The organism is Anabaena sp. CCY 9910 (assembly GCF_963920875.1).
Classification (GTDB): Bacteria; Cyanobacteriota; Cyanobacteriia; order Cyanobacteriales; family Nostocaceae; genus Trichormus; species Trichormus variabilis.
This window is the reverse complement of sequence record NZ_CAWUDJ010000032.1, coordinates 1-57671: the sequence shown is the minus strand read 5'-3', so window position 1 is coordinate 57671 and position 57671 is coordinate 1. Positions and strand designations below refer to the sequence as shown.

The window sequence follows — 57671 nt, the reverse complement described above, 5'->3', positions numbered from 1 at the left end:
CACTCCATTAACTCGTTATCCACCACAACGTAACCCCACTGCGGACACTTCCGCACCAACCCTTTAATCACAATCTGCAAGGCTGGGTCATCGTTCCAGCACTTCATGAGAAAATCTAACCCAGGATTTTCTTTGAGTAAACCTGCCATTTTAAGTTTTTCCATCCGCCAAGGCCTCGCCTTATGCCTTTGGGTGATCGCTTCACTCGACCATTTGTCAGGCTGTGTTTCCGGCTCAAGGGCAGACGGCGCGGAACAAGTATCTTCATGTGTGGCTTTCGGCTCATCCCCCATGTCCTGTTTTTCTGCCGACAACGGAGCAGGTTGGCTATGTTCTGCTGGTTCCTCACTTTGAGTTCCCAAATTTTCAAAACCAGGGACAACGGGCGCGGCGGAAATATGGTCTTCATGACTAACTTTCGGCTCAACACCCAAATCTTGATTTTTCTCTAACAACAGAGCGGGTTGACTTGGTACAACATCCACAAGCGACAGCGATGTACAGTCCGTTACCGCAGGTAACTCTTCTCCTTCTTCCACGTCTTCCAAGGTCTGAGGGGACGCGCCCCCCAAAGGCGCGTCAGCCGTCGGCTCACTGTGCAAATTTTCCTTTGGCGTGGAAGAATCACACCTCACGATCTCTTTTGAAGAGTTCGTGAGGTGTTTCTGAGCAGTTCGTGAGGGTTTCTGTAACCCTTGCTCTGACTGGGTTTTCTCTGAGATAGACGCTTTGTATTTGCAACGCATTTCTTCAGAGCCAGCATCTATCTGTGAAATCTCAGCACTTGATTGTTGTTTTGTAGAATTTGGTTCCTGAGTTTCAGCATTTACTTTGTCCCAAAATTCCTTGATTCTGCTGCCATGCAAATTCTTGACCATCCAGCCCACAGTTTCGCGTCCATCCTGTATCGACTTGTCGGGCTTGAAGATGAACAACCCGCTTTCAGAGAGAATTTTCTTTGCACAGATAAAACTGCTGTAACCCAATGCGGTAGATAAGGGCATCCACCGAGAACCATAGGGGTCAGAAGTCCAGCATTCCTGCCACAATTGATTAACTGAGGGTCTTTGCTGTGAAGCCCAAAGCATATCCTCAATGGGGATAATCACATGAAGTCTCTTGTACGGGGATTCTTGTTTATCTTTAGTTGGCTTTTTGGTAGTGGGTCGTGTAATAGTTGCTGTCATTATACTTGCTCCTGTTGATGTAGACGCACGACAATTACCCCTGCGGCAATCGCAAGGTTTTTATCTGGTTGGTAGTCATGTTTTGGGGTCTAAAAATTACTTGCTATATTTACAACAGCCGTAACTCGTCTTTGAAATATCGGTCTGTCTTCTTGCCTCGATCTCGCCAATGCTCCCAAGCGACCCAAACTTCATCACCCATGTCTTCAATGACCTCACCCTTGGCTGGGTATAAGGCACAGTAAGGATCTGCATGGGCAACGATAGAACCAAGACCAATCACTTCACCATGAGAAGAAGCAGACTCGGTAAGGGCTTCTTCCAGAACCATTGGTTCCGTAATCTTGGAGGATTCGGTTTTCTCAAGGGCAGCGATTAACTCTGATTCTTGTGGGGTCAACTCCGCCCAGTAATCGGCTTTGATAACCTCGTACTCCTGCGCCACTTCTAAATAGTCCCACCAGCTACACCCAGGCTTGGATAACACTGCCCGAATATCGTTTACAGCCTGGGGTATTAGTTGCAGTTGTTCGGCTCGATATGCGATTGCACTTGGTGTTGGTTCACTACCCAGGATTAACGCCGCAGCTTGCAAGGCTTGAGTGTTGTTCATTGCCGTCGCCAGATTACTGAGGGCGATACCCATCAATCGTAAGCACTCCTGAGCATTTTCCTTGGGTGGTTCTTGTGCCAGCGATCGCAGGTCTATTGTTTGATCCAGAGATCGCTTCACTTCTTTATTAAGTGCCTTAGCCGCTTGCTTGGTGAGAATGTTTCCCCACTCTTGAGCAGGTCTTTGTTGTACAGCATTTTCTAGCTCCTGAATACGCTGTTTAAGTTGTTGGTTTTCAAATTCCAACTGTCTTAAGGCTTCCATCTCGTCCAGCCGTTGCTGTAGCTGGATGTTTTGCTGTTTCTCCTGCTGGAATAACTGCTGCAATGAATGGATTTGCTCTTGTACCTGTTCAGAGGCTTTGGCGGTGGCTTCAACCTGTAACCCTACTCTTAACTCTTGCTCCAGCCGTTCCAATTCCTGGTGGTGTTGTTGCTTCAGTTGGGCGATCGCTTCGGAGTATTCTGGGGGATATTGACGCTCGGTGGTAAATGACTCAATTTCGTCATTACTCAAATTAGTCAAATCAGCATTGTTAACCAACAGCTTCTCACCATCAGTAAAAGTGACAATCTGCTGGCTGGGGTTCGGTGCGTCTGCCTCAATGATTCCCTCATCTCCACATCTGGGGTGAGATGGTGACTTAACTTTGACTAAGTTAGATTTGGGAACCAATGGTTCCTGAACTGGGGCTTTTTGGCGTGGAAGCCGGGGAACCACTTTCTGAGCGGCGGCCGCAAAATCCGATTTGCTCGGTGAGGGATTCTCTTGTACTGCGATCGCTACAGCTTCCTTGAGTTTTTCTGGTTCCTTTACCAGACGTAGCAGTGGTCGGGCTTGGCGTTCATTCTTGATGTGTTCGCCTAGTTCGCCAACCGTGTCGATGACCTTCTTAGCGCCTAGCAGTTGGTTGATTCTCCGAAATCCACCCCATGCAGATAATTCACGCTGGCAGTATTCTCGAAAACTCGTGTACCCGGCTTTAAGGTACATCTGTTTATCTCGCATCTGCAATATTTCCTCAACAGCTTGCGACTCAAGGCGGTCAATGGTAGTAAAAGTTTCTTTAATGCTGGAGTTGAGAAGGTTGTAATCAGGGGTTGATGTTTCTTCACAGTCTAGTGTCAGCATGATGATTGCCCACTACTGGTAAATGCTTAAAAGCAGTCACAGACGCATAACCAAAGTGAACATTGATGCTGATCTAGAAGGTCACACCCTAAATATGTCAGCATTATAGTTAGCTCACTTTGTTGTCCAACGATTTGAGCAGGCGATCGCACTAGCTTGGCGGCGGGCGATCGCTTTTAGTACCTTGCAGGGTAATAGTTAATCAGACTGCTGGTTTTCATCTCCATCACGGTATTGCCTGACAAAGTAATCCAAGACTGCTTGGTTTAATGTCGCTTCTACTCGCTCTAGCTGTTTATGTTGAGTCATGAGTCTCTCCATTCTAGGGGAACTGCTCTAGCCTTGTATTGATTATGCGTTACAAGTATTGTAAAAGCTATAAGTCCCCTAAAAAACACTTAACCCGCCTGATGATTGGCGGGTTTCTCTTTGTTGAGTAGTTCTAATAGTTGAGCGTAAGTTTGCCTGAGAGATTCGTTTTCCTCTCTCAGGCGACTGATTCCCCCACGAGTCGAGTGTTTTCAATACCGACTTTTTTCTCAACTTCCTCTAATCGCTTGATTACATCTGCCAATTCTTGCGGTTTTTCTGCCGATTTTAAATAATCCTCAACAAACTGCTTAAGAACTGCTGATACCGTTTTGCCTTCAGACTTTAGTTGCTGGCTGAACGCTTCCCTAATCTCAGGGTCAATTTCAAACGAGATAAAAGTTCTTTGTTTCTTAGAATTAGCCATAAGCGTTTTGAGTTCCTACATCCTAAATTTACTCTTGCTCAAACTTGTATTGCAAGGTATTGAGTATTATGTATCGTAATGTATTGACAAGTATTGTACAAAAGGATATAGTAGATACAGAATAACAAAAGGCAATCGCCCTGTCTGGAAAACTAGCGATCGCCCTTTGTGAAAACCTAACCCCACTAAGAGGCAGGAAATCATATTATGTCGCACTTTACCCATACACAGCAAGCGTTAACAAGCTTCAACCGCGCCCCAATAGATGAGCAAGCCGCAGCACAGGCAGAGCTATACAGCCATCTAGAAGCTCAAACTCAGACAATCGCACCCGAAGAATACACCAGCGTTGAAATTGGCTTTTACTACCATGAAATCTATGTAAATGGTCAACTAATAGCCCACATCGCTTACGATCACAACGCATTTGTAACCCAGCCCTGGCTTGTATTGGTTAACGGCAAAGAAGAATTTCGTGCTAACACTTGGGCTAAATCATACCGCTACATCTGCACACATCACAAGGATGGTTCATTACCAGTTCAGGAGCCAGAAACCCCAGCAGCTACAACAGGCAATGAAATCATGGTACAGATTGCCGACGAATGCGAAAACCTGGGGCTGGAATTGCTAGACGATGGAATTTACCGAGGTGACGAGAAAATAGGCGAAGCAGGACAGACCAATGGTAACTGGTGGTTCACTCGCACAGATGATGTAACAAAACAGCAAATATTTTGTAATTCTGCGTCAGATGCGGTGTGGTTAGTTTCAAGAGCAGAATTGCCAGAGTGTGCCGATACGTTGGATGAAGACTTGCAATACAGACCGCTTGAACAAATGGCTTCTGTGGAGTTGAAGCACTTACTTGATAGCGCGGAGTTAGTGACAGCGTAGCGGAGGAAATGGTGCAGGGGTCAGACAAATAAGAGGGAATAGACTGCATCCCCTTTGTTCTACACTCCTGCTTTTCCTGTCTATTACTGCGATCCAATGACGTAATCAACTATACCAATCTCTTCATTAACACAACAATGGAACCCACAATATCAATTTCGCGGGGTTGGCAATACCCTCAATTTACCTTTGGTCAACGTACCCAGCAAGGGCCGATAATAGGCATGAAGTATTACCCCGCAGGTACATTTCTCGCCAGTGAATATGGTGAGGGATGGCGTTATATTCTCATGCCTGATAAGCGATATGAGGATGAAGAACACCGAGTAGAGGACGAGGTAAAACTACTCACACCACAAGAATTAAAAACCCAAATCCAGGCAGATATAGACCAACACTCACTGCAACTTGAACTGCTCAAGTTTGAATTAAAAACAATCCCTGTAACTGTAGCAACGGCTGAATCTGCTGTCAATAAAGAAGCAACCATCCAGCTACAACAGAAGTATTGGGATTCTCCACCCACTTTACAGTCATTTATTGATGCGGCTCAACTCATCCTTCGAGAAATTAGCAAACACCCTGATTTTGTCACACTTGAGTATCAACCTGATCTAACTGTCGCTGATGCCCAAACTGCGCTGTCTTATCTACAATCAGGGCTTGAGGAAAAAGAAAAGTTTGACATTACCGCAAATATCTTTCCTGAAGGTTAAACGCCTCAATCACGCTAATTCACCACCATACAACCACTTCACGTAAACCTCAGTAATTCACAGTCATGGAAACACTCAAAATCAACAACAGCGTTTTTCTTATTCCACCCAGTCAACCTAAATTACAAGCTAATTGCGCCAAAGAATATGGGCAATTTCTACTCGATTGCCCTCCCAAGCTAACAATCCTGGAAGCACAGCAAGGCGGATATCTCAAAGGTAACAAAGCTGATTTTGCGATCGCTATCTCCCGCCCTGACCGCTTACTCACTATCAACGAAAACTTCACCAACGAAGCATTCACCGAACTATGGGTGATTCCAGTAACAGGCGGACTCAAAGACCAATTCAAGGGTCAGGCTTCGATGCTGCTCAGTTTTCTGATGCACCGCCGTAGTAAAGACTCATTCGCCGGACTGTACAACCACTTCGCCAATCGTGCTTTTCAGCAATGGTGTGAGGATGGAATGCCTGGAGATCCGAAAGAGTTTTGCTATGAGGCAATCGCTTCGGTGCTGAAAAACTACATCTTCTGTGCCGAGTTCCAGAAAGTAGACGGTGCGCTTGGTACATATTGGTTCATTCAGTGGTCGTATCGTAACCCGCAGTCTGATTTTGAGAAAGATGCACTGGAAGCAGCCGAGATGATTCGCTCTGGGGCTGAGTCAGGGGCGACCTTAGACTGGGTGACAAACGAGACTTATGAAAGATGGGCGTTGAATGCAGAGGTTAGACCTGCGCTACCCGGAGTATCCGAGACTGAAGCACGGGCATCGCTACAACCGCAGAATCAGCCAGTTGTACCTGCTAGAAGACGGTAGTTAGGGGCTGGTAACGGCGATTCATCTTTGGGTCGCCACGATACTTTCTTGTTGCTAAGAGCTTTAAACTATGAAACCGAAAAAGAAGAAAAGCAAACAAAAACCACAGCATAAATGTTCATCATGTGGGCATGAATTAACCCTGCCTGGAGGTTATGAGGACACGGGTTTATGCGGTGTATGTGCTACTGGTTCTAGTGCAATGCTTGATGAGTTTGGTGAGTCTTGGTAAGAATTTGCCCGAAGTTCTCAAAAGCTAGAAGTCAGAATTAATCAATTTATAAATAGGTGCTTTCTGACTTCTGGGTTCTTCAAAAAGACACATTAACTTGTTGTTTGCCTGAGATTTTGGAGAATGAATCATGAGTATTAAATGGACTGAAGAAGAATTAGACACCCTTGAAGAAATGGCGGATATGTTTACAGTAAAGCAAATCGCTTTCCGCCTCAAAAGAAGGGGTTATTACCGTACAGAATTAGCGATTGCTTGCAAACTGTACAAACTCGGTTACTCTATCCGCCCTACCCTTGATAACTATAGTTGCAGTGAAATTGCCAAAAGCCTTTGTTTACATCCAACCACCATCACTAAATGGGTGAGACAGGGCTGGCTCAAAGCCAAAAAGCGATCTATTCATTGTTATCAGGTTAGAAGTCAGGACTTAAAGCGGTTTTTCCAGAATCCGCCTGCGTCAATCAGAAAGCGGATTATGGCGATAGACCCGCAAGTTATCAGCTATTTGGTGGGGTAGTTAATGTAATTGATGAGGTGAAATAAATGCCGACTCTCACGTATGTTAAAGGATTACCGACACCAGCAGAAGAATTGAATAGTTTAGGACTTACAAAGTTTGAGATGTTTTTGGCTGCTTATAGTTCGGTATTCCATAAAGCAGCGTGTGAGACAGCTAATCACCTTTTAGCAGTAAATAGCTTTCATGACTCTAGTTGGAATACTCATTTACAGAAAACTTATGGCATATCAAGGCGACACGCCACTGGTGTAATTAGATTTACTGAAGGTGCTGTTAATGCTTCTAAAGAAAGTCGTAAGCTCCATATTAAAACACTGGAAGGTAAATTAAAATCACTCAACTCTTGGATTACGAAGTCAGAGAAGAAGTTATCTGATTCGGCTAAGTTTTACGCTAGAAAGAACTGGCAGAAATCTAAAACAGGATGCCGCTTTCCACTGTCTTGTTCTTTAAAGTTTCGTGCCACTAATTGGCAACATCTAAAGTTTCAAATTCACAATAAAAAGCGTCGGGCTTACAAGTTATCTCAACAAATCGAACACTTAAAAACAGCCCCCATTCAAACAGTTATTTCTAAAAATCAAGTATTTGTAGTTGGTTCCAAGGATGAAAGCTTTGGTAATCACGTTTGTCAATGGGACGGTGCTAACTTTAAGCTTCGCGTACCAGCTTGTCTAGAATCAAGATTTGGAAAATACGTACAAACAAAGCTAGGCAACTTTGACTGCTTGCATTACCGATTGCCCGAAGACGGCGCAAAGACATGGCATTTCTTTCGCAAGCACAACAAATGGAATGCAGCCGTAAAATTTACACCAGTACCAGTCAATCGAGTTTCCCGGCATTCTGCTTACGGCTGTATTGGGATTGATATAAATCCTGGCTCCATCGGCTGGGCATATGTTGATAAAGATGGTAATCTCAAATCTCATGGTCAAATCCCGCTACAGATGGGACTACCATCAGGCAAACAAGACGCGCAGATTGTTGAAGCTTGCTTACAACTGGCGCGATTAGCCACAACATTTGCTTGCCCGATTGTTTGTGAAAAATTAGACTTTTCTACTAAGAAAGAGCAATTAAGGGAACGTGGAAGAAAATATGCTCGGATGCTTTCTGGCTGGGCATATAGCCGTTTTTACAAATTACTAGAAAGCATTTTAAGTAATCGTGGCATTTACTTGATGAAAGTAAATCCCGCCTACACCAGTTTAATTGGTTTAGTGAAATATGCACGTCAGTATGGTTTAGCCAGTGATGAAGCTGCTGCTTTAGCTATTGCTAGGCGTGGTATGCGATTGACTGAAAATGTTCCAGGCTCCATAACCGCCTATCTCTCCGTGAAGGATGGAAAGCACGTATGGAGCCTGTGGAACCAACTGAATAACATTCTTAAGTCTTGTGCTGAAATATCATCTCGCCATGATTATTTCAGTATCTCTAACTGGGAACTAGTGGTCAAGCGATGGTCAGAACAATCTGGTCAAAGCAAGCGAAAACGCACTTCTAGTTGAGCGAACTTATACCGCGTAGTTGGGTTTGACTAAATTATCCACTTGTGGGTAACTTTGTCCAAACTTTTAGAAGCGGCGCAGTTATCATGCGGATCTCAACGCGGTGAATCGTAGAAGGCGATCGCACTATTTGCTCGAAGCCGGTTGGAGGGCTGACAATGCCATTCAAGGGCTTGGGCGATCACACCGCACCAACCAAGCATCAGCACCTGTGTTCAAACCTGTAACCACCAATGTCAGAGGTGAACGCCGCTTTATTTCGACTATCGCTCGACGGCTGGACAGTCTTGGCGCACTCACTCGCGGACAACGACAGACTGGAGGTAACGGCATCTTTGATACTAAAGATAACTTAGAATCTCAGTATGCAGAGTATGCCTTGTACGAACTGTTCGAGCAAATCTTCCAAGGTCGATTTTACGAAGTTCCACTAGGGACTTTTGAAGCCATGACAGGACTATCGCTAACATCTCATGAAGGCGGTATGAAAATCGACCTTCCACCGTTGCGACAGTTTCTCAATCGCTTGCTGGCTTTGAGGATTGGGATGCAGAATATCATCTTCGAGAGATTTGAACTGCTGTTGAGTCAACAAATCGAGACGGCGATCGCAAATGGTGTATTTGAAATCGGAGTGGAAACGCTGAGGGCTGAAAAGTTCACTGTCGAAAGTTGCGAAAACGTATATACTCATCCAGCAACGGCTAGCATAACTAATTACCTGAAGATTGAGCAAGTTCAGAAAACCAACATCAAAACTGCTGAGGAAATATTGGAGTTTGCTACCAAGTACCAAGGACGACTCATGGTAAATGAGAAATCAGGTAACACGGCTGTATCCATTCCTACGCACAGCTTCTTTGATAGTGATGGTGGTGTCGTGCCACGGGTTTTACTTGTTCGTCCACAGAAAGAGACTCGCGTACCTGTTGATAAGTTGGAATCATTGGCTTGGAAGCAGGTTTCGGCTGATGCTTTTGTTGCTGCATGGTCGAAGGAAGTAGACGCGCTGCCCAAATTTATCACTGACTATCTGCATTTGGTCACAGGAATACTGTTACCTATCTGGAAAATTCTGCCACAGAAGAACAGTCGGGTTTTCCGCCTGCAAACTAGTGATGGGCAGAAGATTCTGGGGCGGGTGGTCAACGCAGTAGATATTCAGTCTGTGACGGAACAGCTTGGGTTGAAGAACACGCTGCTTTCTCCAGCAGAACTTGTTTCACTGGTACTCAACGAAGGCTATTCTCAGATGTTGCCGGGAGGCGTAACTTTGCGTCGTTCTAATATTGCTGGTGAACCTCGCTTGGAATTGGTTGATGCCATTTCTCTGGCTGATCGACTTGTGGCTGTTGGATGTTTCACTGAGATCATCCAGTGGCGCAAGCGGTTGTTTGTGCCAACGGGCGATAAAGCTGAGGCTGTTCTAGCTGATGTGATTAAAATTGTTGGGTAATTAAAAGCAAAGCGATGTGTATAACCACATTGCTTTATTTTTTTCTAATTCGGGTGTGCAGCTAACAAGTACATCAAAGTATTTCTCACTACGATAACGCAAAGTGCTAATGCGTGATGGCTATCCCTTTAGCATAGCTGAATCTGAGCATTTACAAAGTTTTTATGGACTGCTATATAATACGGATGTATCCCTCATTTCCTAATTTATTATGGTACAAACAATCCAAGCGCGGGATATCAGTCTTTATGAACTGGAGGAAACTTTTGGATTAGAGTTAGTTACCGATAGTAATTTTTTCCCAGAATGGAGAGAAAATTTACCTTTGCTAACAGATATTGAAAAATCATCTTTAGAAAGAGTAAAAAGCAATTATTCAAATTTAACTAAACGCCGCCCCATGTCTGAAGAAGTAGTGAAGATGGTTGTGTTGTCTCCACTACTTGATTTAGCTGGTTTTTATCAACCCAGTTTCGAGATTGAAACAGAAACTTCTACTGAAATTTCTGCTGTAGATGAAAGCGTTATCGTTAAAGGTAGTATTGATGTTTTAGTTGTAAATAAAAGACTTTGGATACTTGTTATTGAATCTAAAAGCACTAAATTTGATGTGATATCTGCACTTCCTCAAGCATTGGCTTACATACTCGACACTCCCAATACTGAACGACCAACGTTTGGTTTGCTTGTCAATGGTAGAGAGTTTGTTTTTGTCAAATTAGTTCAGGCACAAAATCCACAATATGCTCGTTCTGATGCTTTATCTATAGAAAAACTAAATGAGATCCAGCAAGTCTTAAGTGTACTAAAAAGATTTAATGAATTAATTCTGTTGTAGTAATTCTAAGTTCTTGGCTAGTGCAATTTGCTCCTAGATTTTGTATCCTTCATAAATATCCCTGCGACCTCACACCAAAGAAACTATGCCAAAAAATTGGGCTTTGAAAATAGACCAGTTTTTCAATGCAACTTCCAATTGCATCATCGCTACCGTTCACGTTGACAGCTTTCCCTCTGACCTACCACTAGAACCAAATATTCGGGAACCAAACAAGAAAAGTTCGACATACAGACAAATTTTTGACTCACTGACCACCGAACCCGAAAAGTTCTTCGAGCGGCATAGTGGAATTGTACTGTGTGCCAACAAGGTTAAGCCCAACAGTAAAAAGACTCAGCTAGAGCTAGAGATACTTGAGGCTTCTGAGGGTGGTAGCGACGGCATCATTAATGGTGGGCATACGGTTTTAGCGTTTGAGCAAGCAAGAAATTATAAATATGACCTAACAGAAGCTAGAGTCAAAGTCACAATACATATTGGCTTAACGGAAGATGAGGCTAAGGATATCGCTCTGGCATCAAACACATCTGCCCCGGTGGATGCGCGCTCTAAAGTCAACGCCAGGGGTGACTACAAATTCCTCAAGCAGTTCTTAGCACAATTGGAACGTGAGCAAAAGACAAAGTTCAGAATTGCTTATTACCAAAACCAAAGCGGTGCGCCTAAGAGTCCACAGTGCAATGTCAACCATCTCATCAAATTAATGAATTGTTTGGATAGGAATAAGTACAACCCAGACTCTAAAAGCAGAACCAAACACCCACCTGTGAGTAACACACCTAGCTTGAGTGAGGCGGAAAGACAACGTCTGTCGAAACTGTTGCCACTACTGTCCAAAGGGTTGTGGATTGAGCAAAGGTTGTTTCAAATCATTGAGGAACATATCACCAAGCCTAAGAAAAAAGGAGTAGTTGACCTCGCCTCAATCGACGCACGCAAGAATACGCTGCTACCCGATAGCAGATATTCGTTCGGCTTTTCTGCGCCGGCGGATATCGCCATGCCCATCGTTGCTGCTTATCGGGTGTTTTTGGATGAGAACTACAACTGGATAATACCTTTTGATGAGTTTGCTGAAGATTTTCTGCAACATCTGTGGAATAACTATTACCGCAAGTATTTGGTGTCAGAAAAGTTGGCGGGTAATACAGTTGGTAGCAAAATCTGCCGGAATCCTGTCATTTGGGATAACCTTTATGTTTCGGCGCAAAGTTATCTTAATCAGCAGTTGCTTAAGATGGTTGGATCTAACAGCAAGCGTGAAGAGTTGAAGCTGGTAAATTGATCCAATTGGATGACCTCTTGAGCATCAGCCTCCTCACTCTTAAGATAGCCGATCGCAACATCAGCACCTTCCTGAGCAAATGCAATCGCCTACGGTGGGCGAGTACGCCATCGCACCAGCGCACCCAATTCCAGAATCGGCTCCCGCGATCAATGCCTTGCGACTTGCAAGCGTTCCAGATCCAATGTAGCTTTGCTTACCGTGATCCGGTTGGGGCTGCATCTTTTGAGCAAGTCCTGGTAATGGCTGCGGTTGTTGGGGAAACGCCGGAGCGGGATATTGCATCTCTAATCGATCATCTTTCATTGCTTGTTTTTGTAATTTTTGCAATTCCAGACTTAAGTATCAAAGATTGAGGAGAACGATTCCTCACCATTTTAGCAGAATAATGATGTTTTTACAGGCTTTGAACGCTCGTAAATTGTCAACGGTATTATAATAAGAATTGCTGTATAGTTTGAGGTATGCCAGACAATACTCTCAAGAGTTGCTTTATGATTTCTCTACCTGGTATCGCCATCCAAAATAAGATATACGAAAGTTCTAATTCTCTGGTATATCGAGGCATGAGAGACGATGGGGTAGAGATCATCGTTAAAATGCTAAAGCTTGATTATCCGTCTCCCAAAGAACTGACTCGCTACAGACAGGAATATAAAATTACCCATTCCCTCAATCTGGAAGGAGTTATCAAGGCATACAACCAGCAGGATTATCAACGCACTCTGGTGATTCTCTTAGAAGATTTTGGAGGAGAGTCTTTAGAGCAATGGATGCACAAGCGTCCAAATATTTTCTGCCCGATGCCTTTATCGAATTTTCTAGGTCTTGCGATCGCCCTCACTGACATTCTTGGCAGAATCCATGCAGCCAATGTCATTCATAAAGATATCAACCCTGGAAATATAGTTATCAATCTGGATACTGGTGTTGTCAAAATTATTGACTTTGGAATTGCCACCCGATTTAACCGCACGAATCCGACTTTCAAAAGTCCTCATGTTTTAGAAGGAACCCTCGCATACCTATCTCCAGAGCAAACCGGGCGGATGAACCGTTTGCTTGATTACCGCACCGATTTTTACTCCCTTGGTGTGACATTTTACGAACTGCTCGCAGGACAACTACCGTTTCCCACCACAGACGTGCTGGAGCTAGTCCATTGTCATATTGCCAAACATCCAATTCCGCCTCATGAAATAAATACAACGATTCCCAAGCCAGTTTCAGATATTATTCTCAAATTGATGGCGAAAAATGCTGAAAATCGTTATCAAAGTGCTTGGGGCATCAAAGCAGATTTAGAAATCTGTGCTGAACAATTAGAACAAATCGGTCAAATCTCTAGTATTCAACTGGCACTTCAAGACGTTTCTGATCGGTTTCAAATTCCCCAAAAACTTTATGGACGGGATAAGGAAATTGCAATGTTATTGGCGGCATTTGTTCGCGTAGCGTGTCCAGAGTCAAATCCCGTTGCTGCTTTAGCAAACAATCCACAAACAACTTCACAAAACCAACAAACGGGCAACCCAAAATTCCAAGTTGAAATGATGTTGGTATCTGGCTATGCTGGCATTGGGAAATCTGCGTTAGTGCAAGAAATCTATAAACCAATTACCCAAAAGCGCGGTTATTTCACATCGGGTAAATTCGATCAATTTCAGCGCAATATTCCCTACAGCGCGATCGCAGTTGCTCTACAAAAATTGTTACAACAACTGCTGGGTGAACCAGAAGAACAATTGCAGCAATGGCGATCTCGTCTACTAAAAGCCTTGGGCAACAACGGACAGCTAATCGTTGATGTAATTCCTGAAGTAGAACTGATTATCGGCAAGCAGCCACCCGTTCCAGAGGTGGGAGCCACGGAAGCTCAAAATCGCTTCAATCGCATCTTCCAGCAGTTCATCCGAGTATTCTGCTCAACAGAGCATCCACTCGTGATCTTTTTTGATGACTTACAGTGGGCAGATTCAGCCACACTCAGATTAATTGAGCTAATCATGCTTGACGAGCAAACCCAATCCCTGTTTCTGATTGGAGCATATCGCGATCATGAAGTGACTTCATCCCATCCATTAACAGTCCTGTTGGAGCGATTGCGAAAACAAGGATCAGTGCTTCAAGAAATCCATCTGGCACCCTTAACACTAGAGCCATTAAGCCAGTTGATCGCCCAAACGCTGCATCAAAACACTGACACTGTACATTCCTTAGCTGAATTGGTGTTGCGTAAAACGAAGGGAAATCCTTTTTTTGTCAACGAATTTTTGCGAATGCTGCATCGCGAAAATCTATTGACCTTTGATGCAACACGCTTGAGCTGGCAATGGAATATGGGACAGATCCAAGCCCAGAATATAACTGATAATGTGGTGGAGTTGCTACTGCTCAAGTTGCAGAAATTACCAGAGGGGACTCAGCAAATACTCCGTTTAGCCGCTTGTGTTGGGGCAGAATTTGATTTAGAGACATTGGCGATCATTTGTAAGCAATCCCCTCAGGCGATTTCTCTAGATTTGCTGGCAGCGATTCAAGCGGAATTGATTCAGCCTCTTGCTGAATTAGATGAGAATTTGTTAGTTCAAGAGTACAAATTCTTGCACGATCGTGTGCAGCAAGCTGCCTATGCCTTGATGGATGAGTCGCAAAAGCAAATTGTTCATCTTCAAATTGGTCGTACTCTGCTTGAAAAGACATTGCCAGAGCGCCAATCAGATCGATTATTTGAAATTGTCGATCATCTCAATCATGGAATTGAGCTTGTTACATCTCGACCCGAACGGGATGAGATTGCTAAATTCAATTTGATGGCAGGGCAGAAAGCAAAAGGGGCGATCGCCTACGGTACGGCTCAAAACTATCTAGCTATAGGAAGGGCATGGCTAACCGCTTCTAGTTGGCAAACAAACTATGACTTGACCTTAGAATTATATCAAGAAACAACAGAAGTTGCGTACCTGTGTGGCGATTTTGAACAGGTGGAATACTGGGGAGCGATCGTTTTACAAGAAGCTAAAACGATCCTTGATAGCGTGAAAACCTACGAAGTCAAAATTCAAACCGATACTGCACAGAACCAACCCCTAAAAGCAATTAATACGGCATTGCAAGTTTTGCAACAACTGGAAATCAATTTCCCCAAAACGCTTAGTCAATCAGATATTCATCTTGAACTAGATACAATCATCGGTCTCTTCCATGAGAAAGAGGTTGAGAGCTTGATCCATTTACCAGAGATGACTGAACCGGACAAGCTAGCGGCGATGAAAATCCTATCAAGCATTACGATCGCCGCCTATGTTGCGGTTCCTAATCTAATGCCTCTGCTTGTGACTAAACAAGTAAGCTTATCAATTCAGTACGGTAATGCTGTTGTATCTCCCTTTGCCTATGGCACTTTTGGGTTAATTCTTTGTGGAATGATCGGAAACATCGAGGCTGGCTACCAATTTGGAAAGCTTGCTCTACGGCTTTTGTCACAGCTTCGTACCCATAAACTCAGAGCTAGAACATTGCTGTCCGTTAATAACTTTATCATCCATCGGAAAGAACATACTAGAGAATTATTGCAGCCATTACTGGAAGGCTATGAAATTGGGCTAGAAACTGGAGATTTAGAGTCTGCCGCCTACTGCGCTTATACCCACTGTTTTCAATCCTATGCTAATGGCAAAGAACTTGCAGAGGTTGAACGCAATATGGCGATCTATGGCGAAGCAATCCATCAAATCAAACAGGAAACGGCACTAACTTGGAATCAAATCTTTCGACAAGTCGTTGTAAACTTAATAGGACGCTCGACTAACCCAACTCAACTCATCGGCGAATTCTACAACGAGGAGAATGATCTGCCAAAATATGAAGCTGCAAATGATGGAAGTACTATCTTTACTGTACATTTGAACAAACTTTGCCTGTGCTACCTCTTTTGTGAATACGCTCAAGCTGTTAAAAATGCAGATCTAGCAGAAACTCATTTGATCCGACTAACAGGTGCCTTCCTTCAGCCTTTGTACTATCTCTATGATTCTCTGGCAAGACTCGCAACCTATCTTGATAGCAGTACTCAAGTGCAGGAGGAAATTCTCAAGAAAGTTGCAGTTAGTCAGGAAAAGATGAAGCAATGGGCGCATTATGCACCCATGAATTATTTGCACAAATATCATTTAGCTGAAGCAGAAAAAGCACGAGTCTTAGGTCAGTTACTTGAGGCAGAGGAGTTCTACGAACAGGCGATTCAAGGCGCTAGAGAAAACGCATATATCCAAGAAGAAGCGTTGGCCTATGAATTGGCTGCCAAATTCTATCTAGGGCGAGGTCGAGAAAAGATTGCTCAACTATACATGAAAGAAGCTCATTATTGCTATGATCGCTGGGGAGCAACCGCAAAAGTCAAGGATTTGGAAACGCGCTATCCCCAGTTCTTTGCCCAGTCATCAGGTGTGAACGCTCCTTTAATCCTCACCACAGTTGGAACTACCTCTGATACTTCGCAGGTTGCTTTCGATTTAGCAACAGTGATGAAAGCATCTCAAGCAATTTCCAGCGAGATTGAACTGGAGCAGTTGCTCAGTTCGCTAATGCAGATCCTGATCGAGAATGCTGGGGCCCAAACCGGATGTTTGCTTTTAGAAAACGCAGGCGAATGGAGAATCGACGCTGCTTGTGAGCTGGTTGAAGGTGAAAGTGGTCGCACAACCCAAGTACTGCAATCAACTCCAATCACGAATCGCTTACCTGAATCAATCATTCAATATGTGATCCGAACACATGAAACTGTCCTCTTAAATGACGCAACGCGTGAAGGTCATTTCATCCATGATCCCTATATTCAGAATAATCAAACTCAATCGCTTCTCTGTTTGCCACTGCTGAATCAGAGCAAGCTTGTTGGCTTGTTGTATCTAGAAAATCAATTAGCGGCTGGAGCCTTTACACCCGAACGAACCCAAGTTCTGAATCTACTCTCTACGCAGGCAGCGATCGCGATCGAAAATGCCAAACTTTACTCCAAGCTCTGCGCCAGCGAAAGTCAGATGACTCAATTTCTCGAAGCGATTCCTGTAGGCATTGGTATTGTTGACGCGATGGGTCGCCCTTACTATGTCAATCAGAGGGGCATTGAGCTAATGGGTAAAGGCGTTGATCCTGCCGCTACATCAGAGCAATTTTCAGAGGTTTATCAATTTTATGTAACGGGAACCGATCAAATTTATCCGAGTGAGAGACTGCCAATTATCCGAGCCTTGAGCGGCGAATGCACCAGGATTGACGATGTAGAGATTCACCAAAACAACGCAATTATTCCCGTTGAAGGGTGGGGAACTCCAGTTTTTGACGAACAGGGTAAGGTGGCTTATGCGATCGTCGCCTTTCAAGACATTACCGAGCGTAAGCAAGCAGAGAAACTGCTAGCCGACTACAACCACACCTTAGAACAACAAGTCACTGAGCGAACGTTGCTGCTTTCACAAGAGATTGAACAGCGTCAGCAAGTTGAAAACGCCCTGCGCCAAAGTGAAGAGCAACGTAGGCTAACAATGAATTTCGCCTACATCGGCAGTTGGAATTGGAACATCTTAGACAATACCGTGCATTGGGATGATAACAACACTCGATTGCTGGGGGTAGCGCCTGATGAAGTTGAGGTTAGCTATCAGGCGTGGTGGGAGCGGGTTCATCCAGAAGATGTCGATCGGGTTGAGCAAGCGCTTACAACCGCTCTGGCAACTCATACTGATTATGAAGGGGAATATCGAATAATTTACCCAGATGGTAGTATTCACTGGCTCGTTAGTCGAGGTCGAGGGATCTATAACGAAGCCGGACAGCCTGTGCGAATGTTGGGTGTATCTTTCGACATTAGCGAACAGCGAAACGCTGCACTGCAAGAGCGCAAACGTGCCGAAGCAGCCTCCATTCTGGAGGAACGCAACCGCATGGCACGAGAAATTCATGATACACTGGCGCAAGCATTCACAGGGATTCTGGTTCATATGGGAGCTGTCTCTCGATTAGTCGCAACCAACCCAAATGCCGTGCAGACCCATATTGATACGGTTCGATATCTGGCTCGCAGTGGGCTGACAGAGGCTCGGCGATCGGTTGCGGCACTGCGTCCCCAATTACTAGAAGATGGCAACCTGTGGACGGCCTTGGAGCGATTTATAGCCACCATGTCATCCTCAACCGAAACTCGCCTGATTTACGACATTATTGGCACGCCCTATGGGCTACCGCCTGAAACTGAGAATCATCTGCTGAGAATTGGACAGGAAGCCTTTACGAATGCAATCAAGTATGCTCATGCGAGCGAAATTCGAGTTGAGTTGGTTTATGAGCCAACCTTATGCTTTTTACGAATTAAAGACAATGGACAGGGGTTTGAAGTCACCACTACCACGCTCAGCCAGGGATTTGGCTTACTGGGGATGACTGAACGAGCGGAACACATTAGGGCACAGATATCAATTGAAAGTCAACTGAGCCAGGGAACAGAAGTGCTGGTCACGGTAAACCGGGAGGCAGCAGTATGAGCCAGTCCGCAACCATTCGCGTTTTACTTGTTGATGATCACGCGATCGTCCGTCAGGGACTCGCCGCCATGATTGAGAATGAGCCAGATATGATCGTTGTGGGACAAGCGGGCGATGGGCAAGAGGCGATCGCCTGTTATCGGCAGCTACAGCCCGATATCACCTTAATGGACTTACGTATGCCCCACATGAGCGGTGTAAATGCGACCATCGCCATCTGCGCTGAATTTACCCATGCCCGGATCATTGTGCTAACCACTTATGATGGTGATGAAGATATTTATCGTGCATTACGCGCTGGCGCTAAAGGCTATCTACTTAAGGATGCTGAACCCGAAGCGCTCCTCAATGCCATCCATATCGTTCATAGCGGGCAACAATATATCCCTTCCGAAGTTGCTGCCAAGCTGGTGCAACGCATGAACAACCCAGAGTTGAGCGCTCGTGAGCGAGAAGTCATTCACCTCATGGTCGATGGTTTAAGCAATCATGACATTGGTGTGGCTTTGAATATTACTGAAAGTACGGTCAAATTTCACGTCAATCGCATTTTGAGCAAATTGGGCGTGAGCGATCGCACTCAGGCGGTGGTTACAGCATTGAAACGAGGGCTTGCTAAGTTGTGACTGAACTTAAGTTCGGTTGCTGATTAGTCGCAGAGATAGATCACGCCCATCCTTTAGTTCTTTTCAAGACTCAACTCTGAGTTGGCGACAAAGTATTGCCAACTCTGTAAGCTAAAGCTATTGAAATAAAGGAGCGAAATTCCAATATTTTGGGAAAGGACAAAGGGTAAAGATAAAACAAATTGCTTTTCATTCTTTTTTCTCTTTTCTCCTTGATCAGGATGTATTGGAAGGTTCAACGATTGTAGGAGGAATCATAAATAGTCATGGCAGTCACTCATGTCATGAGAAACTCTTTTGTCAAAATGTCCGATGAACCAAGATAGCTATTCTAACCAACTCCTTGTTCCACCTTCCCAGCGCGATCACTACCAGGGAACGCTCAATGCCCCAGTTGTACTTGTGGAATATGGAAACTACGAATGTTCTCAATGCGGAGAACTGCATCAATTAATTCAGGTCATTCAACAGCATTTCACTTCTAATTTTCCTGAGGAGAATCGGATTTGTGTAGTATTTCGTCATTTCATTGAGAATACACTCCATCCCCGCGCGCAAAAGGTAGCGGAAGCTGTAGAGTCCGCCGCCGCACAGGGTCAGTTTTGGCAAATGCACGACCTACTGTTTACGCATCAACACGCCCTGGAAAACGGCTTTCTTGTGGAGTATGCCGATAGTTTAGGACTTGATATTTATAAGTTCCTGCAAGATATATCGACACAAGCTCACATTGATCGCATCCATCAAGATATCGAGAGTGGATATCAAAGTGGAGTAACATCTGCCCCAGCACTGTTTATTAATGGGATTCGCTATAGCGATCGCTGGACTGTGGAACAAATAACGGCAGCTATTGTTGCTGTCATTCATTAAATTGCTAGCGACTCAGTAAATTAACTCCCAATTATTTTCAGCCTGTTACCACTGCTTGATGATTTCAACATGAACACAAATACAAACACATTCAACATGAACACAAATACAATTACCAACATCCGAATTGATTCCACCGAACTACTCGGCAAAAAAGTCTTGGTAACAGGCGGGACAAAAGGCATAGGTGAAGCGATCGCTACACGACTGAGGCAAGCTGGTGCAACAGTCATAACTACCGCGCGTTCAATTCCCGAAAACCTTCAATCGCCTGACCTGTTCATAGGGACTGACCTCAGCACGCCCGATGGGGTAAACAAACTTGTGCAGGAAGTATTCGCTCGTTTCGGCAGTGTGGACATCCTAATTAACAATGTCGGCGGCTCTTCTGCGCCAAGCGGTGGTGCGCTTGCCCTGACAGATGGGGATTGGCAGCAGGCAATTAATGACAATTTATTCGCTGCCGTCCGTTTGGATCGGGCGTTTCTGCCCCGGATGCTTGAACAGAAGTCAGGTGTCATCATCCATATCTCGTCGATCCAGAGTCGGCTCCCGCTTTACGACGCGACATTAGCGTATGCGGCGGCAAAAGCGGCGCTGGCAACCTACAGCAAAGGGCTGTCAAACGAAGTTGCGCCCCAGGGGGTGCGTGTCAACGCCGTCGCGCCCGGTTTCATCGAAACGAAGGCGGCTGAGAGACTCATCGAGAGATTAGCTCAGCAGTCCGGCACAGACCTTGATACTCAACGCCAAGGGCTGATGGACTCACTCGGAGGAATCCCGATGGGACGACCAGGTCGCCCCCAAGAGGTCGCGGAGCTTGTTGCTTTTTTGGTGTCCGATCGCGCCTCTTACATCACAGGTGCTGAATATGTCATTGACGGAGGAACGATCCCGACCGTCTAACGCCCAAGCAAGAACAAATCAACATTACGAAATTTGGAGGTACTTCTCTTATGGTGAACGAACACTACGACTTCATCGTCTGCGGCGCAGGCCCTGCGGGTTCAGTAATAGCGGCAAGGCTCGCCGAAGACAAACAAGTTAATGTTTTGCTAATCGAAGCAGGTGGAACTGATGAAGTGCCAGAGGTGATGACTCCAGCACAATGGCCGTTGAATCTTGGTTCAGAACGTGACTGGGCTTTCGTTGCACAGCCCAACGCGCATCTGAACGGACGCTCAATTCCACTGAATATGGGCAAGGTACTTGGGGGCGGCTCAAGTATCAACGTCATGGTATGGGCAAGAGGACACAAGAATGATTGGAACTACTTCGCTGAGGCTTCCGGCGATCCGGCGTGGGGGTATGAATCCATCCTGGATATCTATCGCCGTATCGAAAACTGGCAGGGAGCAAGTGACCCTGTGCGTCGGGGAACAGGCGGCCCTGTTTATGTGGAATCCGCAGCAAATCCCCAGCCCATTGCACAGGCCATGATTGAGGCCGCAAACAGTATGGGTATTCCGCGTTTCGAGAGTCCCAACGGCGAAATGATGGAAGGGCGCGGAGGCGCTGCTATAAACGATCTAATTATCCAAAACGGATGTCGTTCTTCCATCTTTCGATCGTATGTCTATCCTCGCCTGAATCAGCCGAACTTATCGGTCTTGACTGACACTATTGTCAGCAAGCTTATCTTTGATGACAAGTCTGTTATCGGAGTTGAGGTGATCCAGGATGGCAGGCGCAATCAGTACTACGTTTCAGAGGAAGTCATACTCTCTCTCGGCGCAATCAATACGCCGAAGGTTCTCCTCCAATCCGGAATCGGGCCGGAAGAAGAACTTCGCAGGCACGGAATACCAGTTGTTCAGCACCTTCCTGGTGTTGGACAGAATCATCAAGACCACGTTTCATTTGGTTGCATCTTTGAATACCTTGAGCCTCAGAAGATTGGCAATGGCGGCTCGGAAGCTACTCTTTACTGGACTAGTGATCCCAACCTCAAGCAGCCCGATATGTTTCACTGTCAGGTTGAGTTTCCGGTACCCAGCGCGGATACGGCTTACCTTGGGGTTCCGGCGCACGGTTGGACAATGTTTGCGGGTCTGGCGCACCCTAAAAGCCGAGGCACGTTGAGGCTTTCCGGCCCTGACGTAAACGACCCGGTGCTAATCGATGCAAACACTCTGTCGCACCCTGATGACCTTAAAGCCGCATTCACTAACATCGAACTTTGCCGTGACCTCGGCAATAGTACCGTCTTCGAGAAACTGGTGAAACGTGAAGCTCTGCCAGGCAAACTAGGTCGAAGCGAAATGGAGAACTTCGCCCGCAACGCAGCAGTTACATACTGGCATCAGTCGTGTACTGCCAAGATGGGGCAAGATTCCATGTCCGTAGTCGATGGCAAGCTGAAGGTCTATGGCATCGATAAGCTGCGTGTGGCGGATGCTTCCATTATGCCTGAGATCACAAGTGGAAATACGATGGCTCCCTGCGTCGTCATCGGCGAACGAGCAGCAGACATCCTCAAGAAGGCGTACCGGATGATGCCCTGCCAAGAGGTGGAAGTGGCTGGCTGAGCCGCCCACTGTAAGAAGATGAAAAGTGATCGTGGAAAGCAGTCCTGTTCCGCTCGCGGTGGTGAATGGTGGCGCGGATCACTTAGTTAATCTTGATTACTTCGATACCGTCGCGTATGCCAATTTGTGAGAGAGCCTCTGTCATTGCCTGAGCGGGCTGGGGCACACCCTTTTCTGGGAAGCGCAGGAAGAATTCGCTCCGGTACTCGAACGTTTTTTACGGGATGTGGAAACCGGACGTGGAACCAATTTTTATAAAGACTGAGATTGTTCTTGCGCTTATCGAAATCAAACAATAAACCAATTCACAAAAAAGGAGACTCTCATGCCTTACGTTACTGTCGGTCAAGAAAATTCTGCCAGCATTGATATTTACTACGAAGATTTCGGAGTGGGTCAACCTGTGGTGTTGATTCATGGGTTTCCGCTCAGTGGTCATTCCTGGGAAAAACAGGTTGGAGTGTTGCTAAAAGAAGGCTACCGAGTCATTACTTACGATCGCCGTGGATTTGGTGATTCCAGTCAGCCTTCGTTTGGCTATGACTACGACACCTTTGCGGCGGATTTAGACACGCTGATGACAAAACTTGATTTGCGTAATGCCGTCCTGATCGGCTTTTCAATGGGAACAGGTGAAGTAACTCGCTATCTTGGTAAATACGGTTCAGAGCGTGTCAGTAAAGCAGTGCTAATGGGTCCAGTGCCACCCTTTCTGTTGAAGACCGATGATAACCCGGAGGGAGTTCCTCAGAGTATTTTTGACGGCATTATGAAAGCAATTGCTGAAGATCGTCCAGCCTATCTATCCACATTCCTCAAAGACTTCTTCAACGTGGATGTGTTTCTCGGCGATCGCATCAGCAATGAAGCAATTCAGGCAAGTTGGAATGTGGCAGCAGGAGCTTCTGCTAAAGCAACACAGGATTGTGTACCGTCTTGGCTGACTGACTTCCGCGACGATCTACCCCGCATTGACGTGCCAACTTTGATCATTCATGGAGATGCCGATCGCATATTGCCGCTTGAATCTACCGCAGCAAGACTCCCGAAGCTGATTAAAAACAGTCAACTTGTAGTCATTCCTGGCGGACCACATGCCATTAACTGGACTCATGCTGATCAGGTGAACCCTGTGCTGCTGCATTTTCTCAAAGAAAATTAAGCCACAAAAAAGCGTAAACCAAAATATTTTGATATGGACAACATGACGACGGAATTCTAAGTTTACCGGGTGTGTTTGTGTATATGCCTGCAAATACACCCCATGCAATTCAACGGCTAGTTCTCTATCAGGGTTAGTTAGATTAAGAATTAGTAGTGTGAGCTTTTGGATTTGAGTGAAAGTTGTTTCACCAAAACCAATCAAGTGAAGCAAATTAATTGACTTTCTGCTCTGCAAACAGTGACAATTGCCCAGGCGAAACATTGCCTCTGCCAAAGCGGTGGTATGACAGATGACAGCCACTACATAGACAAACCAAGTTCTCTACACGATTATCAGACGGATCTCTATTCCAATGATGTACTTGCAATGTGTAGGCTTTGCGCTCAGAAAAAGTTAAATTATCCTAGAGCGGTAAAACTTACTAGAGTAGATTTTTAATGATTGAAATAGGCGTAAATAGGTAAACCAAAATTTTAAATAATAACGAACTTACTAGGTTTAAGTTTTTGCTCTAGCTAGTTTTGCCACGATAGAAATTATCAAGTTTTTCCCCTGGACGTAAGCAGGCTCTACCGCACTTGGCACAACGCCAGTTGGAAGCTGCTTTTAAGGCTGTGGCTATTTCTTGCCAGTTATCTGGATATACTCCCTGACCCATAATACTGATGAAGCTGGTAAATGGCTTGTTAATTACAAGAGCTTACCGCATTCATCAAGCTAATTCAAATACTATTGCGATGACGATAGCGATCGCTGATAATACTGCGCCAAAGGAAGCACTTGCTACAATCTAATCAATTGAAACAGCCAACTATTTTTTTCGCAGGTATGACAAGATTTTGGTTTTGGGAACCAGATTCAGTTGAATATGAAATCTACAAGAAATACGAACGGGCATTAGTTACCATTGGTGTAAATTTTTCTCTTGAGCAAGTATCTGAAGCACTAGAAGGTTGCACTTGTGGGCTAGAGGATGCGTTTAGAAGCACAATCGACTATACGCTGTGGTTGCAAAACAATGAAAAGCAAGTTTATCCCAATGCGATTTTGATTCGTGCTTTACAGGAGCAATGGAAGCCGATGGCATGGCGTGATGAGTATCTGGAACTGCCAAATCTAGAGTCACCTGGACAAAGGTGGTGGAATGCAGCCGCGTCAACGCGGGGGTATGATGTCCGTAATCAACTTGTTGCAGATGTGTTTTATGACGACGGCACAGAGTTTATCAAATTCACCAACGGCAAAGAAATCACGGTAGACACTGCGTGGCGTTGGGAATGGGATCGACTGCTCAGCTATGCGACTGATGAATCGCTGACGTTGCTGTAATCGCTTCACAGGATTTTGAGCAGATTTATGAGCTTACTGTCCACACCTCAAACCGCCGTATCATCTACTGCAACGCTACCGCCTCATTATCCGGCATATAAACTATTTTTCAATAAAATAAAAATCTGTATCTAAAGATACTTTTTTTGGCTTTTTGCAGAAATGTCATGTTATCGTAACTTTAATCAAGTATTGCTCAGTCCATTCAGAGAGTCATAATTATCAATTGGTTCATGATCGACTATAAAAAAGTTCGGTTGACATGGGAGAATTATTGGTTTAAAACCGTCGGCAGATGGCGCTCATGTCCGCTAACCTGTCCAATAGACAGACCTCATCATCGGCACGTTTTTTGGAGTTGGATTGGTAGTTTCTTGGCTATTACTGCAACTTCTTACCTGGCTATAAAAACTAATTCTCCTTTGCTGATGGCTCCTTTTGGTGCTACAAGCGTCTTGATATTTGGTGTCCCTGAAAGTCCTTTGGCTCAACCTCGTAATGTCATTGGGGGTAATCTTTTAGCTGCTATCGTGAGTCTGATAATTCTGCATTTTCTTGGTTCTTCTCCCTTGGCAATGGGAATGTCTGTTTCTTGTGCAATTGGAATCATGCAGCTGACCGGAACTCTACACCCACCTTCGGGTGCTGTTGCATTAGTCGTTATGATGACGAAACCGGGCTGGCAATTTCTGCTAACCCCTGCCTTTGAGGGATCGATGATTCTAGTGCTATGCGCTGTGATCTTCAATAATTTAGCCCAAGACAGGACATATCCAAAACACTGGTTTTGACTTTCTTTTAGCAAAGCAGAGCATTCTTAAACATCGAACAAAAAATAATTTTCAACACCGGAAAGTTTTATAACAATGGACAAGAATTTATCAAACAGAATACATCCGTCACTGAGCCAGAATTCTCCAATTGAATTCTGTGCGACTGGTGGATGTAGCTTGCTTCTCCGTAGGAGTATAAACGGTGAAACACCACACTAAATCGGAGATTTAGTGGTGCAAGAATTGAGTGGTGGGTCTGAATCTCCCACTCATTCATTCTGATGGTTCTGCTATTCCTACGGAAGACAGCATGGAATTTGTATTTGAAACCAGGTCGGCAGACTTGTCTTTTGTCGAAACGATTTGGCACACCAAGAGCGCGAGTGCTGGTAGTTTTACTTCCTCAGCTGTCAGTCACTGGGAGATCGTCATCGCCACCTTCAACGGCAAGACAAAGATTGTCGCACGAGGCCCGGAAACTAAAGCATCCCTTGCCGATTTCCCTGCCCAAGCTGAGTTCTTTGGCATCACCTTCACACTTGGCACCTTCATGCCCCATCTTCCTGTAAAAACCCTTGTGGATCGGCAGGATGCAACTCTTCCTGAAGCGTCAAATACTTGCTTCTGGCTGCATGGTGTGTCCTGGGAATTGCCGACCTTTGAAAACGCCGATGTGTTTGTCAACAGGCTGATTCATCAGGGGATACTTGTGCGAGATCCAGTGGTCGAGGCGGCAATACAGGGACACAAGCCCGACATATCGATACGTTCCTTACAGTACCGTTTTTTGCAGGCAACGGGATTAACTCAAAAGACGATTCAGCAAATCGAACGCGCCCACCGTGCCGTCTGGTGGCTTGAGCAAGGTACATCCATTTTAGACACTGCCTTCGAGCTAGGGTACTTCGATCAGGCACATCTGACTAATTCGCTCAAGCACTTTATTGGCAAAACTCCCGCGCAAATCATTCCCAAAATCGCGGTTCCATAGTTTGCGTTTTTTTCCAAGACTACGATCTCTTGCTTGCACCATAATCGCGCTAAACAGCGAATGGTAAAAGGATGACACCATGCGAAAACTAGTCGTCACTGAATTCATGTCACTTGATGGCGTTATAGAAGAACCTGCTTGGACTGCACCTTATTGGAATGACGACATCGCTCAGTTTAAAGATCAAGAGCAACTCACCAGTGATACTTTGCTCCTGGGGCGCGTGACCTATCAAGGGTTTGCCGCCGCCTGGCCAAACAGCACTGATGATGGGGCTTCATACATGAATAACGTCCGCAAATACGTGGTGTCCAAGACATTGAACGGAGTAGAATGGAACAACTCAATACTCATCCAAGACAATATCGTCGAAGAGATTGCCCGGCTCAAGCAGCAAGACGGACAGGGCATTCTGGTCTACGGCAGTTCCGCGCTTGTACAAACTCTCATTCGGCACGATCTTGTGGATCTCTATCGGTTGCTTGTTTACCCAGTGGTTGTAGGTAAAGGCAAGCGTCTGTTTCAAGAAGGTATAACTACAACTTTAAAGCTTTTGGAATCACAATCGTTCAGATCAGGTGTTGAGGCACTAATCTATGAACCAGAGCGTGAATAATCACCGCAATCTGTGCAAAAAATCAGCGTTCTTGATTTGTAAGATTGAACTACCTCCTTAAATATATTTGCTCAGATATCTCTAAAGTTTATGCCAAGATATTTTGAGGCTTTTTAGTGCCATTCGATTCAGGATTCTGTACTCTGGATCAATATGCACTGCACTTTTGGGCTAAGAAGACTATGCCAAAAAATTGGGCTTTGAAAATAGACCAGTTTTTCAATGCAACTTCCAATTGCATCATCGCTACCGTTCACGTTGACAGCTTTCCCTCTGACCTACCACTAGAACCAAATATTCGGGAACCAAACAAGAAAAGTTCGACATACAGACAAATTTTTGACTCACTGACCACCGAACCCGAAAAGTTCTTCGAGCGGCATAGTGGAATTGTACTGTGTGCCAACAAGGTTAAGCCCAACAGTAAAAAGACTCAGCTAGAGCTAGAGATACTTGAGGCTTCTGAGGGTGGTAGCGACGGCATCATTAATGGTGGGCATACGGTTTTAGCGTTTGAGCAAGCAAGAAATTATAAATATGACCTAACAGAAGCTAGAGTCAAAGTCACAATACATATTGGCTTAACGGAAGATGAGGCTAAGGATATCGCTCTGGCATCAAACACATCTGCCCCGGTGGATGCGCGCTCTAAAGTCAACGCCAGGGGTGACTACAAATTCCTCAAGCAGTTCTTAGCACAATTGGAACGTGAGCAAAAGACAAAGTTCAGAATTGCTTATTACCAAAACCAAAGCGGTGCGCCTAAGAGTCCACAGTGCAATGTCAACCATCTCATCAAATTAATGAATTGTTTGGATAGGAATAAGTACAACCCAGACTCTAAAAGCAGAACCAAACACCCACCTGTGAGTAACACACCTAGCTTGAGTGAGGCGGAAAGACAACGTCTGTCGAAACTGTTGCCACTACTGTCCAAAGGGTTGTGGATTGAGCAAAGGTTGTTTCAAATCATTGAGGAACATATCACCAAGCCTAAGAAAAAAGGAGTAGTTGACCTCGCCTCAATCGACGCACGCAAGAATACGCTGCTACCCGATAGCAGATATTCGTTCGGCTTTTCTGCGCCGGCGGATATCGCCATGCCCATCGTTGCTGCTTATCGGGTGTTTTTGGATGAGAACTACAACTGGATAATACCTTTTGATGAGTTTGCTGAAGATTTTCTGCAACATCTGTGGAATAACTATTACCGCAAGTATTTGGTGTCAGAAAAGTTGGCGGGTAATACAGTTGGTAGCAAAATCTGCCGGAATCCTGTCATTTGGGATAACCTTTATGTTTCGGCACAGAGTTATCTTAATCAGCAGTTGCTTAAGATGGTTGGATCTAACAGCAAGCGTGAGGAGTTGAAGCTGGTGAATTAAGTCTAACTATCTCAAAGTCTTTTCAATCCGACGGTCAGGAATGAGCCACATAATTGCAACTAGAACATACAATGCACAACCAAACCACGGTTTTACAAATGCAAGGGGAATCGCTGCCGCATAAATCAACACTGATATTTTGCCCTTAAAGTCTCGACCAACAGCCTTGGCCAGCATTGAGTCTCGACCGTGATGAGAAATTAAGGTACGACTCAGAATAAAATAAGCGATCGCCGCCATCAACAGAACCACACCATAAAAGGCAACTGGCAAAGCCGTAAAGTGGTTTTCTCCCATCCAGGCAGTAGCAAAGGGAATGAGGGACAACCAAAACAACAAATGCAAATTCGCCCAAAGAGTTCGACCATTAACTTGCTTGGCTACCTGTAGCAAGTGATGGTGATTGTTCCAGTAAATCCCAACGTTGACAAAACTTAAGATATAGCTCAATAATATTGGCAGCAATGGACGAAGTGCGCCTATATCGCCCCCATGAGGCACTTTCAATTCCAGCACCATGATGGTGATGATGATGGCGATTACACCATCGCTGAATGCTTCTAATCTCCCTTTTCCCATTGTTTTGTAAATTACCTTGCTGGTAAGCTCATAGCAAGTAGTTGATTATAATACTTCAAAGCTTTGACCTTTTTTGAATTGGAGCGTACCCTTTGGGGGAAGCAAGCTACGCGTAGCGTCTCGTAGAGAAACGACGTGACAAGTCTGGTGCCAGGAGTTTTCCGATAAGTCTAATCTCCTTAATTTTCTTATGTAATCACAGTTGGCTTTTCTTTACCTGTGAAGGTGTGGATTTGAGCAATTTCATCGGCGATCGCAATTAAATCTGCTAGTGCTTGTTGCGGATCGAGGTTTTGTTTAGCAGTATCCGGTTCGTAAGATTCTAGATAAACTCGTAAAGTTGCACCGTGAGTACCCGTACCAGATAACCGGAAAACGATGCGAGATCCATCAGTAAAGCCGATGCGAATGCCTTGTTTGTGACTAATGCTGCCATCGACTAGGTCGGTGTAGCTAAAGTCATCACTATACTCAACTTCATACTTACCAAATCGTTTTCCTTTCAGGTTTGGTATTTGCGATCGCAGTTGTTCTACTAAGGTGTTGGCTCCCTCGGCATCTACTTCTTCATAATCATGACGAGAATAGTAGTTGCGTCCGTAAGTTTGCCAGTGTTCACGGACAATCTCTTCTACAGATTGTTGTCTGACTGCCAGAATATTCAGCCAGAAAAGGACTGCCCATAGCCCGTCCTTTTCTCGAATATGGTTGGAGCCAGTGCCAAAGCTTTCTTCTCCACACAGAGTAGCTTTATCTGCATCTAATAAATTGCCAAAGAACTTCCAACCAGTGGGTGTTTCGTAGCACTCAATTCCCAGCCGTGCTGCTACTCGATCTACTGCCTGACTTGTAGGCATAGACCGTGCTACTCCTGTTATACCCGCCTGATATCCTGGAATTAGGTTCGCATTGGCAGCTAAAATTGCTAGACTATCGCTGGGAGTAACGAAAAACCTCCGCCCTAAAATCATATTGCGATCTCCATCGCCATCGGAAGCTGCACCAAAGTCTGGGGCATTTTCTCCATAAAGGATATCGACTAATTCGTGGGCATACACTAAATTTGGGTCGGGATGTCCGCCGCCAAAGTCCTCCAAAGGTGTACTGTTACGCACACTTCCCGACGGTGCGCCTAAGCGATGCTCAAATAAGGCATGGGCATAGGGGCCAGTCACCGCATGAAGTGAATCTATGCACAGCCGGAAGTTACCAGAAGTTAAAAGTTGACGAATGCGCTCAAAATCAAACAAAGACTCCATTAACTTTTCATAATCCTGCACAGAGTCAATGACTTCGACAACCAATGCTCCCAGTTGAGATTCACCCAAAGTTTCTAAATCTACATCTGGTGCATCTAAAATTTGGTATTGGTCAATTATTTTGCTGCGGGCGTAGATATCTTCTGTTACTTTTTCCGGTGCAGGCCCCCCGTTACTGATATTGTATTTAACGCCAAAATCACCTTTTGGGCCGCCAGGATTATGGCTGGCAGAGAGAATAATACCCCCAAGAGTCTTGTACTTGCGAATGATGACGGATACGGCAGGAGTTGACAAAATTCCTTGTTGGCCGACCTTAACTCTACCTACACCGTTAGCCGCAGCCATTTTTAGGATAGTTTGAATAGCTTGGCGATTGTAATAACGACCATCACCACCTAAAACTAATGTCTGCCCTTCTAAGTCTCCTAGCGTATCAAAAATAGATTGGATGAAGTTTTCTAAGTAGTGGGGTTGCTCAAATATACTTACTGCTTTCCGCACCCCAGAGGTGCCGGGCTTTTGATCGGCAAAAGGGGTCGTAGAAATTGTCTGGATATTCGTTGAGATGTCTAAATAACTCATTTTCTCTTTCTCAAAAGGTAGAATACTCAAATATTTAGTATAGAAAATTACAACCTACGCCCAAATTCCTTTAATTCTGTGCCACTCTCAGATAAAATTGTGTAGCGGCAAACTGAGTATCTCTCTTGGTTGGATCTATGTTTTCAACTACCTTTGTTGTACCTACAGCAATCAAACCTTGACCAAAAATTTCACTGGCTGCTGCGTCAAGTTGTTTTTGCGTTGCACCCGTTTGACTCAAATCGATTGACGAAACTTGAGAGATATTCGGCTTGTTTAGAACCAGCTGATCTGTAGAGAAGCAAGGAGTTGTAATACAGCGAATGCCATTGTCTTTTAGTCCTGCAAAAGTACCTTTCGCCGGGACATTTGTAGCGGCTATGAAGGCTTCTTTTACTCGCAAATTCCCAAACTCACCGATGCCAGGAAATGTCACTGGAACGATGTTACCTCTGAGGAGCAGACGACTACCATCATCATTTTGAATTTTTGCCAATTGGGAAGGTGAGACTTTCAACGAATTCCAATCAATTGCCGACGCATAGCATTCGGAACGAAAAACACCATCCAGGCAAGGAGTAGCTTTCAAATTGACTTGCTTGATGAAATATCCACCGCAGATTGGAGAGGCACATCTGCGAAAATCTCTCCGTATTGTGTAATATCCCCATTGGGGAAAATCTTGGTTTTTGACAGTGACCTCAACAGAATCCGTAGTCTCTGGAGCAGAAATATCTTGAGCAGATACTTTAGTGAAAAATCCGTTGGTGACTATTATTGCACTTAATAGAGGAATTATTGCGTATTTTTGGTTAAAGGATTGTTTGTTCATATTGATTTTCGATTTCATTTGCAGGTTCAATACTTTTGTTAATAGCAGAGTTAACACGGTAGTTTGAAACATGAGGATTTTTATACTAATGAATATAGGTTAAAAAACTATACTGTAAATCTTAAAGGAGTTTTAAGAACTCATTATGTTTGCCAAACTTATCCCAGAATCGCCTCACTGCACACAAGTGCGATCACAATAGCTCAGAAATCGGCGTTGCATAATAAGGGATGAATATAGGGTGCTAAAACATTAATTATCCTGAATGTGGCTCTCATCATATCCGTAAGAATAAGATAAAAAGAGGTAAACAGAATCACATTTGCTGTCATTGTCGTCGCCGGTTTATTCAGGATTATGAGCCATCAAAAACTTATAGCAATGAGATAAAAGAAGAATGTATTCGGATGTATCTCAATGGGGTAGTGGTAAATATGTAGTGAAGTTAGATAATTTCTAACTCAAATTATTCTTTTTTAGCTGTTGTAATTTTAATTATATTTAATTGACTAATTGAATTATCTCTAAAAGATAAATTTGCCAAATATAACCTTGGGTCGTGGAATGTACTTTTGGCTGGTTCATGGGATGTCGGCGATTGGTTAGAGATTATGAATTATTACCCGAAACCTCAGAAAAATTTATCTACCTTGCAATGATCCGTATTATGGTGAAGCGATTGGCTTAATTTTGACTCCCTATAACTTTTCAAACATCCTCTAAGAGCATAAGTCCATTAAAATGGACTAAAAAATGCTAGTCAGTAAGCGATGAGAAACCGGGTTTCTTTAGGCTTGTAAAAATGGTGGTGGTTAGATTGATTTGATTTCAAGAATCTTTTACTATCCGAGCAACCCAAATATGTAGATAAGTTGCTGCTTGTCGCCAAGAACCTTGAGATTCTGCAACAATTTCTCTGGCATTATCGGTAGATAATTCTAAGCTAATGGGTATTGAAGGGGAAAGTCGCTCTGCTTCTATCAACTTTTTTGCCCACTGTAACAGATTCTCAACGCAGAGGGTAGATAATGTCATATTTTTAATTTCAAAGCCAAATAAACTGGCGAATTCAGTTAAATTATCGTGAGTTCCTGCGACAACGGTTGCATTAATACAACGCGATACCAATAAACTAGTCAGCAATAGAGGTAAGGGAATACGGTTTGCTTCATCCCAATAAACGATTTTAGCGACTGGTGGTAATGAACATCGTTTCCATCCCGGTTGACAAGAATAATATACGCCCCCCGTTTGTTGCTTCCAATGTAGAAGGTGCGAAGTTTTGCCTGCTCCTTTTTCACCAATTACTTGCCAAAATAATCGTTTTTGGATGGGAGGTGGTTGAGAAAAGCCAAAATCTAACCAACGTTCAGGAGAAATTTCTAAATCATCGGGTGCAATGAAAGGGTTACGTCGCAATCCGAGTCGATGATAAGGGTCGCAATAAGACATTTAAAGATTACTCCTATTGTCGAGGAATGACCCGAAATACTTGTTTTTTTACGATGTCATTCCATCCGAACCATTTTGAGGAAGTAACTGCAATTTCCCAGATAATTCTTATTAATTGACCGTCGTATGATATTGGCCCTGCCATCGGAATTTTACACCTAAAAGAAGTGCGTTCTGAGAATTTAAGTTCCGTTTCAAAAAGCGTTTGCTTATCTACGTCTCCCCGTCCTTCGGTTCTATAACCAATTGTCAGTTTTAGTGACTTCTCTTTGTTTTGTGTATCGGGTGTCCAAATACAGCTTCCAGTCAATTCACTTCCGACTTCGAGCGAATCAGAATTGAGATAAAAATTAATCATTTTACTAATACCGGGTCAACAATAAAGACAAAACTAGAATTAATACGCTCAAAAACCCCTAAAATATTTTGCTCAACCAAGAAAATCCAGCGAATTTGATTATTCTTACCTTCAAAAGAAGGAGGAAGGTCATTCGGTACCGTAAAAATTGTTTTGAATGAAAATATATCAACATCTGTCGGTACAGAATGAAATTGAGGTTGAGATTCCCAAATCGTATGAACCTCTATTTCTGTATCAGTTCCTTTCTTATACTCGACTCGCTCCACACAAGCTATCTTGAAGGTTAATTGTTCTGGTTGCTTTGTTTTCAGATTTCCTTTGAAACGACGACGAAAAATCAAATTACATTCTTCCCCCAAACGTAAGGGATAAGAAGATAATAGGACTTCTGCTGGGAAAAGACAAAATTGAGCGACAAGAGAATTTTTAACTTGATTTCTGAAGTTTTTATTAAATAAAATAGAAACTACAGCAATTAATAAAAAAAACCACCAAAAGAGAAATACAAAAATAAGTATAAAAGAAATTGAAATCAATCTACCAATCAGCCTACTGATGATATTTCCCTGTTGTCGCTTAATGCCTTCATTATTCTGCAATAAAAAACCTTCTGATGTTTTTTTTACATTAGCTGGCGCTTTAGCAGATAGCAACTTTCTTTCAAATTGATTAGTATTCATTAGGGTTTGTCTCGCCAAAAAAATATCATTATATGACTATAAATTTATTATCACTACTAAGAACGAGTTAAGAATCCCGTTTAAACTACAACTGCAAAATACATATGGTGTGAATTAGGAAAAAGAGAGGAAAAGATAGAAGATGAAAGGGGAGCATCCACTTTTGGAAGAAACATAATTCTGGGACTCCAAAAAACCTACTACATGGTTCATATAAAAAAGTCTATCCGCCGAAAGTGGATGCTCCCAGATGAAAGTTACAAGCTTATCATCAAAAATCTTTCCTCATAAAAAATATCGGTAGTGTGGAATTGATGTTTAAACTTTCCAATCTATAACTGTCTGCTAAAATTTAATTTACACCAGACGTATCTTATTTTGTCTCTTAGTGGTGCAAAAAAGTTCTGAAGGCTTGATATAGGTAGATTTTTACTGAGACAAAGATGACACAGAAGGGGAAGACGTGGGATGCTCAAGTTTCCACACAAAAACTACCTATGTCAGTCCCCCATCTTCATCGTCAACGGGAAAAGCTTACCGCATTCATCAGGCCAATTCAAATACTGTTGCGATGGCGTAGGTGATCGCTGCTAATACTGCACCAAGACCTGCACTTGCTACAATCGAATCAATTGAAACTGCAAAATATTTTTAGCAGGTATGTCAAGTTTTTGGTTTTGGGAACGTGATTCGGTTGAATACGAAATCTACAAGAAATACGAACGGGCATTAGTTACCATCGGTGTAAATTTTTCACTTGAGCAAGTCCAAGAAGCCCTAGAAGGTTGCACTTTTGGGCTAGAAGATGCGTTTAGAAGCACAATCGACTATGCGCTGTGGTTGCAAAAGAATGAAAAACAAGTTTACCCAAACGCAATTTTGATTCGTGCTTTGCAGGAACAATGGAAACCGATGGCATGGTCTGATGACTACCTGGAACTACCAAGCTTAGAATCACCTGGACAAAGGTGGTGGAATGCCGCAGCTAAATTATGGGGGTACGATTTACGTAATCAACTTGTTGCAGATGTGTTTTACGACAATGGCACAGAGTTTATCAAATTCACCAACGGCAAAGAAATCTTGGTAGAGACAGCGTGGCGTTGGGAATGGGAACGAATTCTCGAATATGCGACTGATTAATGACTGACGTTGTTGATGAAACAGCGTGTAGTTTAATCAGTCGAGTCAAATATCAAGCTGAAGGCATTCTCGACAATGACTCTTAACCGTATTTTGTGGACTTACCTGATAACCCCGACAGTCATAACTATTGCTGTTTGCGGTTGCGTTGCAGAACCTCCCAACATTCAGCATATAATTGCTCAGTCGCCAAAAGATAGCCACTTAGTCCGTACTTTATCAACACAGTCTGATTCAGGTTATTCAGTTGCGTATTCTCCAAGCCCTGTGGGAATAATTCTTGCTAGTGCTGATGCTAAAAGCGTCAAGCTTTGGAATCCTAACACTGGTAAACTGTTTCGTACTTTATCAGGACAAGCTTGGACTGTCAGCTTTAGCCCGGATGGTCAGATTCTCGCTAGTGGTTCTCAGGACGGCAGCCTGAATTTGTGGGATGTTCCAACAGGGAAACTCATCCGTACACTCAAGCACTCAGAACCAGTGATTGGTGTTGTCTTTAGCCCCGATGGACAAACTCTGGTTAGTAATCTCGATCTCGGCTCTATCATCAGGTTGTGGAATTGGCGTACTGGAGAAATCATCCGCATAAAGGATGACCCTGACACTTATCAAAGAGGCTTTGAGAACTTCAAGACTCAACCAGCCACTTTTAGCCCGGATGGTCAAACATTATTTACTACAAGTGGTTCTGGTTCTCTGCTCCAGTCTTGGAATGTGAAAACTGGTAAACGAACAGGCAGTTTCGATGCGAAATCATCAATTAATGCTGTCGCTATTAGCTCAGATGGAAACACCCTAGCTACTGGCATTCGGGACAATGCGATTAAGCTGTGGAATATTAATGATAGTAAACTCATTCACACTTTAACTGGTCATCAAGGTCAAGTCAGAACTGTTGCCTTTAGCCCAGATGGAACACTACTGGCTAGTGGTAGCCAAGATGGCACTGTCAAATTGTGGAATGCTACTACTGGTAAACAAATCAGCACTTTTACAGCACACAAAGAACAAGTTTGGTCTGTTGCCTTCCATCCTGATGGCAAAACGTTTGCTAGTACTGGGCAAGATGGCACTGTTAAGATTTGGGGTGTAGGTCAAAGTCAAAACAAGAACTCGAAGCACCAGAAAAACAGAATCGTCCGTAAAGGAAACAGTGCAGCTAGAATTGGATATAGAGTAGTCAATGTCAATTATGATTGATCACACTGGTGTGATTGTGAGTAATTTTGAGCGCAGCAAGTCCTTTTATGCTGCTGCACTAGAACCAGTTGGACTCTCACTGATTGCAGAGTATTCAGCCTCTATGACTGGAGCTACTGATATTGCTGGCTTTGGTCAACCACCAGAAGCTGAATTTTGGATTACTAGAGGACATCCGGGTTCTATACCTGTTCACGTAGCGTTTAGAGTTCATAACCATACTGCTGTTAAAGCATTCTACAATGCAGCTTTAGCGGCTGGTGGACGAGATAATGGTGCGCCCGGTTTTCGTCCTCACTATCATCCTAACTATTATGCTGCTTTCGTTCTTGATCCAGACGGACATAATATTGAAGCAGTCTGTTATCAGCCTGAATAAGTATGGCTCACAATCAATTTAACATCTGATACACAAGAATTTGTTTCAGCCTTTGGCAATTCTAGTTTTTGCAAACAGTGACAACTTGCCCCGGAGAAACAGGTTTAAAAATAAGCGAACGCGCAGTTATGAAACAAGCTGTTTAGCTATCTTGTCGCCGATTAAGCCATGTGCAATATTTGCTGGGGTAATCAAACTCGCAAATTTCCAAAATCAGTAGCTACCGAAGGTTGCATAAATACCGCTAGATTCTCAAACCCAATTCCGACTTAAATTAGTTAAAACATCTGAGTGAACGCAGGAGAGAAATACATGATACTCCAGCAACGAATACTCGATTTTTACTCACGTCAGGGCGTAATGACATTTGCTGGTGAATTCGCATTCATGCTCAACACGCTGCCAAACGATGTTGAAAGTCTTGTCCGTATCGTACAAGGGCTTGGGGTTTATGATGTTGTCGCACCCGAATTCTACAATTTCACTATCCCCAAGGAACGCCAGAATGAAATTCATATTCGCTCCCTAGAGAAGATGTTGGGGTGTCTGCTTGCAGTTGATGCTCGGCCTCTCACTGTTGCCCGACCAGTCGAAAAACGGTTAATTTGCCGATGCCGCAACTTCGCACTGCTTCTACTGTCGATGTTACAAGCTTTGGGCCTTTCTGCTCGATTGCGTTGTGGATTTGCTACCTACTTCAATCCTGGCTACTTCGAGGATCACTGGGTCTGTGAATATTGGAATACCACCCAAAAACGCTGGATTCTCATTGATGCTCAACTCGATGAGGTTTGGCGCGAGAAGCTAAAGCTCAACTTTGACATACTTGACGTACCACGAAATTGTTTCCTTGTCGCGGGGGATGCTTGGAATAAATGCCGGACAGGCGAAGCCGACGCATCAAAGTTTGGTATCTCTTTCGCTAACTTACACGGGCTATGGTTCGTTGCAGGAAACTTAGTGCGCGATATTGCGGCACTCAACAAGATGGAGATGCTACCTTGGGATATCTGGGGTATACAGCCTCAACTGGATGAGCAGATTGATAATGAGCATCTGGAGTTTTTTGACAAGCTTGCTGCGCTTTCACATGACCCAAATGAGTCATTCCATGAACTATACAAATTCTACGCCGAAAATAGCAACCTGCGCGTACCAAAAACAGTTTTCAATTCAATACTGAACCGTACAGAAACGATATAAACAAGTGCGGTTTTATTCACTCAAACTCAGGTGGCCAAAGTTCTGCTAGAGCTAATTCCTAACCAGGAAGTAACTCAGGTATTGTTAGTTTATTGTTATCTTTTAAAACGAGTGGTTCTTGATTAGGACGATAAACTGTAACTGAAAGTTTGTCTGGGTCAGTAAACTACCCACCACTGAACGGAGTACCTTTACAGTGGGGGCTTTTAAGCCCAGAGTTTACCCGACTAAGTGTTAAATCACTACGATTTTTAGGTCATCTCACCTACAAATACGCAGCCAGTTTGTAGCTACGCCACTTGCTAAAACTTTGGAAACCAAAGCAACGCAGTGGCTTCTGAGGTTAACAGTTAAACAGGCTTATTGGGTTAATCCAGTGCTGTTAGCGTAAAAAGCCTTTAAATCATTGTCCAGGCTAACATTACCCAAGAAATTGGAGGCACATAATGTGCAAAGTATTTGTTTTAGACACAGAAAAGCGACCATTAAATCCAATTCATTCAGCGCAAGCGAGGCAGTTATTACGAAACAAAAAAGCAGCAGTTTACCGTCAATTTCCATTCACAATTATTCTCAAGAAATCACAACCAGATTCAATAGTTCAACCACTGCGATTAAAGATTGACCCAGGCGCAAAAACAACAGGAATCGCACTAGTTAACGATACTAATGGAGAGGTTATTTTTGCTGCTGAGTTAAAGCATAGAGGTTTTGCAATTAGAGATGCTTTAACTTCTAGAAGACAGTTAAGACGTAGCAGAAGGAATCGGAAAACACGGTACAGAAAGCCACGTTTTTTAAATAGAACCCGTCCTCAAGGATGGTTAGCACCAAGCTTACAAAGTCGAGTTGAGAATATTAAAACTTGGGTTAGCAGACTACGAAAAATTGCGCCAATTGAGGCTATTAGCCAAGAATTAGTCCGCTTTGATATGCAGTTAATGCGTAATCCAGATGTCAAAGGTAAAGAGTACCAACAAGGAACTCTAGCGGGTTACGAAACCAGAGAATACCTATTAGAAAAGTGGAATAGACAATGTGTATATTGTGGAGTAAAAGACGTTCCACTTCAAATAGAACACATTCACCCAAAAGCTCAAGGAGGTTCAAATTCAATTACAAATCTTGCTTTGAGTTGTGAAAAATGCAATACAAGGAAGGGAACCAAAGACATCAAGGATTTTCTCAAAAAAGACCCATTGCGGTTAGAGAAAATCTTGAAGCACACTAAAAGACCTTTAGCTGATGCCGCAGCAGTCAACACAACTAGATTTGCTTTATTTGAAGTATTGAAATCTACAGGTTTACCAGTAGAAATAGGTTCAGGAGGTTTAACCAAATTCAATCGCAGTCAACAGAAATTAGAAAAGACTCATTGGCTTGATGCTGCTTGTGTTGGAAAATCAACGCCAGTTCTTAACATTAAAGGAGTTAAGCCATTGCTGATTACAGCTAACGGACATGGTTCCAGACAATCTTGCCGTACAGATAAATTCGGCTTCCCTAGTCGTCATGTGCCTAAAGAAAAAATACACTTTAATTTTCAAACTGGTGACATTGTAAAAGCAGTTGTTACTGCTGGCAAAAAGATTGGCACTTATGTTGGTAAGGTAGCTATCCGCTCATCAGGTAGTTTCAATATTTCTACTAAGAATGGATTAGTTCAAGGGATATCACACAAGTTTTGTAAACTCATTCACGCAAAAGATGGTTATTCGTATGTGCTTTAAATCCCAGAAATTGGGAATTACTCAACTATCTCCTGATTTGTTTGTGCTGACTTACAAAATCAATCACGAGATGTTTCCTAATTCCCCCTCCATTCCTCTCACCACTGACCTGAGTACAGGTACAGTGGGAGTCTCCTGGAGGTTTTAGATGATTGCATACGATAATATGCACCACTAGCAGAATAACTACGACACGGTTGCCTTAGCTGTGTACCACTTCAATCCCACCAATAACAAACAACGACTGCATCACGAGGGTGTTGAACATCATTACTTTCTAATCGAGTTCTCAATTGACGCTTCAGCCGAAAACTATACTCCTCATTCGTGCCATCAGTTACTTCTACTGAATCAGCGCGCCACTTTTTCCCTAAATCTAAAAGCTGAGATACTTTTGTATCTTGGTTTTCGCTCAGGATGTAGAGCGTATCGGCAGGATAAGCCACAAAATGGATAATGCTAGTTTCAGGCATGGGACGATAGTTGGCCATTGCCAAAAGTGTATCAATGACACCACCAAAGCTCAGACCGTTTTCATCTGGTGCAAAGATTGGTTTTGTAAACAGAAAGCTTGACCATAAATTTGGATGCTGTGAAAGGTCAGTAATTACTTTTTCGCCGTTAAACTGATTGAATCGACGCTGCCAAACCAAAGCAGCAAAAAGTTCTTGAGGAGAATAGGATTGAGCAATCGTCTGGATTAAGGTTAAGTCAAGCATTGCTGTTGTCCTGCTGTTAAATGTAGTTGAGAGCGCTTTCCAGGTTCAACATCTTAACTTCTCAAAATCATATTACATTTATATTACATTTTCTCAAAAATCGCATAATTACTTTTTTATATTTAGAAAATACTAAGTAACACTAAAATCTAGCCAAAACTATCTCATGTCAGTACTTGCACCTATCCTGGAACAAACTGTGGGTAAGATTCGCTTTTGTGTAGATGATGTCAAAAGCGCACAGGAGCCATTACCTGTAAAAAATGCGAAATTTCAGTTAGAGAAGCAATCAGAGAAACAACTGCTGGCATTTAGCCACAATGACACATTTGAGGTAATTCCAGACCAAGGTATTCATTCGCTGGCGCTTGCTGTTCACACTGCTTTTAGTGAACACCGCCCGTTATTGTTGACACCTGACATTATTTGGATAACATTATCACAAGGATTTGCTCAACATATCAACAATCATGCAGAAACATTGCGATCGCGTTTCGTTCGTCACCAAGGGAAACAACAACTGGTAATTCAAAGACTAGAAATTCCCAGCCAACCCCAACACTGGAGTGAGGCGATTCAAGAATGGACATTGCATATCCGCGACCATGTAGAATCTGACCTATATCGATTGCTAGAGTGTAACTTCAGTACTACAACACCCATTACCCACACAGCTAGTCATGTCGTAATGATGAATGCCTTCCAAAAATATTTTGACTATGTAATGTACTGCGTGTGTGGCATTCCTGAGATTACGCTGTTAGGTACTGTAGAAGATTGGCAAAGTATCAGCGATCGCATTCAAGTCATAGCTGAGTATGATTTAGACTGGTGGACTGCTCGTTTAACGCCAATTTGTCGAGAATTTGTGGAAACAGCTTCAGGCAGACCATCACTAGAGTTTTGGCGGTGTATCTACAAACCTGAACCCGTTTATGGTGTTGAACTAATTACTGGCTGGTTGACAGATTTGTTCCCTTATATTACGCATTCAGTAACTAAAGCTCCTTCGGTGAAGAATCCGGTTCTGGAAATTGATCGCTGCGAACTTCCGAACGCGTCATTATCTGAACCATTATCTTTCAAACAAATTGCTCATGGTATTTCTCCTAAATGCTTGCCTTTGGGACTCTCTCAAACTCCATTCCAACTCATCACACCAGATGGACAAGAACATTCTCTAGAACTACTTGCTGGTTTCATTGGCGTTCATCAAGATTCCTTGCAGCAAACTTTACAACCCGAAATTGGGTGGGTTGTGCGTGAACGTAATAATAACTTTGCACAGTTACTCGACAAAATTCAACAGCAGCACATCACACAAGCGCCTATTAATTGGTCGGAATTTTATCAAAACTTTTCTGATGCAGTTCCCAAGGAACACATTCAAATCCTGGAACGATTTGATGGAGCCATACTTTATGCTAATAGTGGTCATTCTTGGCAAATTCCAAAGTTTAATTCTGGTAAAACCTACGAAATCCCTGAGCCAAATTCTTTGTACTATGATGCAACCCACCTAATTGATCTCGAAGATGGACGCTGTATTGCTTATGTCTTTAACTTTCGCAAGAGCGAATGTTTGATTTTTTTGGGCAAGCAGACTTTAGATCATAATCAGCTTCAAAATCCCATACTTATTGCTAAGAGCATTGCGGAACTCTTTGAACGCATATTTCAAGCCCAGGGGCGATACTATTTTGATGATGCCAATTTCGTCTGGGAGTCTTGAAACACTACTTAAAAGTATGGGTTTTAGAAAAGCTATTCTGACTCATATTTTTTGAGCGATTTGTTCCTTACTCCCCCACCGGAAACCGCCGCATCATTTCCGCTAGTGCCACCGCCTCCCCATCCGGCGTGTACACGCTCTCACCCGACATCGCAATCACAATCCTCTGCCGCCTCGCCCACTCAAACCAAGCCGTTACCTCAGATTTAGCCTGTGCGGATTCTGGTTTCCGTCCCTTCTTACAAGCCACCACAAACACAGCCTCCGGCGACTTAATCCCTTTCCAAGTCCGCACTGCCTCCTTCAAATATGCGATCGCCCCTGGTACATTCTCCCAATACCGCTTGACTGTGCGCTGAATCTCTGCGTTGAGGCGAAACTGCGGAGTACAAGGAATCTCCCTCAACTGCTGCAATACCTCCTGAACCTCCTGCTGGCTTGGCTGTACTGATTTATCTTGTGGCTGGGTGTAATCATATTCTGCAAGGATGGTAGGCAATCATCATTTATTTTTCTCCTCCCATTCGCTTGTAATAAAGCTTCAACCATGCTTCTACGTAACATAACTGCTTATTAACCCGTTAAGTCTTAGCATATAAACTTACTAATTCTTTATAAAGTTTTTACATTTCTCTAAGCAAATATACACCCGTAAATCTACTGTTACTGCTAATATCTATTTAGTTGCTGTTTTGTGCTGTCGTAACTTAAATTAAACACTATTAAAAGTTTGCCAAAAAATCTTTTATTAATTTTTTAGCAGACATTTGTTTTAGTGTTAAAATTGCACATTTTGTATGTCTACAGAAAAGAAATTGTTATACAGGAATCTCTGTAGATACATAATTGAAATTCATTAGTCTTTATACTCAAACTGAACTAATACTTGCAAACTGAAAGTGAGTAGAGCTTATCTTAATGACACGAATTTGTCTCAACACCGTTTAATTTGTCATTGTACAGCTAGTAAGAAACTGGTAATAACGCTGTTATATCTGGTTTGTAGACCAGAAAGGAATTAAGTATGAAACGATGGCACTTATTTAAAACAACTTTTATGGTTATGGTTGGAATATTGTTGTTAACTAGTAGCAAGACAGTAGCACAACCACCATGTGAGACAGATAAAATCCTGTTTAGTAAGAAATTTTATGGTGATACCCAACCTATATATGGTGCATTATTTCAAAAAGACTCTAACTTAATATGTGCAAAGGATGGGATTAAAGAAATTATCAATGCCCAGGAAAAAACAACACTAGTAATTACGCGAGATCGGGCATATGAGGAGTCCGAACAACTGAAGGATTCCCATAATGAGTATGTTGAAGCTATGAAGCCAGATCCAATTGCTAGTAAAGTGCGAAAAGCTCCAAAGGAGTGTCTAAAGGCTTCAGAAAATCCAATCGTTGTAGATGAATTCAGCGCAGTTCGAGAACTTGCTTATGTCGGTTTATATAAAGAAGCAGGAGAGGAGTTAAAGAAAATCATCAAGCAAAAACCTAACCTAAAAGTCCCAGAAGATTTGAAATGTCTTTTGAAGCATTCCTTTGATTGGCAATGGGTACGGCTTTGGAACCAGTTGATTGTGCCAAGTATAACTGAAACGGCAGAGGCATTAATCCCCATATTGGTTATCTTATTAGCTCTATGGGTGTTGTACCGACAGATAAAGTCATTACCGAGGCTTCGCCTTGATATACAGTCTTTTGATGATGGAGTAACAGAACTTAAAATCGGTAAAGGACTCGCAGCGATGGTAGAAGAGTCTCTCAAAAACACTGATACATTTGGCAGTCGTGTACGAATGGATTTTGTAGGCGGGCCTGCTGAAGGAGTTAACCTTCCTATTGATTTTAAGCAAGGGGGAGAACTCTTTAAGTTAATTACTCAGGTAATTAAGTTGGCTTTTCCTCAAAGAGTACTTACCTTGTCAGGACATCTATTGGCAGCAGGAGAAAGTGGTGTTGGTCTGACGCTAGTGCTGAAAAGTCAAACTGGAAAAATAGTAGCTTACTCGACAATCTGGCAGAAGAGCTACGACCTTGTTCTGGCAAAAAAGGTAGAACCAACTAAAAATAATGCTACACCTTACTATATTCTTGCTGAACCAGCAGCAATTTGGACGCTTTTCCAGTTAGATAATTTTTATCCTTGTTTAAAAATTAGAGATTGGTTAGCGGTTAAAGACTGGGAAAGCTATGCTTACTTTCGATTTGGTGTGTACTGGCTTTCATCAGAAGATAATGAAAAAAATAAAAAGGCGCGCCAAATGTTTATAAATGCACTGCAACCAGAGCGAGACTCAAGTAATCAATTCGCCTTACTTAATTTAGCAATTCTCAATCTAAAAGAAGAAGTAAAAACAGAAAAGCCTAATTATGAAGGGGTAATAGAAATGTTAAATAGAGCTATAAAAAGCTCAAAAGTTCCAAAATGTAACTCTGACTCTTACATTAAAGATATTGTATGGTATAAAGCAAATTATCAATTGGCTGCTATTTACTTATACATAGATGATAAAAAGGATGATGAGAAATTAGAGTGGATTTCTAAAAATTTAGAAAAAGAGATTAATAAAGCTCTTAATCTACAAGTGGAGTCACAATGTTGTGTACAAAAATCTCAGCAAAGTGATTCAAAAGAATCAATGGATATGGATAGGTGGCAGAAATTACTTACAATAAATAAAAATGAAGATAAAGTTCAGCAAGTCTTAAAATTGATATACCCATTGATATTTATAATGAATGAAGAGATTCTATACCGAAAATCTCTACATATAAATCAAGATTTAGAAAACGGTTTAGCAGAAGCTTCTGTTAAAGCAGAAGCAAAAAAAAGAATCAATTTAATAGAGGATGAAAAGATTAAATTAAAACTTTCATATAGGGCTAGGTACAATCTAGCCTGTTTTTACACGTCCTTGGGGGATTATGAAAAAGCTTTAGGACACCTAAAGTATGCACTTGAATTTAGCATAGGTAATTCTCTTAAAGACTGGGCGAAAAAAGACCCTTCATTAGAGAAATTGCGGAAAGAAAAAAAGGACGAATTTGATAAGACAATCAGGATTTACACACAGGCTACGGAAAATCTAACCACTCTAGGCGCAGAGGTCATAAAACAATAGGAGTCTAAGAGGTTTTTTGTGTAAGTCCTCAATAACAAAAGATTAGTTCTCTTAATTAATCAGGACTTACGCAACTGACACAAGTAATGGTGCGCTTCACGGATCGCACAGATAGTAATATTAATTCTCAAGCAAGCAACTCCTGTGTAGATTTACTCACAGTTCGTCTGTGAATTTTGCTTGATCAATACCAATACCGTTGCCAAAATAAGAGCATGAAGAGGTAGGGCGTTTTGTAGTATAGTTATTGTCTCTCACAACGCCATCGCTTCACCATCCGCAGTGTACACGACCTCACCCGACATCGCAATCACAATCCTTTGCTTCCTAGCCCACTCAAACCAATCTTTCACAGCAGACTCAGCCTGCTGCGCCTCTGCTTTCCTCCCCTCCTTACAAGCCCCAACAAACACTGCTTCCGGTGACTTGATACCCTTCCAAGTCCGCAGTGCTTCTTTGAGATAAGTGATCGCACCCGGCACATTCGCCCAGTACCGTTTTACTGTAAGCCGGGGTAGACCAATTAAAGTTTCTGTTCCGCGCTTTCAGCAAAAACTTTGTTTCGCTTGGTATCAAAGAAAATATCGCCGTCTTGTTGTGCGATGGGAGCGAAATCCTGCCTGCTTCAATGCTTTTCTTTCTCTAGCCACCATTCATATCTGGATTAACAGAATTTTATTAGTGGGATAGGTTCAAGGTATTCTGTTCTGCACCTACTCAACTCTGCGTTCACAAAAGAACGATGAAAATCGGCTTAAGCAAATTGTTGAATGGGCAAGGAAAGAGTAGTTAGAGGAAGATAATTTAAGAAATTATTTTCCTTTAATTAGAGATATATTGCTTTAAAATCTTTAAAAGTATATAGTAGCATCTTAGTAACTTTATAAAAGTGATTTTTTATTTAATTAATATGCCACAAAAAATTATAATACCTAATTGGGAAATCCTTTCTTTAGAAGAGAAAGAACATGTAATAGAACATATTAAATTAATTATGTCTGCAAGAAAAAGTGCTGCAAATTTACTAAAATTAATAAGTCGGAGTGATGATCCTGAAATAATGACAACGTTAGATACAATTTTAAAAGAGCCTGATGAGCTTGAAGTAATTACAGATGCAAGCATTAATTTAGAATCTTTCAAAAGGAATAAAGAGGATATTGCAAGTTTTTGTGAAATTATTTGTAAAATTATATCTTTAGGAAATGGAAAAACTGAGGAAAAGTGTTCTGAAATTTGTAATCAAAGCTGAATTAAGTCTGACTTTTCACGGCATCTGGAAAACGCCATTTTAAGCTTTTCTCAAACCCTGATTTTTACGTTAGCCATTTTCATTAACTTAGCGCTATTGAGAATTAAGCTGTGGAAAAAGTCGCGCTATTTCGTGATTTGAGGACTTACCGTGAAAAGTCAGAATTAAGTTGGATCATAAGTATTATAAAAAAATTAAATATATGAATTTTAAATTTGTGATTGATAAACCTGAATCTCTTTAAATTTTAACCATACATAACTATGTATATTACTTTATACAGGGTTGTGGTTTATGAAGATTAAATTTAATTTTTTCATGTTATAAAAATAGTTTTCATACTCTAATTCTGCTTTTTTACATAAATGAAAAAAGATTATCGAGGTAGAAGTTTTAAGAACTTAAACTTAGAAGATGTAGATTTTAGTTATGCTAAGATTCAAGGAGCAGATTTTACTAATACTGTTCTAAGAAATGCTAATTTTACTGCTGTGGAAGCAGGATTAGAATTTCATTGGCTCATAATTATATATTTATTTTCAATTCTGTTCAATATTATTACTGGTATTACTTCAGCTATTACAGCTTTAATAATTTATTTTCCAATTCTACTTTATAAAAATAATTTTAATACAGAAAATAAAATATTAAGTATATTGTCTATAACTATAGTTGTAATTGATGTAATAATATTCTTAATTAACGTTTACAATAAAGGGTTTATCTCAGGATTAAAACAAGGTTTTGTGTTCTTAAGTCCATTTTTAGCTTTAGGCTTATTTTTTTCAGAAGAAATTGCTAAAATAGGAGTTTCTTTTTTCTTGGGAACAGCAGCATTATCTTTAGTTACAGTTAGTCTAATAGCCTCAAGTTTATCGAATGTTATAGCTGTAGTGACTATTGATAATATACCTAAGTTAATAAATGCGATCGTCAGTTTATTTATTGTTATACTTACATCTTTTTTATTACATAAAACTCAAAAAATAAATTTAGATTTATTAATACCATGTCTAGTAATATCATCAATTTCATCAATTTTAGGCAGTTACATTGCTTGCGAAACAGTTAAAGGAGCCAGTATCTTTGAGTGGATTCGTACTTTAGGCTTAAATTTTACAACTTTAGGGGCTACATCTTTTCGTGGGGCAATTTTAACAAATGCTAATTTCAAATCGTCTTTACTTAAAAGTACTAATTTTAGGAAAGCTGATTTAACAGGATGTTACTGGCTGGGTAGCCAAAAACTTCACACTTCTCTTCTTGAAGAAAGTTATTTAGCTGATTCAAAAATACGTGATTTACTCACCACAGGTTATTTAATACAAAAGAACCTTGATCGCCAAAACCTACAGGGAATCAACTTACAAGGAGCTAACTTAGCAGATGCCAGCTTTATTGGCGCAGACTTAAGCCACGCTAAACTACAAGATGCAGACCTGACCAGAGCCAAGTTAGTACAAACCCAACTCGACGGCACAGACTTTACAGGCGCAACTCTCACAGGGGCATATATTGAAGACTGGAACATTACCACTGATACCAAGTTTGACGGAGTGCGCTGTGAATACGTGTATATGCGCCTGCCTACTCCAGATAACCCAGACCCTCATCGCAAACCTGACAATAGACAAGAGGTATTTGCAGATGGTGAGTTTGGAGATTTTATCAAACCAATCTTCGATACACTCGACTTGTACCATAGTCAAGGTGTTGACCCCAGAGCGATCGCCATCTCGTTCAAACAGTTAGCCGAAAATCACCCAGAGGCAGATTTGCAAATTGTTGGTATGGAAGTACGTGGTGAGGACAAGTTTTTGCTGCGTGCCAAAACTGCGATCGCCGCAGATAAGTCCCAACTGAGTGCAGAGTATTTCGCCATGTATAATCAGCTAAAAGCTCTGGCAGAACAGGAAGTTCAACAATTGATTGCCGAAAAGGATAATAGAATTGCTGATTTACAAAATATGGTAGTGACAGCACTGCAACGCCCCAGCTTCTATGCTCAGACTTATCAAAACCAAGGAGATACCATAATGCCAGATAGCTCAAAACAAGTATTCAACAACAACTTACAAGGCGCTCAATTCGGTGGTGGACTAGTCAACGCCGACACTGTAAACGCAGGACAAATCGGCGGCAACATCACCAACTACAACCCTGAACAAAAACAGAACCTCGCCCAAGCCGCAGCCGACATTCAGCAGCTTCTCAACCAACTGAGCCGAACATACCCCACGACTACCACATCGGAGAAGATGACGGTTGTGGCTAAGGCAGTTGATGAGATTGAGAGTAACCCAACTTTGAAAGCACGGGTAATAGGTGCGTTGAAGGCAGCGGGAACCGAAGCTTTTAAAGAGCTAATCGACAATCCTTTGATTAATATACTGCTGGCATCAATCGACGGGTGGCAGGATGCAGAGTAGTTTGTTGGCTACTTTATTAAATTTCAGTATATGTAGCTTAAAAAAATTTTGTTAAATGGCTAATGATGAACACGTAATTTTGCTAAAACAAGGTATACTAACAGTTTGGAATAAGTGGAGAGCAGAAAATCCTCACATAATTCCCGAACTAAGTAATGCCGATTTGAGCAAAATTAACCTTAATGAAGCAGATTTGAGTAAAGTTGACCTGAGTGAAGCAAACTTGAGTCAGGCTAATCTCAGTAGGGCTAACCTTAGTGGCGCAAATTTAAGTAAGGCTGTACTTGTTAAAAGTAACTTAAGCAGAGCTAACTTAATTGGAACAGATTTTACTGGTGCTGATCTTAGCAGTGCTGATCTTAGCGGGGCAAATCTAAGTAAAGCTATTTTGATAGAAGTTAACTTAAATCAAGCTAATTTTAGTGGAACAGTTTTGATAGAAACAAATCTGAGCAGAGCTAATCTTAGTAGATTAAATCTGAACACAGCTAAACTCAACAGGGTTAACTTCAGCCATGCTAATCTCAGTTACTCTAATCTTAGTGGACTTGACCTAAATGAATTTGACTTAACATCTGTTGATCTGGGAGGAGCTAATCTTAAGAAAATTCAAGCATTAGGAACAAATTTTTGCACAGCTAACCTGACAGGAGCTTGTATAGAAGATTGGCACATTAATAATGACACTAATTTCAGCGATGTAATTTGTGACTATATCTACCTTCGCCAAGGTCAACAAGAACGCCGCCCCAGCAGTGGTAATTTTGCCCCTGGAGAATTTACTAAACTGTTCCAAAAATCTCTAGAAACAGTAGACCTAATCTTTCGCAATGGTATCGATTGGGACGCTTTCGCCTACTCCTTCAAAAAAGTAGAAGTCGAAAACCAAGGCGCACAATTGGATGTCCAAAGCATTGAGAAAAGAAATGGCATTTTAGTAGTCAGAGTGGCTGTTGACCCTGAAGCAGACAAAGCCAAAATTCATAATGACTTCATGCAAGGATACGACTTTGCGCTTAAGGCATTGGAAGCACAGTACCAAGCAAGACTTGAAGATAAAGATGCAGTAATTGTTAGGCAAGAAGCACAAATTAATCGTCTGTTTGACATAGTGGAACAACAAGAATCAGTTCAAAAAGCACTAGCAGAAAATCCAAGGAAAGTTTCTAACACCAATATAATAAATTCTCAGTTTGCAGGTGGCATGGTGGATGCGATTAATGTTGATGCACAGCAAATTGGTGGTAACATTCAAAACAACAACACTGAAGACTTCCCAAGCTGACCCATGCCGGACTCCCAAGACCCTAAAAAAGTTTCTAATAATGATCTACGAGGTTCACAGTTTGGTGGTGGGTTGATTAATGCTGACACAGTGAATGCTGGGCGAATTGGCGATGACATCTACAACATTCACTTTGAGCAGCAGACGGCAACTTCAGGTAATTTAGTCCAATCACAGAACCAAACAGAGCGATCTCTCTGTTTCAGAGACTCACTCGAAAAAGCATATAACCTCCAAAATCGGAAAGTTGCAAATATACGAATGGCCTTGGTGATTGAAACAGACCCAACTCGCAAATTTCAATATGAACATCAACTTCAGGAAGAAGAATGTAGACTTAAGGAGCTTGACGACAGGTTAAATGCAATTGAAGAACAATTGAAATCTACTGAGGATTCTATATTATATAAACATGAACACTCACCCGTAAAAGCAATTAAAACAAAACTAGTTCACGATGAACACAAGTTTGAGGGAAAATTGGTTTTGATTCAAGTAGATGTTTATGAACATTCACTTCCCAAAGAAGTTTGCATTAAATTAAGCATTTCATTTGGCGCACCCGAAATAAATATTCCGAACTTTAATCCGCTATTAAGATTGAAGAACAAAACTACAGATATCAAATATGGAATCAAGAATGGTGAATTAAATTTAGATTTTCAAAATGGTAAGATGCCATTAAATAGACGCGAAAATCTTATAAATGAGAATAATAATTGGGAAGGGATGGCAGTAGGAAGTTTACCTAGCTGGCAATTTAGCATAAAGAATGAATCAAAAAGTGAAAATCAACTAGAAATATTATATGGAAATATCAAAAATGAAGTTTTAGGTATTTTAGAATTATTAGATTTAAATGTGGCTTCTGAAATCAACGCTTATTTTAAAATTAGTATCAACAGAATTAATATAGCAATAATAGATTTAGATGATGGAACAAATAAAAAACAGAAGGAAACTAAAATTGGGCTATTATTGAAGTATTTAAAATCTGAATTAGAAAATTATGTAAGCAAGGTAGTTATTCAGATATGAACCAGCATCTTTCTTCCGAAGAACTTGGTAAGCTTTTCTTTGAGATTGAGAGTCAACCATCATTAAAGCTGTCTGAATTAGCCAAGGTTGCTGGTCTTAGTATAGCAGAGGATTATATCGGTGCAGACTTAAGCAATGAAGACCTTAGCGAAGATAATCTCAGCAACGCAAACTTCAGCAATGCAAATCTCAGCAATAGTAATCTAAGCCATGTTAATTTAGATAATGCCAATCTCAGCAGTGTCAACTTGTGTGGTGCAGATTTGAGAAATGCTGATTTGAGTCATGCCGATCTAAATGGTGCTGACTTAACTAATGCTAATTTGAGTAATGCAAATCTTTTTGGTGCTAATTTGTATAATACTAACCTAAGAAATGCGAACTTAAGTCATGTTAACTTCACATCTGCCTATCTTTTGGATGTAAAAAATTTAACCACTGCTAACTTGTCCCACGCTATTTTGACTACAGCAACTTTGGGACTCTCTCAAAAAGAGAGACTTATCTTGAAGCAAAGAGGAGTAATTATTGCCGATACAGCAGATAGCTTCTCAAATGATCAAGTTAGTGTTATTCAGGGTAATCAAAACCAATCTGTTTTTGGTAATAATGATATAATGCCAGAAGGCATTAAAAAACAATTTAATTTCAACGATGCCCAGATTGTAGCATCTCAAGAACAGGCAATCGCAAACGCTCGTTTTAGAGCATTAACCATGACAGCAGCGCAAGTATCCACTGCTGTTAGTGAATATAGAGAATACAACTTTTCTATAGCACCAGAAGCAAACAAACTAGCCGAATCTTGGCGTAAGCAGTTAGTTGCGGAATGTCCAGAACAAAATGCAGTGACTAGAGAAAGTATTATTCTCTGGTTGTTAGGTCGTGATTCAGAACGGTTGGATCTATTCAACCCTAAAGAACTTGAGATTGCCAAGCAAGCGATGGAATATCGCTGGAAAATTTTAAGTCAACGCTACTTGGGTGTGGGTCGAGAACGTGCATATCGTAACCTGATCACACGGTTAGGGAGTTTAGCCACATTACGGAATAAACTTCAAGCCTCGATTGCTCTAAACCACGATAACCAAAGGGGTGTGCTTGACGTATTACAAGAAGTAATACAAGAACTATTGCAAAATGATACTTATATCCAACAGCAAATGGCGTACATCGCAAAAATTGCTTTAGATAAGCGACTCAAAGATACTTTGCTATTTGCCACAGTGGAAGAGTATTGTTTACGACCAGTCCGCAATCAGCCGTTGTTAGTCTATCGTTTTGTCAACTACCTCCGCCGTTCTCAACGTGGTGGATTAACCCAAGTCCCTGGTAGTGACTTAGTGAGGCTAGTTTCCGAAGAAGTGCTGACAGACGATAGCGACAATCGCATTAACCTGGTAGATAATCAGGCGATCGCTGAATATCAAGAAGCACAGCAAATAGAAGAACAGCAAGCACTGCGGCAGCCAGTACAACAAGAATTTGCCAAATTCCTACAAGAAAATCTGGGGACAGAAGCCGTAGAGTGGCTCAAACTTTACCTGCAAGGTAAAACCCAAGATGAAATCGCCAAGAAATTAGGCAAACCAATCAAAGAAATCTATCGACTGCGAGAAAAAATCAGCTACCATGCAGTACGCGTTTTTGCCCTCAAGGGTAAACCAGAACTCGTAGATAACTGGCTGGCAATTTCCTTGCAAGAGAATAACTTGGGTTTGACACAAAATCAATGGCAGGAACTCTATGAGAACTTAACCCCCATTGGACGGCAAATATTGGATTTGCGGAAAGCCGGCAACTCCATAGAAGTTATAGCTAAGGAGTTGGAACTCAAAACTCATCAAGTTATGGGTGAATGGACTAAAGTCTACCTCGCAGCGCAATCTTTAAGAAATCAGGAGTAAGCTGAGTATTTGGTGCAATGCTGTCAGCGCTCACCAATTCCAAAATTTTTTTGAGCTACTGCTGATACCGTCCCGATTTTAAAAAACAAAGGTGATAGTATTTACAATAACAACGCTTAAGTATGCCAAAACTGACCCATGCCGGACTCCCAGGAACCAAAGCAAATCACCAATAACAATGCAGCCAATTCTCAGTTTGGTGGAGGGTTGATTAATGCTGAGTCTGTGAAGGCAGAGCGTATAGGCGGCGATGTTTACAATATTTATCTAAGTCAGCAATCTACAGCAGACAATTCGACTCCATCACTTGACCAACAGAAGCGATCGCAAACTAAACGTATCTTCATCAGTTACAAGCGTAATGTAATTCCTGATGAAACAGTAGCACTGCAAGTTTTTCAGTCTTTAGCAAAGCAGCATCAGGTATTTATCGACCAAATCATGTTAGTGGGTACACGTTGGGCCGAACGTATTGAAACAGAGATTCGCCAAGCAGATTTTCTCATCACCTTCTTGTCAGCACAGTCAGTTCATAGCGAGATGGTAGAGGCAGAAATTAAAATGGCGCATAATTTAGCGCAATTACAGGGAGGCAAACCTGCGATTCTACCAGTACGCTTAGAATATCGGCAGCCGTTTCAGTATCCTCTGAGTGCTTACTTAAATGATATTAACTGGGCATTTTGGCAAGGGCAAGAGGATACACCACGCCTGATTACAGAATTAAGTCAGGCTATCTGTGGTGGTCAGTTAAGTATAGGTGCAGTGCAAGCAAAAGCTGAAATCCTTCAAAGTCAACTCTCACTACTACCTCGACCTTTTCCTTCAGCACAACCAGTTTCGCTGGAAATGCCAGAAGGAACAATGGAGTGTGATTCTAAATTTTACGTGGAGAGGTCATCAGACCCTATTGCCTTGGAAGCGATTAGAAGGCAGGGTGTGACTATTACTATTAAAGGCCCTCGGCAGATGGGCAAAAGTTCTTTATTAATTCGTACTGCTGATGTGGCTGTGAACGCAGGTAAGCGAGTAGCGTTTTTAGATTTTCAATTATTTGACAAGGCCACTTTAAATGATGCTGACAAATTCTTTCGCCAATTCTGCTCCTGGTTAACTGATGAATTAGAAATGGCAGATAAAGTAGATGACTATTGGCAAATGCCTTTAGGTAATAGCCAGCGTTGTACTCGCTATGTAGGACGGTATCTCCTCAAGGATTTTGGACAGCCTTTAGTGTTAGCAATGGATGAAGTAGAAAGTGTTTTTGATAGCGAATTTCGGTCTGATTTTTTTGGAATGCTTAGAAGCTGGCACAATAGCCGTGCAACTACCCCTATTTGGAAAAAACTAGATTTGGCACTAGTAACATCCACTGAACCTTACCAGTTAATTGATAATCTTAACCAATCACCTTTTAATGTCGGAGTGGTAATAGATTTAGAAGATTTTACAGCCCAACAGGTAGCCGAACTCAACCACCGTCATGGTTCACCCCTCAACTTTAACGAAGAACGGCAATTAATAGCATTACTTAGTGGACATCCTTATTTAGTCAGGCTGGCATTATACACGGTTGCCAGCCAGCGCCTCTCTAGTAATGAACTGTTTGTTAATGCTACTGCTGATAATGGCCCATTTGGTAATCATTTACGTAATCATCTATTCCGATTGCACAATAAAACTGAGTTAGTACAAGGAATGCGACAAGTAATTCGTCAAAATGCTTGTGAGGATGAACGTGTTTTCTTTCGTCTGCGGGGTGCTGGTCTTGTGCGTCGAGAAGGACGAGTGGTGATGCCTCGTTGCCAACTGTACGCTGATTATTTTCGGGAGAACCTTTGTGACTGACCCAAGCGTTTATACTGTCGGCGGAACTGTGCAGGCTGGTGGTGGAATTTATATTTCCCGTCAGGCTGATGAGGAATTGCTGAATTTATGCAGAACAGCAACTTTTGCTTATGTTCTTACACCGCGTCAGATGGGTAAGTCTAGTTTGATGGTTCGCACATCTCAAACATTGACTCAAGAAGAAATTACTTCAGTTATTATTGACCTTCAGGAATTTGGAACACAAGTTACAGCAGAACAATGGTATTTTGGTTTGTTAGTAAAGATTGAAGACCAACTAACGCTAAAGACAGATGCAATTAGTTGGTGGCTAGAACATCAGTATCTTGGGTTTTCGCAACGGCTGACATTATTTTTTGAGCAAGTTTTGTTAACTGAAATAGATGGGCAGGTAGTAATTTTTGTGGATGAAATTGACTCGACCCTTAGCTTAGAATTTACTGATGATTTTTTCATCGTAATTCGTTATCTTTATGGGGCTAGAGCAACAAATCCTGAGTTTCAGCGTCTTTCATTTGTACTGCTGGGAGTAGCAACTCCTAGAGAGTTAATTCGCGATCCTAAACGCACACCGTTTAATATTGGACACCGTATTGATTTAACTGATTTTACTTTTGAAGAGGCTTTACCCCTAGCTGATAGATTAGGGTTGCCGATAAATGAGGCGCAACAAGTTTTGCAATGGGTACTAAAGTGGACAGGAGGACACCCTTATTTAACACAGCGCTTATTTAGTGCAATATTAGCAGAGTTAAAAGAAGATTTTGTTATAGAAAAACACAAAGGGAAAAAGAACAATAATTCTTTTGATTCTTCTACTACATTTTACTTTTACTTTAGTGAGGCAGATATAGATAGGATTGTTAGAACTATATTTTTTGGTGTTAGGAGCAAGCAAGATAATAATTTACAGTTCGTACATGATATGTTAACTAGACGTGCGCCAGATCAAAATAGTGTGCTTAAAATTTATGAAAATATTTATCGAGGTAAACATTTCATTCATGATGAAGAACAGTCTATTTTTAAGTCTCATCTTAAACTTTCTGGTATTATACGCACCGAGAACAATGTGTTATATGTCCGTAACTTGATATACAAAAAAGTATTTAATGATAAATGGATCAAAGAGAATTTTCTTACTAAATCTTGGACTCTTGAACAAAAGATTGCTTATGGCTACTTTATAACTATTGGACTTGGCTTTTTTGGCTTTCTAACTGGATTAACCATAGCTAACTACTACCGAGGTAGAGAAGCTAGAATATTTAATCAAGCTCAAGAAGAAAGACAGTTATTAAACGATTACAACGATGCGGTTGTTAGGGCGCAACTGCATAGCTCTAACATCGTGGTATTTTTAGAGGATTCTCAACGCTTACCAATACAAAAATCCGAGTTTTTGAGAAATGTCAAACAAGCTGAAACAGGGGAAGCGAAAATTGCCATGTTTATCACTAGCAATCCCAAAGATTTAGCAGCAACAGGTGAGAACTTAACCGCTTTATTACAAGACTGTGACTATTATTTAAGCTCTTACGTTAAGCAAATACATAGTGTAGTCGCTGAAATTCAGCAGCCCATACCACCCCAACAGGCGGCTGTAGTCAAAGCAAAGTTGCTGGAAATTATGCGTGGCGAGACAGCTATGCAGCTAGATCAGCTTTCAGAAAAGTTATCTAATATTTTACGCACTGCTGAAGCAAAAGAGCGTCAGAGACAAACAGACGTTGAAGAAGCCAAAGGTGTTGAGAGATTAATTGTCATGGTGAGTATGCTGGTGTCGGTAGCGATCGCAGCTATTGTCGCATGGCGGACTAGTCGTGTACTTGGTATGGAATCAAAAAAAAAGAATTAAATTGATTTTTAGATTGAGTAAGCCTGATATAAAAGTGTGCTTCAGTATTAAATAAGGATTGAATCAATATGATGCAAGGGCAATGGACAAGAAAAGCGAAAAATGGCCTCAACATTATATTTATTCACGGTATAAATTCTAGCGAGGATTGTTGGAAACATGAGAATGGCTCTTACTGGCCTAATTTACTCAGAGATGAAAGTGAATTAGCTGATATTGGAATTTATGTATTTTCGGCGTTGCTGAATAAGGGGATGAATTGATTTAGCTAGGTACAATTTGATACT

49 protein-coding genes and 4 pseudogenes (1 of these 53 running past the window's edge) are annotated in these 57671 nt (G+C 42.1%); 39 read left to right on the top strand and 14 right to left on the bottom strand.

What is annotated here, in order from left to right; all coding sequences use genetic code 11:
- The 3 genes from ACM5QX_RS20985 to ACM5QX_RS20975 form a co-directional block, all read right to left on the bottom strand.
- Positions 1 to 1187, bottom strand: partial view of a hypothetical protein gene (locus tag ACM5QX_RS20985; protein ID WP_414755279.1) — the 5' portion only. Its footprint begins 7 nt before the window's first position; the window shows 1187 of its 1194 coding nt (coding positions 1-1187); it begins with the start codon at positions 1185 to 1187; the stop codon falls past the left edge of the window.
- A gap of 109 nt (positions 1188 to 1296) precedes the next feature.
- The gene (locus tag ACM5QX_RS20980; protein WP_414755278.1) at positions 1297 to 2931 is read right to left on the bottom strand and encodes a hypothetical protein; all 1635 of its coding nucleotides are present in this window, start codon (positions 2929 to 2931) and stop codon (positions 1297 to 1299) included.
- A gap of 487 nt (positions 2932 to 3418) precedes the next feature.
- Entirely contained in the window at positions 3419 to 3667 is a 249-nt protein-coding gene (locus ACM5QX_RS20975; RefSeq protein ID WP_414755277.1) for a hypothetical protein, read from the bottom strand.
- Between the two features lie 207 nt (positions 3668 to 3874).
- Here ACM5QX_RS20975 and ACM5QX_RS20970 point away from each other — a divergent pair, with 207 nt between their 5' ends.
- From ACM5QX_RS20970 to ACM5QX_RS20900, 15 genes and pseudogenes are all read left to right on the top strand, one after another.
- On the top strand, positions 3875 to 4564 hold the full coding sequence (locus ACM5QX_RS20970) for a hypothetical protein (RefSeq protein WP_414755276.1): 690 nt from the start codon (positions 3875 to 3877) through the stop codon (positions 4562 to 4564).
- A gap of 137 nt (positions 4565 to 4701) precedes the next feature.
- Complete coding sequence (locus tag ACM5QX_RS20965; protein WP_414755275.1) at positions 4702 to 5280, top strand: hypothetical protein; 579 nt, start codon at positions 4702 to 4704, stop codon at positions 5278 to 5280.
- 65 nt (positions 5281 to 5345) lie between these two features.
- Positions 5346 to 6101 (top strand): hypothetical protein, encoded by a 756-nt coding sequence (locus ACM5QX_RS20960; protein ID WP_414755274.1) that lies wholly within the window; start codon positions 5346 to 5348, stop codon positions 6099 to 6101.
- Between the two features lie 362 nt (positions 6102 to 6463).
- Positions 6464 to 6853 (top strand): hypothetical protein, encoded by a 390-nt coding sequence (locus tag ACM5QX_RS20955; RefSeq protein WP_414755273.1) that lies wholly within the window; start codon positions 6464 to 6466, stop codon positions 6851 to 6853.
- 26 nt (positions 6854 to 6879) lie between these two features.
- Positions 6880 to 8370, top strand: a complete 1491-nt coding sequence (locus ACM5QX_RS20950; RefSeq protein WP_414755272.1) for a hypothetical protein — start codon at positions 6880 to 6882, stop codon at positions 8368 to 8370.
- A gap of 88 nt (positions 8371 to 8458) precedes the next feature.
- A pseudogene (locus ACM5QX_RS20945) lies at positions 8459 to 9826 on the top strand (strawberry notch C-terminal domain-containing protein); the annotation flags it as partial.
- A 211-nt stretch (positions 9827 to 10037) separates the two neighbouring features.
- Entirely contained in the window at positions 10038 to 10664 is a 627-nt protein-coding gene (locus tag ACM5QX_RS20940; RefSeq protein WP_414755271.1) for a type I restriction endonuclease, read from the top strand.
- A gap of 85 nt (positions 10665 to 10749) precedes the next feature.
- A complete protein-coding gene (locus ACM5QX_RS20935) occupies positions 10750 to 11952 on the top strand; it encodes an AIPR family protein (protein ID WP_414755255.1) in 1203 nt (400 codons plus the stop codon).
- Positions 11953 to 12104: 152 nt separating this feature from the next.
- A complete protein-coding gene (locus tag ACM5QX_RS20930; RefSeq protein WP_414755269.1) occupies positions 12105 to 12308 on the top strand; it encodes a hypothetical protein in 204 nt (67 codons plus the stop codon).
- Positions 12309 to 12446: 138 nt separating this feature from the next.
- Positions 12447 to 18494, top strand: coding sequence for an AAA family ATPase (locus tag ACM5QX_RS20925; protein ID WP_414755268.1), 6048 nt, complete (start codon positions 12447 to 12449; stop codon positions 18492 to 18494).
- On the top strand, positions 18491 to 19120 hold the full coding sequence (locus tag ACM5QX_RS20920) for a response regulator (protein WP_414755267.1): 630 nt from the start codon (positions 18491 to 18493) through the stop codon (positions 19118 to 19120). Before ACM5QX_RS20925 ends, ACM5QX_RS20920 begins: the two co-directional genes overlap by 4 nt.
- A 312-nt stretch (positions 19121 to 19432) precedes the next feature.
- Entirely contained in the window at positions 19433 to 19993 is a 561-nt protein-coding gene (locus ACM5QX_RS20915) for a DsbA family protein (protein ID WP_414755265.1), read from the top strand.
- Positions 19994 to 20062: 69 nt separating this feature from the next.
- The gene (locus ACM5QX_RS20910; RefSeq protein WP_414755264.1) at positions 20063 to 20899 is read left to right on the top strand and encodes an SDR family oxidoreductase; all 837 of its coding nucleotides are present in this window, start codon (positions 20063 to 20065) and stop codon (positions 20897 to 20899) included.
- A gap of 50 nt (positions 20900 to 20949) precedes the next feature.
- Positions 20950 to 22521, top strand: coding sequence for a GMC family oxidoreductase (locus ACM5QX_RS20905; protein WP_414755263.1), 1572 nt, complete (start codon positions 20950 to 20952; stop codon positions 22519 to 22521).
- A 325-nt stretch (positions 22522 to 22846) separates the two neighbouring features.
- The gene (locus ACM5QX_RS20900; protein WP_414755262.1) at positions 22847 to 23683 is read left to right on the top strand and encodes an alpha/beta fold hydrolase; all 837 of its coding nucleotides are present in this window, start codon (positions 22847 to 22849) and stop codon (positions 23681 to 23683) included.
- A 214-nt stretch (positions 23684 to 23897) separates the two neighbouring features.
- Here ACM5QX_RS20900 and ACM5QX_RS20895 read toward each other — a convergent pair.
- Both ACM5QX_RS20895 and ACM5QX_RS20890 read right to left on the bottom strand, forming a co-directional pair.
- Positions 23898 to 24086 (bottom strand): annotated as a pseudogene (locus ACM5QX_RS20895) (HNH endonuclease); the annotation flags it as partial.
- Positions 24087 to 24197: 111 nt separating this feature from the next.
- Positions 24198 to 24344, bottom strand: a complete 147-nt coding sequence (locus tag ACM5QX_RS20890) for a hypothetical protein (RefSeq protein ID WP_414755261.1) — start codon at positions 24342 to 24344, stop codon at positions 24198 to 24200.
- Between the two features lie 7 nt (positions 24345 to 24351).
- Here ACM5QX_RS20890 and ACM5QX_RS20885 point away from each other — a divergent pair, with 7 nt between their 5' ends.
- The 6 genes from ACM5QX_RS20885 (at position 24352) to ACM5QX_RS20860 (ending at position 28780) form a co-directional block, all read left to right on the top strand.
- Positions 24352 to 24480 (top strand): hypothetical protein, encoded by a 129-nt coding sequence (locus ACM5QX_RS20885; protein ID WP_414755260.1) that lies wholly within the window; start codon positions 24352 to 24354, stop codon positions 24478 to 24480.
- A gap of 34 nt (positions 24481 to 24514) precedes the next feature.
- A complete protein-coding gene (locus ACM5QX_RS20880) occupies positions 24515 to 25015 on the top strand; it encodes a hypothetical protein (protein WP_414755259.1) in 501 nt (166 codons plus the stop codon).
- 233 nt (positions 25016 to 25248) lie between these two features.
- On the top strand, positions 25249 to 25806 hold the full coding sequence (locus ACM5QX_RS20875; RefSeq protein WP_414755258.1) for an HPP family protein: 558 nt from the start codon (positions 25249 to 25251) through the stop codon (positions 25804 to 25806).
- Positions 25807 to 26098: 292 nt separating this feature from the next.
- Positions 26099 to 26779, top strand: a complete 681-nt coding sequence (locus tag ACM5QX_RS20870) for a helix-turn-helix domain-containing protein (RefSeq protein ID WP_414755257.1) — start codon at positions 26099 to 26101, stop codon at positions 26777 to 26779.
- Between the two features lie 79 nt (positions 26780 to 26858).
- Positions 26859 to 27395, top strand: coding sequence for a dihydrofolate reductase family protein (locus ACM5QX_RS20865; protein ID WP_414755256.1), 537 nt, complete (start codon positions 26859 to 26861; stop codon positions 27393 to 27395).
- A gap of 182 nt (positions 27396 to 27577) precedes the next feature.
- Positions 27578 to 28780: an AIPR family protein gene (locus tag ACM5QX_RS20860; protein ID WP_414755255.1), complete on the top strand. Its 1203-nt coding sequence runs from the start codon at positions 27578 to 27580 to the stop codon at positions 28778 to 28780.
- A gap of 6 nt (positions 28781 to 28786) precedes the next feature.
- Here the strand turns inward: ACM5QX_RS20860 and ACM5QX_RS20855 are convergent, their stop codons facing one another.
- The 3 genes from ACM5QX_RS20855 to ACM5QX_RS20845 all read right to left on the bottom strand — a co-directional run bounded on the left by ACM5QX_RS20855 (position 28787) and on the right by ACM5QX_RS20845 (position 32035).
- Positions 28787 to 29359, bottom strand: coding sequence for a TMEM175 family protein (locus tag ACM5QX_RS20855; protein WP_414755254.1), 573 nt, complete (start codon positions 29357 to 29359; stop codon positions 28787 to 28789).
- Between the two features lie 188 nt (positions 29360 to 29547).
- Positions 29548 to 31203: an alpha-D-glucose phosphate-specific phosphoglucomutase gene (locus ACM5QX_RS20850; protein ID WP_414755253.1), complete on the bottom strand. Its 1656-nt coding sequence runs from the start codon at positions 31201 to 31203 to the stop codon at positions 29548 to 29550.
- Between the two features lie 70 nt (positions 31204 to 31273).
- Positions 31274 to 32035, bottom strand: coding sequence for a DUF6748 domain-containing protein (locus ACM5QX_RS20845; RefSeq protein WP_414755252.1), 762 nt, complete (start codon positions 32033 to 32035; stop codon positions 31274 to 31276).
- Positions 32036 to 32588: 553 nt separating this feature from the next.
- Here ACM5QX_RS20845 and ACM5QX_RS20840 point away from each other — a divergent pair.
- Positions 32589 to 32723, top strand: a pseudogene (locus ACM5QX_RS20840) (transposase); the annotation flags it as partial.
- A gap of 140 nt (positions 32724 to 32863) precedes the next feature.
- On the opposite strand, the gene ACM5QX_RS20835 reads toward ACM5QX_RS20840, so the two are convergent.
- From ACM5QX_RS20835 to ACM5QX_RS20825, 3 genes are read right to left on the bottom strand one after another with little or no spacing between them, the layout of a single operon-like run.
- On the bottom strand, positions 32864 to 33487 hold the full coding sequence (locus ACM5QX_RS20835) for a hypothetical protein (protein ID WP_414755251.1): 624 nt from the start codon (positions 33485 to 33487) through the stop codon (positions 32864 to 32866).
- Between the two features lie 13 nt (positions 33488 to 33500).
- Entirely contained in the window at positions 33501 to 33845 is a 345-nt protein-coding gene (locus ACM5QX_RS20830) for a hypothetical protein (RefSeq protein WP_414755250.1), read from the bottom strand.
- The gene (locus tag ACM5QX_RS20825) at positions 33842 to 34528 is read right to left on the bottom strand and encodes a hypothetical protein (RefSeq protein WP_414755249.1); all 687 of its coding nucleotides are present in this window, start codon (positions 34526 to 34528) and stop codon (positions 33842 to 33844) included. The genes ACM5QX_RS20830 and ACM5QX_RS20825 overlap by 4 nt, the downstream gene beginning before the upstream one ends.
- 660 nt (positions 34529 to 35188) lie before the next feature.
- Between ACM5QX_RS20825 and ACM5QX_RS20820 the strand changes: the two genes are divergently transcribed.
- From ACM5QX_RS20820 to iscB, 5 genes are all read left to right on the top strand, one after another.
- Positions 35189 to 35671: a hypothetical protein gene (locus ACM5QX_RS20820; RefSeq protein WP_414755248.1), complete on the top strand. Its 483-nt coding sequence runs from the start codon at positions 35189 to 35191 to the stop codon at positions 35669 to 35671.
- A 75-nt stretch (positions 35672 to 35746) separates the two neighbouring features.
- Complete coding sequence (locus ACM5QX_RS20815) at positions 35747 to 36871, top strand: WD40 repeat domain-containing protein (protein ID WP_414755247.1); 1125 nt, start codon at positions 35747 to 35749, stop codon at positions 36869 to 36871.
- Entirely contained in the window at positions 36855 to 37250 is a 396-nt protein-coding gene (locus tag ACM5QX_RS20810) for a VOC family protein (RefSeq protein ID WP_414755246.1), read from the top strand. Before ACM5QX_RS20815 ends, ACM5QX_RS20810 begins: the two co-directional genes overlap by 17 nt.
- Positions 37251 to 37562: 312 nt before the next feature.
- Entirely contained in the window at positions 37563 to 38453 is an 891-nt protein-coding gene (locus ACM5QX_RS20805) for a hypothetical protein (protein ID WP_414755245.1), read from the top strand.
- 446 nt (positions 38454 to 38899) lie between these two features.
- Positions 38900 to 40183 (top strand): RNA-guided endonuclease IscB, encoded by a 1284-nt coding sequence (gene iscB, locus ACM5QX_RS20800; protein ID WP_414755244.1) that lies wholly within the window; start codon positions 38900 to 38902, stop codon positions 40181 to 40183.
- Between the two features lie 218 nt (positions 40184 to 40401).
- Here iscB and ACM5QX_RS20795 read toward each other — a convergent pair whose 3' ends face one another.
- Positions 40402 to 40902: a hypothetical protein gene (locus ACM5QX_RS20795; protein ID WP_414755242.1), complete on the bottom strand. Its 501-nt coding sequence runs from the start codon at positions 40900 to 40902 to the stop codon at positions 40402 to 40404.
- Positions 40903 to 41068: 166 nt separating this feature from the next.
- Here ACM5QX_RS20795 and ACM5QX_RS20790 point away from each other — a divergent pair, with 166 nt between their 5' ends.
- Positions 41069 to 42634: a DUF4419 domain-containing protein gene (locus tag ACM5QX_RS20790; protein WP_414755241.1), complete on the top strand. Its 1566-nt coding sequence runs from the start codon at positions 41069 to 41071 to the stop codon at positions 42632 to 42634.
- 67 nt (positions 42635 to 42701) lie between these two features.
- Here the strand turns inward: ACM5QX_RS20790 and ACM5QX_RS20785 are convergent, their stop codons facing one another.
- The gene (locus ACM5QX_RS20785; protein WP_414755240.1) at positions 42702 to 43133 is read right to left on the bottom strand and encodes a hypothetical protein; all 432 of its coding nucleotides are present in this window, start codon (positions 43131 to 43133) and stop codon (positions 42702 to 42704) included.
- A 525-nt stretch (positions 43134 to 43658) separates the two neighbouring features.
- Between ACM5QX_RS20785 and ACM5QX_RS20780 the strand changes: the two genes are divergently transcribed.
- Positions 43659 to 45767: a TPR end-of-group domain-containing protein gene (locus ACM5QX_RS20780; protein ID WP_414755239.1), complete on the top strand. Its 2109-nt coding sequence runs from the start codon at positions 43659 to 43661 to the stop codon at positions 45765 to 45767.
- 254 nt (positions 45768 to 46021) lie between these two features.
- Here ACM5QX_RS20780 and ACM5QX_RS20775 read toward each other — a convergent pair whose 3' ends face one another.
- Positions 46022 to 46249, bottom strand: a complete 228-nt coding sequence (locus tag ACM5QX_RS20775; protein WP_414755238.1) for a hypothetical protein — start codon at positions 46247 to 46249, stop codon at positions 46022 to 46024.
- Between the two features lie 217 nt (positions 46250 to 46466).
- Here ACM5QX_RS20775 and ACM5QX_RS20770 point away from each other — a divergent pair, with 217 nt between their 5' ends.
- The 10 genes and pseudogenes from ACM5QX_RS20770 to ACM5QX_RS20725 all read left to right on the top strand — a co-directional run bounded on the left by ACM5QX_RS20770 (position 46467) and on the right by ACM5QX_RS20725 (position 57647).
- Entirely contained in the window at positions 46467 to 46556 is a 90-nt protein-coding gene (locus ACM5QX_RS20770) for a strawberry notch-like NTP hydrolase domain-containing protein (RefSeq protein WP_414755297.1), read from the top strand.
- 121 nt (positions 46557 to 46677) lie between these two features.
- Positions 46678 to 47019 (top strand): hypothetical protein, encoded by a 342-nt coding sequence (locus ACM5QX_RS20765; protein ID WP_414755237.1) that lies wholly within the window; start codon positions 46678 to 46680, stop codon positions 47017 to 47019.
- A gap of 365 nt (positions 47020 to 47384) precedes the next feature.
- Positions 47385 to 49448 carry a pentapeptide repeat-containing protein gene (locus tag ACM5QX_RS20760; RefSeq protein WP_414755236.1) on the top strand — a complete coding sequence of 688 codons (2064 nt, stop codon included), beginning with the start codon at positions 47385 to 47387 and terminating at the stop codon, positions 49446 to 49448.
- A gap of 55 nt (positions 49449 to 49503) precedes the next feature.
- Complete coding sequence (locus tag ACM5QX_RS20755; RefSeq protein WP_414755235.1) at positions 49504 to 50733, top strand: pentapeptide repeat-containing protein; 1230 nt, start codon at positions 49504 to 49506, stop codon at positions 50731 to 50733.
- A gap of 3 nt (positions 50734 to 50736) precedes the next feature.
- On the top strand, positions 50737 to 51771 hold the full coding sequence (locus ACM5QX_RS20750; protein ID WP_414755234.1) for a hypothetical protein: 1035 nt from the start codon (positions 50737 to 50739) through the stop codon (positions 51769 to 51771).
- Positions 51768 to 52178: pseudogene (locus tag ACM5QX_RS20745) on the top strand (pentapeptide repeat-containing protein); the annotation flags it as partial. The gene ACM5QX_RS20750 and the pseudogene ACM5QX_RS20745, both read left to right, overlap by 4 nt.
- Positions 52179 to 52487: 309 nt before the next feature.
- Positions 52488 to 53678 carry a HetZ-related protein 2 gene (locus tag ACM5QX_RS20740; RefSeq protein WP_414755296.1) on the top strand — a complete coding sequence of 397 codons (1191 nt, stop codon included), beginning with the start codon at positions 52488 to 52490 and terminating at the stop codon, positions 53676 to 53678.
- A 138-nt stretch (positions 53679 to 53816) separates the two neighbouring features.
- Entirely contained in the window at positions 53817 to 55526 is a 1710-nt protein-coding gene (locus tag ACM5QX_RS20735) for an AAA-like domain-containing protein (RefSeq protein WP_414755233.1), read from the top strand.
- Entirely contained in the window at positions 55519 to 57384 is a 1866-nt protein-coding gene (locus tag ACM5QX_RS20730; protein WP_414755232.1) for an AAA-like domain-containing protein, read from the top strand. The genes ACM5QX_RS20735 and ACM5QX_RS20730 overlap by 8 nt, the downstream gene beginning before the upstream one ends.
- 68 nt (positions 57385 to 57452) lie before the next feature.
- The gene (locus ACM5QX_RS20725) at positions 57453 to 57647 is read left to right on the top strand and encodes a hypothetical protein (RefSeq protein ID WP_414755231.1); all 195 of its coding nucleotides are present in this window, start codon (positions 57453 to 57455) and stop codon (positions 57645 to 57647) included.
- The last annotated feature ends 24 nt before the right edge of the window (positions 57648 to 57671 follow it).

Coding starts and splice junctions, on each gene's coding strand:
- ACM5QX_RS20980 (WP_414755278.1), bottom strand. CDS start 2,931: ATGCTGACACTAGACTGTGAAGAAACATCAACCCCTGATTACAACCTT.
- ACM5QX_RS20975 (WP_414755277.1), bottom strand. CDS start 3,667: ATGGCTAATTCTAAGAAACAAAGAACTTTTATCTCGTTTGAAATTGAC.
- ACM5QX_RS20970 (WP_414755276.1), top strand. CDS start 3,875: ATGTCGCACTTTACCCATACACAGCAAGCGTTAACAAGCTTCAACCGC.
- ACM5QX_RS20965 (WP_414755275.1), top strand. CDS start 4,702: ATGGAACCCACAATATCAATTTCGCGGGGTTGGCAATACCCTCAATTT.
- ACM5QX_RS20960 (WP_414755274.1), top strand. CDS start 5,346: ATGGAAACACTCAAAATCAACAACAGCGTTTTTCTTATTCCACCCAGT.
- ACM5QX_RS20955 (WP_414755273.1), top strand. CDS start 6,464: ATGAGTATTAAATGGACTGAAGAAGAATTAGACACCCTTGAAGAAATG.
- ACM5QX_RS20950 (WP_414755272.1), top strand. CDS start 6,880: ATGCCGACTCTCACGTATGTTAAAGGATTACCGACACCAGCAGAAGAA.
- ACM5QX_RS20940 (WP_414755271.1), top strand. CDS start 10,038: ATGGTACAAACAATCCAAGCGCGGGATATCAGTCTTTATGAACTGGAG.
- ACM5QX_RS20935 (WP_414755255.1), top strand. CDS start 10,750: ATGCCAAAAAATTGGGCTTTGAAAATAGACCAGTTTTTCAATGCAACT.
- ACM5QX_RS20930 (WP_414755269.1), top strand. CDS start 12,105: ATGCCTTGCGACTTGCAAGCGTTCCAGATCCAATGTAGCTTTGCTTAC.
- ACM5QX_RS20925 (WP_414755268.1), top strand. CDS start 12,447: ATGATTTCTCTACCTGGTATCGCCATCCAAAATAAGATATACGAAAGT.
- ACM5QX_RS20920 (WP_414755267.1), top strand. CDS start 18,491: ATGAGCCAGTCCGCAACCATTCGCGTTTTACTTGTTGATGATCACGCG.
- ACM5QX_RS20915 (WP_414755265.1), top strand. CDS start 19,433: ATGAACCAAGATAGCTATTCTAACCAACTCCTTGTTCCACCTTCCCAG.
- ACM5QX_RS20910 (WP_414755264.1), top strand. CDS start 20,063: ATGAACACAAATACAAACACATTCAACATGAACACAAATACAATTACC.
- ACM5QX_RS20905 (WP_414755263.1), top strand. CDS start 20,950: ATGGTGAACGAACACTACGACTTCATCGTCTGCGGCGCAGGCCCTGCG.
- ACM5QX_RS20900 (WP_414755262.1), top strand. CDS start 22,847: ATGCCTTACGTTACTGTCGGTCAAGAAAATTCTGCCAGCATTGATATT.
- ACM5QX_RS20890 (WP_414755261.1), bottom strand. CDS start 24,344: ATGGGTCAGGGAGTATATCCAGATAACTGGCAAGAAATAGCCACAGCC.
- ACM5QX_RS20885 (WP_414755260.1), top strand. CDS start 24,352: ATGAAGCTGGTAAATGGCTTGTTAATTACAAGAGCTTACCGCATTCAT.
- ACM5QX_RS20880 (WP_414755259.1), top strand. CDS start 24,515: ATGACAAGATTTTGGTTTTGGGAACCAGATTCAGTTGAATATGAAATC.
- ACM5QX_RS20875 (WP_414755258.1), top strand. CDS start 25,249: ATGATCGACTATAAAAAAGTTCGGTTGACATGGGAGAATTATTGGTTT.
- ACM5QX_RS20870 (WP_414755257.1), top strand. CDS start 26,099: ATGGAATTTGTATTTGAAACCAGGTCGGCAGACTTGTCTTTTGTCGAA.
- ACM5QX_RS20865 (WP_414755256.1), top strand. CDS start 26,859: ATGCGAAAACTAGTCGTCACTGAATTCATGTCACTTGATGGCGTTATA.
- ACM5QX_RS20860 (WP_414755255.1), top strand. CDS start 27,578: ATGCCAAAAAATTGGGCTTTGAAAATAGACCAGTTTTTCAATGCAACT.
- ACM5QX_RS20855 (WP_414755254.1), bottom strand. CDS start 29,359: ATGGGAAAAGGGAGATTAGAAGCATTCAGCGATGGTGTAATCGCCATC.
- ACM5QX_RS20850 (WP_414755253.1), bottom strand. CDS start 31,203: ATGAGTTATTTAGACATCTCAACGAATATCCAGACAATTTCTACGACC.
- ACM5QX_RS20845 (WP_414755252.1), bottom strand. CDS start 32,035: ATGAACAAACAATCCTTTAACCAAAAATACGCAATAATTCCTCTATTA.
- ACM5QX_RS20835 (WP_414755251.1), bottom strand. CDS start 33,487: ATGTCTTATTGCGACCCTTATCATCGACTCGGATTGCGACGTAACCCT.
- ACM5QX_RS20830 (WP_414755250.1), bottom strand. CDS start 33,845: ATGATTAATTTTTATCTCAATTCTGATTCGCTCGAAGTCGGAAGTGAA.
- ACM5QX_RS20825 (WP_414755249.1), bottom strand. CDS start 34,528: ATGAATACTAATCAATTTGAAAGAAAGTTGCTATCTGCTAAAGCGCCA.
- ACM5QX_RS20820 (WP_414755248.1), top strand. CDS start 35,189: ATGTCAAGTTTTTGGTTTTGGGAACGTGATTCGGTTGAATACGAAATC.
- ACM5QX_RS20815 (WP_414755247.1), top strand. CDS start 35,747: ATGACTCTTAACCGTATTTTGTGGACTTACCTGATAACCCCGACAGTC.
- ACM5QX_RS20810 (WP_414755246.1), top strand. CDS start 36,855: ATGTCAATTATGATTGATCACACTGGTGTGATTGTGAGTAATTTTGAG.
- ACM5QX_RS20805 (WP_414755245.1), top strand. CDS start 37,563: ATGATACTCCAGCAACGAATACTCGATTTTTACTCACGTCAGGGCGTA.
- iscB (WP_414755244.1), top strand. CDS start 38,900: ATGTGCAAAGTATTTGTTTTAGACACAGAAAAGCGACCATTAAATCCA.
- ACM5QX_RS20795 (WP_414755242.1), bottom strand. CDS start 40,902: ATGCTTGACTTAACCTTAATCCAGACGATTGCTCAATCCTATTCTCCT.
- ACM5QX_RS20790 (WP_414755241.1), top strand. CDS start 41,069: ATGTCAGTACTTGCACCTATCCTGGAACAAACTGTGGGTAAGATTCGC.
- ACM5QX_RS20780 (WP_414755239.1), top strand. CDS start 43,659: ATGAAACGATGGCACTTATTTAAAACAACTTTTATGGTTATGGTTGGA.
- ACM5QX_RS20765 (WP_414755237.1), top strand. CDS start 46,678: ATGCCACAAAAAATTATAATACCTAATTGGGAAATCCTTTCTTTAGAA.
- ACM5QX_RS20760 (WP_414755236.1), top strand. CDS start 47,385: ATGAAAAAAGATTATCGAGGTAGAAGTTTTAAGAACTTAAACTTAGAA.
- ACM5QX_RS20755 (WP_414755235.1), top strand. CDS start 49,504: ATGGCTAATGATGAACACGTAATTTTGCTAAAACAAGGTATACTAACA.
- ACM5QX_RS20750 (WP_414755234.1), top strand. CDS start 50,737: ATGCCGGACTCCCAAGACCCTAAAAAAGTTTCTAATAATGATCTACGA.
- ACM5QX_RS20740 (WP_414755296.1), top strand. CDS start 52,488: ATGACAGCAGCGCAAGTATCCACTGCTGTTAGTGAATATAGAGAATAC.
- ACM5QX_RS20735 (WP_414755233.1), top strand. CDS start 53,817: ATGCCGGACTCCCAGGAACCAAAGCAAATCACCAATAACAATGCAGCC.
- ACM5QX_RS20725 (WP_414755231.1), top strand. CDS start 57,453: ATGATGCAAGGGCAATGGACAAGAAAAGCGAAAAATGGCCTCAACATT.